The following is a 57671-nucleotide window of genomic DNA, read 5'->3' as shown; positions in this document are numbered from 1 at the left end:
CCCATTCATAGCTTCTCCCTAAATAAAAATGTTTGTCTAAAGTCTTTTCGGGAAGTACTGCAAAATGTCCGCAGTTTCCTTTGCTTACATATGAAAAGGCATAATGTATTATACTGTCTGCACTGACCCCAAGGCTTTCTGCCATTCCTTGAATTTCTTCATTTATCTGAGGACAGTACTTTTGAAAAACCTTCATAGCTCTTTTTATCTTCTCCTGCGATGCTGGCTTTATATAATCATTTCCTTTTAAAAGCACCTGAATTTCCTCAGGATGCTGCTTCTTTAAAAAATCGCCTTCCAGCTTACCTATTTCGTAAGATGAGCCGCTAAATACCAAGTGTTCATATATTACTTCTTTAAAATTATTATCCATAGCAATACTAACCTCCAAAATATATAATTTATCTACATCCATACTTAGATTATAAGCTTATATAGATTATATATTTTGATTCAAATTGCTGACTATTTTTAACTACTATAGCTCTGTTTTCAGGTATACCTGAATTAAATCTCTGGCTCTACATGCACAATTGCCTCAGTGATATCAAGCTGCTCCTTGAGTCTTTTTTCAATTTCTTCACTTATATTATGGCCTTCCACCAAACTTAATGCTGAACTTACAATCACTATCACATCCAGAAATACACTATTCCCATTAACTCTAGCCCTGATTCTTTTTATTTTTTTCACCCCTGAAACCTGTTCTATGCACTGGGTTATAGTTTTCAAGGCCTCATTATCAAAGCCATCTGTAAGATTGTGAGCTGCTTCCTTAAAGATATCCCATCCTGTCTTTATTATTAATATTCCCACTATAACTGCTGCCACTGAATCAATCCATGGAAGTCCAAATTGAGCTGCAACAATTCCTATAGTTGTTCCAATTCCAACCCAGGCATCTGAAAGATTATCTTTGGCGGCCGCCATAAGTCCAGAGCTATTTATACGTACAGCTATTTTTTTATTATACACATATACCATATATATTATGGCTGCACAAAAAGCGCCTACAGCCGCTGCAATCAAATCTGGAGCTTCGGCTTTAAAAAATATGATTGCTCTAAAAGCATTATACAATACATCAATTCCCACAACTATCATAATGAGAGAAGAAATAAGAGAAGCTATAGTTTCTGCTCTAAAGTGGCCGTAGAGATGATCTTCATCTGCAGGCTTTCTTGATATTCTTAATCCTATCAATACTGCGAGTGAGGCAATTATATCGGTAGTATTATTGAGTCCATCCGCAAATAATGCCTTTGATTTTGCCATATATCCAATTCCAAGCTTCAAGCAGGACAATATTATGTAAGCAATTATACTTATTCTTGCTCCTTTTTCCGCCAGCTTTAAATTATTATATTTTTCTTCCATGCTGCTCACTCCACTTCTTCTATAATCATTTAACAGAGAACCAATCTTTAATATGCACGTGTATATATGCTGTGCTTTTTATGCGAAAATTATTAAGTAAATGCTTTTGATTAGTGTTTATAACAGCCCTAGCTTACCGCACAGAAGCAATATTTTAAATCAATGTAAAAATCAACACTGATTTAAAACAGAGCATAATAAAAAGCTCCTAACATGACTTCCTAAAAATCATGTTAAGAGCTTACATACAATCATATTATTATTATTCACTGGTGCATTAAATACTTCTTAGCCTTTTCAATAAAAAATAATGCATTTTTATTATTTTGATTATACTGCAACGAATTTTTCATAGCCTCTATGGATAATTCATATTGCCCATTTTCAAAATATGCTTCTCCTAGGCTATCCCAAGCATTAGCTGAATCAGGGAAAAGAATAGTGTTTACTTTTAGCAAGTTTATAGCTGCTTCATTGTTATTTCCCAAGCAATTATACCCTGCATTATTTAGCTTGCCTTCTAAGCTGAATTTTATAATATTCTTTTCTTCAATAATCCTTTTATAAATATTTACTGCCTGCTCTATATTACCTTCCTCGATATAATCACAAGCTAATTTTTCTCCATCATTTAAGCTTTCTAGAATACTTTCATTCATATATATTTTATTTTCATCTTTTACAAATTCAAATTTATTTTTTCTATCTGTATCTATAAAAGTATAGTTCCCCACATACTCTAATTTCTTAGGTTCAAAGTATCCTATTTTGTAAAAGAGCTTGTTATTATCAGCAAAAACTTTTATTGATATATCGAATTCTAGCTTGTAGCTGCCCATAAAAAGATTTTTTGTTTCTGCTGACAGCTCACTTTTTTCATAATCAGGTCTTAAAATATTATTCCATCCAAAAGCTGTTGCTGCACTGCGCAAAATAGGTAATTTCATTTGGTAACCATTATTAGAATTGGTCATCAAAATCAGTCCATAGCCTTTTTCTTTATGAAATAACATACTGCAGCAATAGCCTTCATTTCCTCCATCATGTCCTAATAAGTATTCTTGAGCTACTTTCTGATTTTCCAAACCCATATTATATTCACCGGTTAAAATAGGAATAGCCATAAACTGCATAAAATCTTTTGAAATAATTCTGTTGGGCTGTCCCTTTAAAGATTTCTGTATCTCAAGGACGAACTTAGCTAAGTCTTCAGCTGTTGTCCATAATCCTGCAGCAGCCATCTCAGGGTATACATGCCTTTTCCCTTCAATACAACCTCCATCAATATTATGTCCAGCAGTGACATTAGGAATATAAGAATTATCTAAAGGAGCATTAGTATAAAAACTAGTATTCATTTTTAATGGTTCTAAAACCAATTCCTTCATGATATCTTCAAACTTTTTCCCTAGCTGATCTACTAATACTTGCTGCACAATAGTATATCCGCCTCCAGAGTAGCTAAACTTGGTATTTGGCTCCATACTAAGAGTAATCTTAGCTGTATTAGCTGGTGATTCCCCATTTAGTACCTGTATTAAGGTTGGAATTTTTGAATTAAAATTATATCCTGGAAATCCATGCACATTTATTCCTGCAGTATGTGATAGCAAATTCCTTAAGGTAACTTTATTTTTTTCATTAAATCCATCATATTTTAATTTCCAACTTTTAAGATATGAATTTATATCCTCATCTAAATCCAGTTTACCGTCTTGCGCTAATTTCATTACTGCCATACAAGTAACAGGTTTGCTGATTGAAGCAGCCTGAAAAATGGTGCTTTCATTTACTGGTGAAGATTTTTCCATATCAGAAATTCCATATCCCTTTGAAAAAGCAAGCTGATAATCTTGGATTACTGCTACACTTATTCCTGGAGTATGAGTTTTTTTCATCATCTCTACAATAGAATTTTGTTTATCACCTTTAACGAAATATTCTGTCCTAAGACTACTTTCAAATTTTTTAATATATTCCTGCTTACTTTTCATGCTTCCACCTCTTTTTCTCATCAGAGCTCTTATACCATATTAAGCTTATCCCATTGCCCTCCAATAGATAATTTATTTTTCTATATAATTCTTTACATACATTTTTCTACTTGCTGCAGGAACCTAGTATAATGTTTCTAAGTTTTCTGGTTACAGTACTAGTACCTGCACCAGTTTTCTGTATCATAAATAAAATAGTTAAATCATCCTTTGGAGAATTTGCAAAATATGCACCTAACCAGCCATCCCAGCCGTATTCGCCTAGACTTGCCAAATCTCCAGCCTTGCCGCAGTCGGTCATAACACGCATCAAATTACCGTAGCTGTGTCCAGCAAAAGTAACCCAGGTATCAAAACCTTTCTGCTGAGCAGCAGTTAATGTGCCAGAGGTCAAATGCTTTACTGTTTTAGGCTTTAAAATCTCAACACCGTTAAAAGTTCCTTCATTCATAAGCATCTTAGCAAATTTTCCATAATCATCTATAGTAGAAGCCAAGCCAGCCCCGCCTGATTCAAAAGCTGGCTTCCTGTCCATCTGATGAATTATACCTAAATGATTGCCAGTATAAAGTGATAAGGAACCTTTGCCATCATCTTCATAGGTTTTTGCAAGACGAGATCTTTTTTCCTCAGGTACCCAAAAATCAGTATCTTTCATTCCTAAAGGTTCAAATATTTCTTCTTTTAAAAACTGTCCAAAGCTTTTGCCACTTACTACTTCTACCACAGCTCCCAGCACATCAGCAGAGGTTCCATATTCCCAATAGGAGCCTGGTTGAAAAGCCAGAGGACATTGCCCCAGTTTATTAATAATTTCTAATGTTGTCATAGGTGAATTACCTAATAACCTCTTATCTATCTCTTGAAATACGGCATCTGTTTCCTTGCCTGCCCTGTGATTTCCGCCATATACTAAACCTGAAGTCATAGAAAGCAAATCCTTTAATGTCACTTCTCTTTCTGCCGGAACTAAAGTGTCTCCTAAAGCCACCTTTTGATTTTTAAAGCTAGGAATATATTGACTAACGGAATCATATAAATCGATTTCACCTCGCTGCAAAAGAATCATCACTGCAGCAGCTGTCACAGGCTTAGTCATGGAATATAATCTAAAAATAGAATCCCTTTTTATAGGAAGTTTCTTCTCTAAATCTGCAAAGCCATCTTCATGATAAAAAATTTCTTGTCCTTCTTTTATGATCATTAGATTTCCGCCAGCTATATAGTTATTTTCTACACTGGCTCTCAATGTCTTTTTTATTTGATTTATTTCTGTTTCACTAAACATTCGTATTGTCTCCTTCACTAATAAATTACCGATTTATCATCAGCTGAATTCATATAAGATGATTATACCATGTTATTCTAATTCTCAAAATGTTTACATACTAAAAAAATATTCTGCTTTTAAAGAGTATTTTCGTATCACAATCATAAATCATTTAAAAATTCTTCTATTCTATCCAATCCTTTTTCCAAATTCTCCATAGAAGTTCCATAAGCCATCCTTACATAATATCTTCCGTTTTCTCCAAAAGCAATGCCTGGAACCACTGCTACCCTTTTCTCCTCTAAAAGTCTATTGGCGAACTCATTACCATCCATTCCTGTGTTTTTAACATTTACAAATGCATAGAACGCACCTTTAGGCTTAATGCAGGATAGCTTATTCATTTTATTTATTCTATCGTATATGTAGTCTCTTCTTTCCTCATATTTTAAGCACATATAATTCCTGTATTCCCCACCATTTTTCAGTGCTTCTACCGCTGCATACTGAGCTACTGTGGTAACAGAGGAATACACATTCTCTGTGGCTCTTATGAATAAGGCAATCAATTCCTTTGGGCCTGCGGCGAATCCCACCCGAAAGCCTGTCATGGCACTGCTTTTTGAGCAGCTATCTATTATCAATGTTCTTTCCTTCATTCCATCAATGGCAGCTATGCTGCAATATTCTTCTCCGTCAAATAAAATATGCCTATAAACCTCATCGCTTATAACAAATAAATCCTTCTCTTTTGCAATATCTGCTATCTGTTTCAATGTATCTTTATCTATAATCCCTCCTGTAGGATTACAGGGAGAATTCAATAAAATAACTTTAGTTTTGGGAGTAATAGCTTCTCTAATAGCCTCAAGAGTTACAACAAAATTATCTTTCTCATAAACCTCCACCATAACAGGAACACCATTGTTCATTAATATTTCTGAGGAATAATTAGTAAAATAAGGAGAACTTACCAGCACCTCATCTCCAGGATTCAAAATACAGGCAAAGCTTAAAAATAGTGCTGACATTCCCCCTGTTGTCACTACCACATTTTCTCTTGTATAATCTACACCCAAGGTACCATTCAGATATTCTACATAAGTGTCTCTCAAAATATCAAGTCCTGCTCCTGGAGCGTACTTAGTGCTTATTTTCAAAGCAGCCCTAGCAGCTTCTAATACGCTTTCTTGTGGCAGAAAATCCGGTTCTCCCACACTAAAAGAAATTACATCTTTTAATGTGGCTGCACGTACCATCATATTCCTGATAGGCGACGAGGGCAGCTCTCTTAGTAATTTTGAATATTCCATACTATATTCCGTCCTTCCATGATTAACTTTATATAGTTGGAATTATAGCATCTCCTGCTTTAAGAAGTACTTATGCTATTTCATATTTTTGAAAATTACTATAATGCAAAAATATTAACTTATAAAGATATCTATATAACAAATGTTTATTTATTATTCCGCCTTACTAGTGATTTTATCAACGTCATCTTCATTAATAGCTTTTTCAGCTGAAAGTTTAGCAGAAATAGAATACATTATAAGCCCTATCAGCATAACTGCAGCGTAGAAAAGGAAACCATAGGCTACGCTTACCTTATCTGTTATTCTTCCAATTGAATAAGTCACAATAACCTGAAGAGTAAGGCTTATAGCATTCCAAACAGACATAATTCTTCCTAGATAAGCATTAGGAACTGTCCTCATAATTAAGGAATATATAACTGTTCTTATGCCAGCACTACATATGCCAAAAGTTATGGTTATCATGCAGGCAAGCAGTACCGATTTGTTTAAGAACATAATGATGGCTGCTGATGTTGAAATTGCAAAGCCTACTGTAATAAGAAGCCTAGAGGATATTCTCTTTGCAATTCCAATTATAGCTATGCCTCCAACGCAGGCTCCAACTCCATAAAACATATCCACTAGGCCATAAACTGTTGAGTCGCCCTTTAGGACCTGCCTCACAAAACCAGGCAAAATAGTACTAAAGCTGCTTCCCGCTACAAAAGGAATATACATTATAATTCCTAAGACAAAAATAAATTTGTGAGCTTTAAGATAAGAAAAGCCTTCTCTAAAAATTTCTATAAATCCATTATTGATTTTTTCTTCAGCCTCTGCTTCCTGAATCTTTATCGAATTTACTATGGCTGCGCCAATTAAAAAAGTGACAGAACTTATCACAAGAATTATGTTGAAGCCAAAATATTTGTACAACAGACCGGCTATAGCTCCTGAAGAGAATAGTCCTATCTGCATGGTAATTTCAGCTCCTGAATTCATTTTAAGCAAATCCTCTTTTTTAGTAATAGACTGAATCAATCCCTTGGAGGCTGGAAAATATATATTCCAGCCTAAACCATTATTTAGTGCTAATATAAACAGAAAATATTTGTTGAAGCCGTAGGTGGCCAATAATATTAGCGGTATTACTACAAACGCTGCTCTTAATATAAGAGAAAATACTATGGTTGCTTTTTTAGAAAAATGGTCAATTATTGCTCCTGCAAAAATTGATATGATGAGACCGCTGATGATATTCACATTGGAAGCTGCTGCCACCAAGGAATTACTCCCACTTTTATCTAGAATGAACCAGCTTATTGCTGATAGAGTCATTCCAGCTCCAAACTGTGAAATCAAATCTGCGGATAAAAACTTTTGAAAATTATTTTTTAGCATGTTAAATCTCCTTGCATTAATTGACGTAGTGGATTATAGTTTGATATCAAACTATATAATTAAAAAAAACTATAAATTATTATAAATTTTATTTAAAATTCTTATTAGCTCCTCCTTATCTTTCTCTGGTACACCTAAATAAAAAACACTTAGAACTTTCATGGATATGGATTCAAAAACAGGCTTTAATTCCTTACCTCTGCTGGTTAAGGCTGCATAAACAACTCTGCTGTCTTCCCTATCCCTTTCCTTGATTACATAGCCAAACTTCACAAGCTTGTCTACAAGTGCAGTGACTGTGGATTTATCTCTGCCAATCTTTTCAGCGATTTCTGCCATAGTCATTTTTTCCTTATTGTATAAAGCATATATTATATCCCCATGAGAAGTAACTATTCCTTCTATACCGTTTTGGGACATTTCCTGCACAATAAGATGATTTACTTTCTCTCTAATTTTTGATATTAATGATATTGCATCTCTTATTTCCATATCCACATTATAGTTTGATATCAAACTATTGTCAATAAATATCATCAAAGTTATTATCTTTTGTTTATAAGTGCATATAGAAATCTGTCCTCAAATTCTTCTGTTTTTCTATTGTAGGCACATTCTTTTTTTAATCCCTCCAGCTCAAAACCTAGCTTGCTGTTTAATTTAATAGACGCTATATTTTCAGGATGAATCATTGCCTCTAGCCTATGTAATTTTATTACTTCAAACGCATATTCTATTACTTTCTCTGCACATTCAGTCATTATATTCTGTCTCCAGAATTTTCTATTGAGCATATAACCTATCTCAGCCTTTGAATTCCACGTGTCTAAATCATGAAGTGTGATTAATCCAATTATTTTGTCATAGTTTCTGTAGACAATACACCATCTAATAAATCTCTTGTTTTTATATGAATTTAAAAAATGTGATATAGACTTTTTAGCTTGTTCTTTTGTTTTCATAGTTGGTATCTCTTGATACTTTACTGCCTCTTCATTAGAGTAAATATCGTATATTTCATTCCAATCACTTTCCTTTGCTTCCCTCAATGCGAAATTGTTACTATCTAATTTAGGAAACATATCAAATGCCGTTTTAAAAATATCCATATAGCAAAGCTCCTTATCCATGATATTTGTTTTTTTTAAATAAAAAAAGCCTATTTCTATATAAGCTTTTAAAAATCAGCACAAAAAAACTACGAACCCAATTCGTAGTTTTTAACATATACCAATATACAATATATTATACTACAAATTCTACTCTCCTTCAATTACACAATCATATGTTTTTCAAATACATAATATATGCTTTTCAATAAAATCGCCTTCTTTTATTTAATTGGATTGGTTAGCATGTTGGTGGTAATATCATTAATCACTTTGCAATCTTGCTCATCTCCAGGATTAGCTTTTATTTTTATGAGAGCTTTATATATACTCATAGTTTTATCTCTATTAGTTAAGAACGCTTCTCTTGATTCATTTAAAATGATACAAGTGTGTAAATCAGCTATGGCTGCAAATAAATAATTCCTATTTTTTATATGAGCATAGGAAGTAAAATCCAATATATTCGCTGCTGTGTATAAATTGTACGATATCTCTATATAATTATGAACTCTATCCTCCTCTTTCATATTGCTATAATCCTGCTGAAAATCATCAGCTGCTCGAGATAAGCTGCCTATAAATATGTCATCAGCTGAATTCCTATTAAATTTTTTATCCTCATATATAGAGTACAAAGAAAAAACTAGTATTAAATTCATTGTCAATGATATTGGTAATATAAATTTTTTAAATCTACCCATGCAAATACTCCTATCTTCCTGATTTCTCCTACTCGCCTCGAAACATTCTTATCTGAAGTTGACTTAAAATTTTTCCTCTCCTCAAGCTTTCTTCTCTACTGGAGTAAGAAATATATTTTCATCACCTAATCTTATTAATTCATTAACCATATAAGCAATATTCCAAACCAACTCGCAGTTTCCAAATTTATATCAAATATAGAAACTTTTAACTTATTATACCATAATAATATTATTGTTGCATTTAATAGCAACCTATGCAATTATATACTTATTAATAAGCGTTTACGCTTTAAAAGGAGATGAAGGCATGTCTCACATGGTGGCCAAAAACGCCTACAAAAGCTTGGAAGAAAGATTAAATAGATTTCCACAAGGTGCTCCTCCCTCTGAAACTCTCTATAAGATTCTCTCTATGATGTTTACTAAGGAAGAGGCAGCTTTGGTTGCTCAGCTTCCTATAAAGTCTTTTAATATAAAAACTGCCAGCAGGATTTGGAAAATGGATGAGACAAAAACTGCACATATACTTGATTCCTTAGCATCTAAAGCACTAATTTTAGATTTGGAATGTGAAGCAGATGGAGAAAAGAAATACATGATGGCACCTCCTATGGCTGGCTTTTTTGAATTTGCATTAATGAGAGTAGGCACCAATCTTGATCAAAAGGTGCTCAGTGAATTGCTGCATCAATATCTTAATGTGGAAGATGATTTTTCAAAGGCTTTATTTTGTGGAACTGAAACAAAATTAGGAAGAGCTTTTGTTCAAGAGAGAGCTTTAGATGAAGATAATGCTATAAATATATTGGATTATGAAAAAGCAAGTCACATAATAAAAACTGCTAAGCATATTGGAGTAAGCACTTGTTACTGCAGACATAAAGCTCATCATTTAGGTGATGATTGCTATGCTCCCATGGAAACTTGTTTAACCTTCTCTACCAGTGCTTACAGTCTTATAAAACATAATTATGCCAGAAGAATAGATGCTGCTGAAGCTTTAGATATTTTAAATATGTGCTATGATTACAATTTAGTGCAGTGCGGAGAAAATGTTCAAAAGGAACCTAATTTCATATGCAACTGCTGTAAATGCCATTGCGAAGCTTTTGTTTCTGCAAAGAAATTTGGCTTTTTAGTTCCTGTAAATACTACTAGTTATCTTCCAAGTATAGATGAAAATACTTGCGTAGGCTGTGGAAAATGCACTAAAGTCTGCCCTATGGAAGCCATTAAGGTAACTGAAAGCACTAATAATACACCTAGATCTAAGACAGCTAAGCTTTCAGAAGATATTTGTCTTGGCTGCGGAGTATGCGTAAAGAATTGCCCAACTAAATCAATTAAGCTTATGCGCAGAAAAGAGAGCGTCATAACTCCTGTAACAACAGTACATAGAGCAGTACTATCTGCTATAGAAAAAGGCCAGTTTCAAAATTTAATTTTTGATAATCAAGCACATTTAAGTCACAGAGCTATGGGCGCTATACTGGGAAGCATATTTAAACTCTCGCCTGTGCACAAAGCAATGGCTAGTAAGCAGATGAAATCCGTGTATTTAGCAAAGCTGCTTGAGAATTCATAAAAATAATGAAGATTTAATAATTAATAATGTATAGTTATGGTTGGAATTTAGCTTTGCTAAATTCCTACATATCTCTTCATTCTTACCTCTTACTTATTAATTTAATAGGCTATAGAAGCTTCCACCAAGCCTCCTCATTAATTTCCTTTGCTTTAGCCTTCATACATCTTTCTATAAATTTAATAAGAGCATATTTTTCAAATTTCTCCCCATATACAACTCTTTCTGCGGCTCTAATAACCATCCATCTTGAAAGTTCACCATAATCAAAAGCTTCTAGCTTATAGCAGGTTGATAAATATCTTTTAGAAATCATGCCTACGGAAGAAGCTATGATAAACCGTTGAAGATTACTTATTCCAGGAATCTCAGGAGTATTTCTAAGAATTATATAAGTGTGAGCTATATCAGAAAGCTTTTTACCTTTGGTGGCTCCGAACCAATCAATAACATAATATTTATCTCCCATTATTATTATATTTCCAGGATGAAAATCTCCATGACAAATATCATTTTCCTCAGGCATTTTTTCTAGAATATCTAGTATAAATTTTTTAATATCCTCACTAAATAATGATGAATTCTTTATAAGATAAGCTGCCCTAGCGTTTATAGAAATTAGTTCCAAGCCTTCTGCAGAATCTGACGTCTCCATATGAAGTTTTGCTAGCTTTTCAGCCTGTTTTAGGATATAAAGCGGTTTCTTTGTTATTGCCTCCAGCATGCTTATCCCATTAAGTTTTTCCATTATGAGAGCAGGTCTTTCATCAATTTTTAAATATTCGTAAACCTCAGGCACAGCTTTACCTTTCTCTCTTAAAGAATTCATAACTGACATTTCTGTCTTAAGCTGTTCTTCCTCATGTCTATTACGTAGAACCCTTATTACTCTGCCCTTATCTAATTCATATATGTCAGCTTGCCCTCCCTTGGCAATTAGTTTAAGTTTATTTAATTCTATCATACTATATCTTCAGCAAATAAAGGCAAAACCCTACCAGCTTACTTCCTCCCAATCAATTTTATATAAATTCATTTTTTCTTTTGTCTAAGTCCTGAAAGATTTCATCGATACTTGCTTTAATAATTCCTTGAGAAAAGTTTATTTTTAAAGCCTGCAGGGAAAATACCACCATAGGATAGGTATATAGCTTTAAGTCAGCTTTTTCTTCTGTTCTCAGCCAATAGATAATCGCATGATTAAAAGCACCCTCACAGCCTATAGCCGCCACTTTGGTATCTGGAACATCTATTATACCCTTGTCTTTCAAATCCTTTAATGTTGCTTCCATTCCTGCACAGGACTTTACCATAATATCTGCATACTTTTTTTCAAAACGAGGATTTAATCCAACAGCTTCAATAAGCATTATCTTTGAAAGTTCCCTAAAAGTCTCATAGGTCCATACTGATGCAGCTATTACATTAGCAAACCGTTCTGCTGCATTATTTACTTTCTTTTGCATAGCGTAATTTTTTATGTTATTTATTATCTGTTCCATCTCATCATATAATTTTTCAAATAAGTCTTCTTTATTCCTAAAGTATAGATAAAAGGTTCCTACTGAAACTTCTGCTCTGTCCGTTATATCTTTAACTGAAGTCTGATGGTATCCTTTTTCAGCAAATACCTTAGCCGCGGTTTTAAATATCAATTTTCGCTTCTCATCTTTTTTTAATTCTGTTTTGTCTGATTTTTTATAAGGCATTTAAATTTCTCCTCAAGCATTGAATGACACGTCATTCATTTCTTTAATTTAAATATATATCTTCTTTAGATGCTTGTCAATTACAAAAATTATATTTTACTTCAGGTATGATTAGGAAGTTTATATAAACAATGTTATAATTAGCCTATATAAAAGTTTATTATTAATCCGAGGTGATTTTTGTGATATTATGCATTGCATTGACTCCATGCAAAGTCATCATTAATAGAGATTGCATGGAGTGATAATCTATGAATTTTGACTTTGCTTCCTAAGGAAATAAAAATCAACAGCTTAATAGGAGTAGAGTTAAAATGAAACCTTTAAAATTTAATAAAGAATTAAACAATTTTTATATACTACAGTTAGGAGAATTTATTTCTCAATTTGGCAGTAAAATGACTAGCTTCGGACTAATCCTGTGGGCATACGAACTCAGCGGGTCTGTGCTATCTACCTCATCCTTAACGGTTTGTACCCTGCTTCCATCTACACTGCTTAGCTTTTTTGCTGGCAGCTTTATTGACAGATGGAAGAAGAAAAAAATTGTATTAGCAGCCAATGCAGTTGCAACAATTTTTTCGCTGCTTACTTTACTGCTCATAACTTCAAATAGACTGAGCATTGTTTATTTATATGTGATTAATTTTACTTTAGGAATAGTAGACGCTTTTCAGGACCCAGCTTCCAGCGTAATGATATCCTTGATAGTACCTAAAAAATATTATACAAAAATAAGCGGTTTGCGTTCCTTGGTCTCTACATGTACCACCACCTTTGCACCTGTTCTTTCCGCTTCCCTTTATGCCCTGATAGGTCTAAAGGCTATAGTAAGTATTGATTTGTGCAGTTTTTTATTTGCATTTAGTGTTCTTCTATTTTTTGTACACATTCCTGGTGATAAGGCTTATGAAAATAGTAAATCAGAGACCTTTTCTTCCAATTGCAAAAAAGGTATTCACTATATTGTAAATCGAAAGGATATTTTTCACCTTATAATCTATATGTCCTTTGTAAATTTAATAGCGGCCATCTACAACTGCAATTTCACTCCTATGATTTTATCTAGAAGTGGAAATAATAAATTTCAGCTGGGAATAGTGAGTAGCATGATAGGATTGTCCGGAATAATTGGAAGTCTTTTAGTTACTGTTCTAAAAGAGCCTAAGAAGAGAGTTCCTGTTATCATAAATTCTATGCTGTTCTCTTTCCTGATTTGCAACAGCATGCTGGGAATCGGTCGTAATTATTATGTTTGGAGTGCTGCAGTGCTGCTGGGTAATTGTTCTGTTCCTTTTTTAATGGCTAATGTTGAATATCTAATGAGAACTAAGGTCCCTATTGAAATGCAGGGAAGAGTATTCGCAGCTAGAAACACTCTTCAATACTTTTCAATCCCTGTGGGATATATATTGGGCGGCATTCTAACTGACAAGCTTTTAAAGCCCTTTATGGCAAAGCCTTCTCATTTTCAAAAATTCTTTTCTTATATTGTTGGAAATGATGCAGGCTCTGGAAACGCCTTGATATATATAGTTATAGCTCTACTAGGCTTTTTAGGCTGCTGCTATTTCAAATTAGATAAATATATAAAATCTTTAGATGATTAATAAAAATAGGACTTACTTTTAACAGTAAGTCCTATTTAATAGCATCGGCTATCCTTCCCATTATAACTGTATTATAATAATTGCCATCTTTGTGAAGACGATCTTTTATCAATAAACCTTCTTCCGCAAAGCCGTATTTTTTGTATAGCTGAATTGCTTTTGTATTGGTTTCTACTACATAAAGTGACATTTTTTCTATTCCAGCCTTATCTGCAAAGCTTAACATATTTTCCAGCATCATCTTTCCCATGCCATATCCCCAATATTCTTTTAGTATGCATATACCAAATTCAGCTTTATGCCTAAATCTGCTTAGATTATTTCCCTGACATCGGGTAAAACCAACTAATTTTCCCTCTGCCTCTGCTGCCAAAAACAAATTTTTTTCTGCAACAGAATCCTCATATATGAGTTTTTGAAAATCCTCCGCTGTGAGTAAGCCCTCTCCTGCTTCCCTATCAAGATTCTCTGTTTCCCCATCAATTTTAACTCTTAATTTTGATAGTTCCTCAGCATCCTCTATTGTCGGACAGCGAAGAATCCAACTTAGATTTTTACTTTCTATTCTTTTGCTTTCAGCAATCATAATACTCTCCTAAAAAATTAAGCCTTGTATTTGCAGGTCCTAAATTTCCCTTCAATCCAGAAGGTAGCTTCCTTAGTGCCAAATTTTAATATGTAACATTTAGGATCCTGAACCCCTTTTTTAAAAAATCTCCTGTCACAGAATTCATCAAATTTCATTTTTTCTTCCATATCCTGAACAATCTCTACATCACCTATAAGAGTTACGCTGTCTCCACCAAGATGATAGCAAACACTGGCCTTTGAATTATTTTGAAAATGAGTTGCCTTTCCGTTTAGATGAGATCTTTTCGAAGTCATAAAGTAGATTTCTAAAAATCCATTATCCTTTACTTTTGATATGGCGCATATTCTAGGATACCCTTTTTCATTTATGGAGGCAAGCGTCAAAACTTCGCACTTTTTTAGCAAAGCATTAGCTTTTTCCTCTAGCTCCTTAGTTCTTTCCTTTTGTATTTCACTAGCTGTTTTCTCCATAATATCACCTTTCCTTTATAGGCATGTACAAATCCACGCCTCCAATATGTTCCCCTTTTTCATCAAAGCTTAAATGCTCTTCCAGCCATTGATATCCGCCATAGACATATTTACTGCCCTCCAACCAGCTATTAAATCTTTGCCAGCCTTTAATTATGTTTTCCCCAAGGTTTTGCCCTCTTTCAATGCCTGTCACTGCATACATGCCACCCATAAGAGTTTTTGTCTTAATTTTTTCATCCTCTACCTCCATGTGTTTGGGAATGGTAAGGCATAACTCATAGCCATATTCTTTTGCGTCTGGGCTAACCTCTGGTGAATTGTAACCGAATATTCTGTACTCTCCCTTACATATGTCTATTTTGTTTTTTCTAATCCACTCACCCATAACGGAAAAAGCATGTTGCTCAGGTCTTGTCCCAAAATATCTATAATAAGCTACTCTCTGTGTTGGTAGATTTTTTAGCACTTTAATATCAGGATAGCTTTCAGCTAATATTCTGTCTTCACTATGAAAATACTTATCCATAAGATTGATTCTTTCAAAAGTAAAATTTATTTTTGAGCTGTTGTATTTACTTGGTAGAACCCCTGTTATATTTTTGAAGGTTCTAGAAAAAGCATCAGCACTATCATAATCATACTTAGCTGCAATATCGATGATTTTAGTCTTTTCTTTTTTAATACTCCCTGCTGCGGTGCTTATTCTTCTGTTTCTTATATACTCTTTAGCCGAGTAGCCTACTAGTGTGAAAAACATACGATGAAAATTAGATAAAGACATAAAAGCCTCTCTTGCAGCTCTATCCAGAGTCATTTCTTGTTCTAAATTTTCTTCCATATAATCTATGGACTTTTGTATTCGCTCATAGTAATTCATAAGAGTGCTCCTTCATCTTAAGATAATTATATGATACCTCAATCTTGGAATTTTCACCCGACTTTTTGTCTAAATTTAATTGTTTTGTATATAAAAAATTGGCTCTGCTTTAAGTCAGAGCCAAAATAAAAACAGATATTAATATTAGTATAGCTTATATACCCTAGCCTCATAAGGCCTTAAACTAATATTATCTATATCATAATCTTCATCAGCATAATTACTTATTAAAAGCTCAGCTTCTTTATACATTATAGTTTCAGGCATTATAAACTGAGCCTTATCTTGAAAGAAATTCAATACTACTAATAATTTTTCATTATTAAAATTTCTAGTATATGCAAAAATATTTTCATCTTCTTTATATATCAAATTTATATCTCCATAAATTATTACATCATTTTCTTTTCTTAGTCTAATCAGCTTCTGATAATAATAGAAAATGGAGTTTTCATCCTCTAAGGCTTGTTTCACATTTATTTCTTTATAATTAGGATTTAGTTTAAGCCAAGGTTTTCCTGTGGTAAAGCCAGCATTTTCAGAAGAATCCCACTGCAATGGAGTTCTTGCATTATCCCTGCCCTTAGCATATATAGCTTTCATTAATTCTTCCTCACTCACACCTTGATAGGTTTTCTCCTTGAACATATTAATGATTTCTATATCCTTATATTCAGATAGCTTAAAGCTTACATTTGTCATTCCTATTTCTTCCCCCTGATAAATGTAAGGTGTTCCCTGCCAGGTATGAAGAAAAGTAGCCAGCATCTTAGCTGATTCTACCCTATATTCTTTATCATTTCCAAATCTAGATACCATTCTTGGCTGGTCATGATTGTTTAAGAATAGAGAGTTCCATCCTTTTTCCTTTAAGGCTTCGTACCATTTGTACATTATATTTTTAAAGGTTGTTAGCCTCCAGGGCTTTACATCCCACTTATCCTTGCCTGAATCTATATCCATAAGCTCAAATTGGAATAGCATATTTAATTCTTTTCTATCTTCATTAACATACAATTTTGCTGTATCAGTATCAACTCCAGGTGCTTCTCCCACTGTCATAATATCGTATTTAGACAGCACTTTTCTATTCATTTCCTGAAGATATTCATGAACCCTTGGCCCATTAGCAAATAGAGGAAAGCCATTTCCGTAAAGCTCTCCTTCCTTTTGTTCTCCATTTGGCATACCTGGAGCCTTTGATATAAGATTTATTACATCCATTCGAAAGCCATCAATGCCTTTTTCAAACCAGAAGGTCATCATATCATAAATTTCATTTCTTAATTTTTCATTTTCCCAGTTTAAATCTGGCTGTTTTTTTGAAAAGAGATGAAGATAATACTCACCAGATATTTCATCATATTTCCATGCTGAACCGCTAAAGAAAGAGCCCCAATTGTTAGGTGGATTTCCTTCCTTGCCCTTTCTCCATATATAATAGTCTCTAAATGGATTAGCCTTACCTTTCCTGCTTTCAATAAACCATTTATGCTCATCTGAAGAATGATTAACTACTAAGTCCATAACAAGCTTTAATCCACGCTTATGCATTTCTTCTAAGAGCTCATTAAAGTCCTCCATACTGCCAAACTCATTCATTATATTTTTATAATCGCTTATATCATATCCATTGTCATCATTTGGGGATTCATAAATAGGACAGAGCCACAATACATCAGCCCCTAATTCCTTTATATATTCTAGCTTCTCTATTATACCCTTTAAATCACCTATGCCATCTCCATTTGAATCTTTAAAACTCCTAGGATATATTTGATATACTACGCTCTCTTTCCACCACTCTCTATTCATAATATCTCCTTTTCAATAAACTATATAAATTAAATTCCAAATATTCAGCTCTGGAACCACAAATTTAATTTTGTTTCCTTGATCACTTTCCTCATATTTAAAATTAAGTTCCAAACTCTTACCTTGATTGATATCAGGAGAAGCCAAGTAAATTCCCTTTACTTTATGGCAGGTTAATACTGAGATTTCTATTTCCTGCAGCTTGCAAGGCATACTTCCTTTAGGCTCGTTCCAATTCATATCTTCAATTCCATTAAAGTTGACTAAATTTATAATCTTATAACCAGGTTTCTCTTTTACTAAAGACCAAATACTATCCTTTTCTGCTTTTGGAGAAGCTTGTGCCCCTTTTATTACATATTCTTGATTTATTCCGCCGGTATTAACCATGGTAGTATCTATAATATTTAAATCATAAATAAGCTCCTCATATTTAACTATGAAATCATAGTAGCTTCTCAGTTTTTTAATAAAATTTTCATTATGAATTTTTCTATACTTAGGATAATAAGGGTCACAAAGCATACCTTGATTTTCACCTAACAACAGATGAAAACCTCCGCTAGCAAATATTGTTGCCATAGTAAGCAAGGTAGCATTTTCCGCCTTTTCTACAGGAATATTAAGTTCCTCTAAAAATGGTTTCATATAAGCTGCTAATATAACCTGCTTATCACAAGCATATTTTTTTGCATTCGCTATAATATTGTATAAATCTTGATAGGTATCGTTCGGAGGCCATACTTCAATATAAACTGCATCCTCCCCTGCCTTCGCCACAGTTTCCACAGGCCAATTGTTTACAGCATTAAATATTAAACTTACCTTTTCTCCCTTTTCCTCTATATAGCTTCTGGTATCGTTAATTAGATGTGGAAAGTCCTCTCTTAAATTTCTAACGCTCTTTTGTCCATTTGCGTTGCTTATAGCCTCTTTAGGATAGCCATACTGATCCATATGGATTCCATCAAAACCAAGCTTAATCACCTTGTAAAATTCATTTATAATATGATCATGCCATTTATTTTCTCTTGATATGTCCATCATGTAAAGAAAATCTCCAAAGCCGAATACTTCTCCATTATTTTTATATATGCCAAGCTCTTTGTTTTCTTTATAATAATCAGGAGCAGAACCATAAACTGCTCCATATGCAATAGCTTCCATGCCATATTTATGAGCTAAATTAATCTTACCTTTAATGGTGGATAGGCTAAGTTCCCTTTTTAAAGGATCTATAAATATATCTGATTTAGGTATTAAATCATGATGTCTATACATCCAGTCATAATACTGAACCACATTTAAATGATATTTATTCATCTCCTTCAAATCTTCTTCATCCTCTAAATCCTTTTGAGAAAAATCTGAAAGGAAGCCATACCTTGGCGCATTCTTCCAAGATGGTAAAATATCAAAGGCTGTACTTAGTCCTTGTAGCTTTTCTTTTTTATCATATAATTCAATTTCTACGCCATATCCGTATAAAATCTTTTCTTCATCCTTTATATCAAATTCAAAGACAACCTTATTATCTAAGCTAGCTATATGTTTATCCTGAGAAAATATCTTTTCATGAAGTTTATAAACCTTGCAGCTTAGTAGCATATTCTCATAAGCTTCTCCAAGAAGCTCTGCAACTATTTGTATTTTTTCTTCTTTTTTAAATTGAGCCTTAGCTGGATATATGTCTTTAATAATCAATGCTCCTACCTCCTGAATTTTATTCTTTTTCTATATATAACATGTCCCAATATTGAAGCTCTGGAATCTCTATTTGAAGACTCGTACCATCCTTCCCGATCCTAGCTTTGTAATTAAGCTTTACCGACTTACCACCATAAAGATCTGGAGATGCTAGATATATTCCTTTAATATTCCCATTTTTTATCTTGTAATTAAGCTTCAAATCCTTTTTTATTGTAGGTGCCTCATAATTCGCTCCGTCATCTCTCCATGCCTCTTTATTCATGCCTAAAAGATTTATCATCTGAACAACCTCAAAGCCCTTTTTCTCCTTTGCGTAAGCCCAGACAGTATTTGCTGCACCATTATCACTTGTTTCAACATTATCTAACTCTACTTTATTACTGCTGTCAGTTAATCCATCCCTCAGCAGATTTTCATAGGCCACCAAAAAGTCATAATAATTTCTCATTGCTGCTACCAATGATGAAGACATTCTTAAATTTTTATTAGGGAAATATTCTCTGCAAAGCATACCTGTATCCCCAAGTTCTATATGAGCACCACCTGCAGCAAATATTGCCGCATCTGTTAATCTGACACTATGCTCATTAAATTCACCTGGAATTCCTGCTGACCCATAGTTCATATATGCAGCAATTACTGTGCTTTTCTTTCCATTAGTAAGCTGATATCCCTTATCTACTGTTTCTTTTAAGTAATAATAATTAGGATAATCACTTGGCCATAGCTCAGAGTAAAGGAAATCTACATCGCTTTTAGCTACCTGCTCTAAACCGTATCTATTTATAGTGTTAAATACAACTCCAACACCTAAAGCCTTTTTAGCATTGTCTACAAATTCTGTATAAGTATCAGGTAAGTTTACATAGCTTCCAGTATAATCAAAGGTTTCTCCTCTATTACCTAATGTATCCATGTGGAATATATCAAATCCTAATACCTTATTTACTTGTTTCTCCTGATTATATATATAAGCTTGCCAACCTTTGTTATCTGGATTAAATACCTTCAATGAAGAAGCCCAACTTTCTGGAAGAGGATGCGTATCCTGCTCTGAATGAAAGGTATCCTTGTATATTCCCCATTCAGGCTTTATACCATCTTTCTCATAATCCTCATAAGCCCCATAAATAAGATTATAATTTGCGGCTTTTATATTCTTTTTGTGAGCTAGTTCAATATAATCTTTTATAGTCTGAAAATATATATCTCTATTTGCTATATCCTTCCAAGAGTTTGGTATATTTCCGCCCTCTTCTGGCAAAGGTTTTTGATGCTTATTCTGCCAATCATAAAACTGTAATCCGTCTATATGAAACTTATTTATGTTATTAATTATGCTTTCAGTCTTTTCTTTAGATTGCTCTGGATATTCAGCTAAATATCCATATCTGGGAAACTTATCCCAATTGGAAGATATATCTACAGCCGTGTTTTTACTATCATCTAAAGTGATCCCATGGGAGGCGTAGACTTCCACCAAATATCCTTGATAATCAGTCTGTGGAGCATCCCAGGAAAAAGCTAGGTCTTTTTTCTCCTTGCTTTCTAATGTGACCTGAAAATCTTTTTTTTCTACAACATTATTTAAATGCTTAAAATATACTTCTAAATGTCCTTTATAAGCTTTGTTTAACTTATTGTTTAATTCTACTGTCACCCTAACTTTATCTTTTGGACTGTATCTAGCCTTATCCGTATAAACGTCACCTATAAGCTTTCCACTGCTGCAAACTTTGTTACTTGCCTCCACATCAAAATTTTTTATTTTATAAACTGCATATCCAGCTGTAATACAAAATATTAGGATACAAGCTATAATAACTTTTCTCTTCAACTCAATCCCCCCTAGCGATTAGCCTTTTACAGCCCCTTCGCTGCCACCTGATTTTATAAACTGTTTATTAAAAACAATAAATATTATAATTATAGGTATCAAAACTAATATGGCTGCTGCAAAGATGACCCCCCATTGAGTTGCTTTTCCGTTTTGAAGCAGCTTTACTGCAATAGGAAGAGTCCGCTTAGACTGAGTTTTTATTACCGTAAGCGCTGTAAATACTTCCATCCAGGTTCCTGAGAAGGAGCCTATAGCCATAGTGGCCAAAGCAGGCTTTGAAAGAGGTATTATTATTTTTCTATATATAGTCCATTTATTTCCCCCATCTATAATTATGGATTCCTCCAATTCTTTTGGAATAGTTTCAAAGAAGCCTTTTAAGAAGAAGGTATTTCCTGCTACTCCTCCGCTTATATAAAGCAGCAGCAGCCCTGTGTATGTGTCCACTAAATGCAGTCCCTGAAGTATAGTAAACTGTGAAATTAAAGCAAGAATAGCAGGCATCATAAGAGAAAATATATAGATATTAAAAATTGTTTTTTTACCTGGAAACTTTAATCTGGCAAAGCCATATCCAGACAAAGAGGATATAAATATAGTAAGTATTGTGCTGGTTACAGTTACAAAAACACTATTTAAAAAGTATCTTGAGAAATTTTCACCTTCCCAAGCAGTTATATAATTTCCAAGGTAAAACTGCTTGGGAATTATCTGGGGCTTTGAAGGCATCACATAGCTATTAGGGATTAAAGAGGTACTTATCATATTTAAAAATGGCATCAGGGAAAATATAACAATTACTATAAGAATTAAATGTATCAATATTTGTATAAATCGTTTTTTTACCATGTTCCCACCTCCTTTAAAATTCAATTTCAGAATTCTTAGTTATTCTCTTTTGCAGAGTAGAAATAAATATTAGCATAACCGACATAATAAGACTTAAAGCCGCAGCATAACCAAAGTCAAAGCTTGAAAATGCTTTATTGTACATGTAATCTAAGAGAACATCTGTCTTTCCTAAAGGTCCCCCTCCTGTGATAAGCATTACCTGAAGCATTATATTAAAGGCACCTATTATCAAATTAATTGCTATAAAATAAGTTCTTGATGCAAGAAGCGGCAAGGTGATTTTCCACATTTGCTGTTTTTTGGTGGCTCCGTCTACGTCAGCTGCTTCATATATGTCTTTAGGAAGATCCTGAATGGCTGCAGTATACATAATCATTACCCAGCCTATGCCTTTCCATATGCACAGTGCCCAGATTACAATATTTCCAGTCCATTCATTTTGAAGCCAGGAAATTGGCTGACTTATTAGATGTAAATTAAGCAGTATTGAATTCACTAGCGCTCCCTGAGTATCTTGAAAGATATATTTAAATAATATTGCTACCACTATCCAATCTGAGATAACAGGAATATAAAGCAAAAATCTATAAATCATTTTTCCTTTTGAAAGTGACTCTATCGCTATGGCAATTATCATGCCTAAAAACCACTGAATTGGCACTGTAACTATAACTGCAAGCAAAGTATTTCTGAGAGATAAATAAAATTTTGAGCTTTCATCTAAGGTTCCTCCAGGAAAAAAGGCCTTTTTAAAATTTGCAAGTCCTGCAAAAGTGCTTGGCTTATTAGGATTAACACTATAATTCATGAAGGCCATCATTACATTTTTCAAAAGAGGATATGCTACAAAAACTAAGAAAAGTAAAAATCCAATTCCTATAAATGCCCATCCTTCCAATGCTTCTTTTTGTTTCCTATTAAGCTTTATTTTTCTATTTTTATGCTGGGAAAGAGCTGCTGTATTTCTTTCCAATTGCTTCACTCTCCTTTTTGTGGTTGGGAATTCAAATAATCTTTAAATTCCCAACTCCTAAACAACTATTATTTGCTTGATTTAAGTAACGCATCAACTTTCTTTGCAGCATCATCTAAAGCGACCTGAGCAGTCTTCTTTTTTCTTACGGCCGCTTCAAAATCTTCTTTTACCGCAGTAGATATATCTGCCCATTTAGGACTTGGCGTCCTTGCCCAAGTGGAATTTAACTGCTCCATATATACTTTTAATATTTCATTGTCAGTAACCACCGGTTTCTTTGCTGTATTTGTATTCACAGGCATCATTCCAAGATCTGTAGCAAATATGGTTTGAGCATCATCGGAAGCTAGAAATTTGGCAAAAGCATAGGCTTGTTCCTGATTTTTAGAATTTTTAAATATTACAGTGTCCTCTCCTCCAACTAATGATATGCTTCCTCCATCACCCTTAGGTATTGGAGCAAATATCACATTGTCCTTAACCTGCTTTTGATCTTTATTTGCTGGATACCACCATGGTCCATCATCAATCATTCCATAATGTCCTGCATTATAGCCTTCCCAAGAGCCCTCTCCTCCAAGCAGGCACTTTCCTACATATCCTTTATCATTCCATTCAATCATTTTCTCAAGGGCTTTTACACTTTCTGGACTATTTAAATATCCTGTAGCCTTTGTATTCTTATCGTCTGTAAACTTTCCTCCAAGAGATAAAAAGTATGGAAACGATGACCAAGATTCTATGCCAGCAATACCTATCCCCATAACCTTGTCATCTTTTACCTTCGAAGCATATTGCTCTAATTCCTCCATAGTTTTAGGTGCTTCCTTAAAGCCTGCTTTATCAAGCATTGCTTTATTAAATATAGCTACTTTTGTATTAGTATCCAAAGGTATCCCATAATAGTGTCCATTGTAGAAATTAGTACTCATAGGTCCCGCATATAAATCTTTCTTCAGATCTTCAAAGCCTTTCATATTATCCACCGTTGATAAATAGTCTTGATCAGCGTATTGAGCAACATCTACAATATCAACTCTTGCTAAATCAGGAGTAGTTCCACTCATAGCGCTTTGGAGTATTTGCTTCTTATAATCATCTCCGCTTGGCATTGGTGTAATCTTAACCTTGATATCTGGGTATTTCTTATTAAAGGCAGGAACTATCTTTTCTTTTAGCACCTTATTTTCAGCATCTGTAAAGGTACTCCACATTTCAATTTGACCAGTCAGTTTTGTTTCATCTGAAACATTGCTGTTTTGCCCTCCAGTTTGAGAGGATTCGCTTTTACCACATCCGGCTAATAAAGTGGAAATCATAAGACTTGATAGAATCAATGTAAAAATTTTTTTATTTTTCATATCTTATCCCCCTATAAATTATTTTTTATATTAAAGTGCTTTTGGTAATACCAAGCACTATAATCAAACGTTTTCTTTCAAAGGAATCGTTTGCATTTCATTGAACTTATTTATATGGTATAATTAATTTAAAATATTTGTTTAATAACGATAATTATATAAAGGTTTACATATTTCTTATTTTTTTATTACTTTTTTCTATTTGCTTTAGTATCTTCATCTCTTTGCTTTTATTTTAATAGGTAATGAAATATTATTGAATGTAGAATTTATACTTTTTTTGTACAATAGCGACTTTTAATAATGGTGGTGTTTTAAGTATGGATTTATTGTCAATAGATACCAATATTGTACCTTCTGTAAGGCTTATTGGTCATGTAGATTATACAAAGCCCTGGAGGCATTTTAATCGAACTATTAATGAATATATTTTATATATTATTAAGAGCGGTGAACTTTATATACAAGAAGGGATTAAAGAATATCATCTAACTAAAGGAGATATTCTTCTGCTAGAGCCCAATATTGAGCATTATGGCTATAAAGAAGCAGTATGTCATTATTATTATTTTCACTTTAAGCATCCTAAAATTACATCAGTAACAAACAGATCTTCTGAAGAAATATCAAAGCTGCTTATGGATAAAAGAAAGAATTCTCTTCACAGTGAATATCTTAGCGAGACCTCTGATACAGAGCCTGAATTTTACTTTCCTAAATATTATCATTATAAAGATGAAAATGAACTGATTTCTTTACTGGTAAATGCAGACAGTGATTATTACCAAAAGTATGAAGGTTATAAAAGGATAGTATCCTTAAAGTTTTTAGAAATACTAATTAAAATAAGCAGAGATTATACCACAGGGCAGATTGAAAATTCTCAGCCTCACTTTTCCAAAGCCTTTGTCAAATGCAGAAACATTCAGCATTACTTGAATTCTAATTATCAGAATAAAATCACTAGCGAAGATATAGAACAATCCTTTGAAGCAAATTATGATTATTTAAACAGAGTTTTTCAGAAAATGACAGGCTATACAATATTAAATTATCTAAATATCTTGCGCATAAATCGTGCTAAGGATTTATTTGACACCACTCCCTTAAAGGTATCAGAAGTAGGCTATTTGGTAGGGGTGGATGATCCCTATTACTTCAGTAAGCTTTTCAAAAAAATCACTAAAATGACTCCATCTTATTATATAAAACTCAAAAGTGAAGCCAAAAATAAATAAATTACATAAAAGATGCCCTAAGCTTTACGCCTAGGGCCATTTACATTTTAATCCGCAGCATTGCATGAAAATTTATACATCATATTTTCTTCCAGTATAGTTAACCATCCAGATTCCTGCACACACTAATATAAGTGCTGCCACATTCTTTAATTCTAAAATATTCTCCCCTAAAAAAATTGCTGACAATACTGCCCCAAAGATTGGCGTAAGGAAATTATATACGGACACCAAACCTACCTTATTATATTTTAAAAGTAAATTCCACAGTGAAAATGCTGCTGAAGATAATATAGCTAAATATATCAAAATCAAAGAAGAAGGTGTAATAAAATTATATACCCTTCCTCCATAAATTTCTCCCAGTAATATAAGCACAGCTCCTCCTATAAAAAGACTGTAGCCTGTTACTACCATTACATCCATGCTGACAGTAAGCCTCTTGCAGTAGATAGCTGCTACTGAAAAAACAAAAGCGGCTATAACCACAAACCCATCTCCATTTAAGGTAAAAGAAAAATCCAGCAAATTGGAACTGAAATTTACTATTACCACTCCTATGAAACCTATTATACAGCCTAAAGACTTCCTTTTATTCAGCTTGTCATTAGCATATATAAAGTGTGCTAGTATAACGCTGAAAAAAGTTACCATGGAATTCAATACAGCTCCCTTAACTCCAGTGGTATTAGCTAGTCCAATATAAAAAAATATATATTGCAGAGTGGTCTGAAGAAGCCCTAAAATAAGTAATTGGGAAAATGCCTTTTTTGAAAATTTTAATAAACTTTTTCCGGAAAGCTTTGAAATAAAAAGTAAAATGATGCCTGCTAAAAAGAATCTGTAACCTGCGAATAATAATTTCGATGGTATGTCTCCTGATGCTATATTAAATAATAAATATCCTTTTTTTACTGCAGGATAGGCACTTCCCCATAATAAACAACATATTGTTGCTATGATTGCAACAAATTTCCCATTAGTAAATATCTTCTTGTCTCCCATTCAATCAACTTCTTCCTCATTAATTAGTTTTTCATTCTAATTATAAGGTGAAGATTTAAATTAGTAAAATTAATGTTTATAGCATTTACCCTTTTATCTTATAAAGTTAGTGAATATTTTATCTTCAATTTTGCCTTCTTCCACATTATTTTTTCCAGCGGCAACAAGCTTTAAGGACCACGCCATATTTTTTCCTAGCACTCTCATAATTTGCTTTCCTTCTTCATCCTGCAATGCTTCCCCTGGTTCTGTACCATGAATTACATTCCAATAATTTGACGAAGGCATTAACATCTCCGAATAATTGATATAATTATTTAATTGATTAAATACAGCAACACCGCCGGATCTTCTAACTGCAACAACGCTAGCTCCTACCTTATGTCTAAGCATGCCATTATTTACAGATGTAACAAGAAAGGCTCTATCTAAAAATGACTTCATGGTTCCTGCTATGGCTGAATAATGTACAGGTGATCCCAAAATAATACCATCGGCTTCCTTCATTTTTTGAATCCATTCGTTCACCTCATCATTTTTAATTACACAGCTTTCATTCATATTCCTGCTGCAGCCTCCGCAAGCTAGACATCCGCGTATCACTTTATTACCCACATGAACAATCTCCACTTCTATGTTTTCTTTCTCTAATTCCTCTGCAACCATTTGTATTGCATGAAAAGTGTTCCCGTTCTTCCTAGGACTTCCGTTAAAAGCGACTACTTTCATATATATACCTCCATATAGCAAATCTTTATTATGTGCTTATTATAGGAAAGGATAAATTGATTTACAAGTACGCACTTTTTAGTTAGATAACTTACTTTTAGGTAAGATTTACCGTAATATCTGCCCTGAATAGATAAAATTTTTTCATTAATCTTTTATATTTATTTTCATGTGAGAATTTGATATCATGAATTAGCGGGCATATATTGCATTTTTAATATGTCCCTATAAAAATTAAAGGCAGGTACCTGAATGATAAATTATAATGGTAAAAAATATGTATGTTTATTAGATTTTGCGATGGATTTTATTAGAGGCAAATGGAAGGCAGTTTTATTATGCCATCTGTATGATGAGCCTAAAAGGTTTTTGGAGCTTCATCGAATAACTAATGGAATAAGTCAAAAAGTATTAAACGAAAAGCTGAAAGAATTAGAAAATGAAGATTTAATAAGTAAGCAGGTATATGCTGAAATACCTCCTAAGGTAGAGTATTATCTTACTGATAAGGGAAGAGAGCTTACTAAAATCATTAAAGAAATTGAAGATTGGTCCATAAAGCATTATTCTCATTTAGACAGTGGTTGTAAATAACTTAAACATATATTTCAATTCCTCTTGCAGCTAGAACATACTCATATTTATAGTGGTTTTAAGTATATATTTTTAGCTAGTTTCTTTAATTCAGCTTCCTTCAATATATATATGGTTTTATTATCACACCTTATAAGTCCCCTTGCCTCAAGCTCCTTTAAGGTTCTATTGAGATGCCTATAGGTGGTACCTAAAAACTGAGCAATCTCTAAAAAAGAAGCTTTTAAATTTATATGGTTTTCTTCTGTTAAATGCTCCACCAAATAACTTGAAAGCCTATTAATTAAAGGATATACGAAATTATAAGAACTGTTATTTATGGTGGCGTAAAGCTTATCACTGAGAGTTTCCACCAAATGGCGAAGAAACCTTGAGTCATTTAAATACTCTCTTCTTATTATTTCCGAAGAAAGAGCTATTAGATAAGTATCGTCTACCGCATCAATATCGCAGCGTATAGGAAGATCCTTGAGAAGCTCTAAATCCCCTATAGTATTAAAATCCTTGTAAAACTTTAGCAGCATTGATTTACCATTTTCAAATAGGTAAGAAACCTTAATTTTTCCGTCTACCAGCAGATAATAATTCTCCAGCTTAGCTTCTGCCTTTAGTATGGTCTCTTCTTTTTCATAAAAGTGAAGTTCCGCCCTCTCCAATAAGGCTTTATCAAAAATATCTTCCAAATTAAACTTATCAATGTATTCCTGCAGAAGCTCTTTATTGGCAATTCTCCTCATAAATTCTCCTTAACCTGACGCATGTCATGTTCTAAATTTTATAAATATAATAAATTATTTATAGAAGATTGTAAAGGGAGGTTTATTTAAAATATGTATACAGGCTTAACTTTAGTAAATGGTATGATACTTGCTGTAATGATTTTTCTAAACAGCATGCTTACAAGCATAATCGGCTATTATATAAGTACTTTAATATATCATTTCATAGGCTTATTATTAATACTATTTGTATCTATTGTAACCAAAAACAAGCTATCAAATATGAGAAAGTTATCCTTTATATTTTTTCTTCCTGGAGTATTGAGCGTGATAACAATACTTTTAAATAACATATCCATTCCTAAAATCGGAGTTACTTTAGCCGCTGGACTAGCTCTGTTCGGGCAGCTCATAATGTCCAGCCTCATAGATCATTTTGGATTATTTGAGAGACCAAGATATAAATTAAAAAAGCAAAAAATATTTGGTTTATTAATAATTTCCCTTGGTATAGTTTTTATGATTATTATGTGAGGAGGCAAAATAATGTATATATGCTTATCATTTTTAACCGGAATTACTATAGTTATAAACATGATATTGAATGGAAGGCTGGCTGAAAGAGAAGGCATGATAAATAGTGTTTTCATAAATTATCTGATGGCTTTTCTTTCTTCCATCCTCCTATGCATAATAATGATTGATTCTATACCTTCTTATTCTGCCTTAAAGTCAACTCCACTGCCATATTTCCTTGGAGGCTTTATAGGAGTGCTAACAACTTATTTATTTAATATAATAGTTTCAAAAATTCCAGCGGTGTATATAGTCATACTAAGATTTATTGGTCAAATGCTCACTAGCGCTCTCATCGATTACTTTTATTTGGGGATTTTCTCTAAAGGTAAGCTGATAGGCGCCGCATTATTCCTTATGGGCTTAATAATTTACTCAATGCCCGATTAAATTAGCACCAGCTCAGTTTTAAATATCACCACAGCACTTCCTGAAATTTTAACTTCCTTAGGTTCTTTATCCTCAATATTTACCTCTACCTCTATGGCACCGGCTCTTCCTATAGCCTCCCCCTGCTTTGCCATAAATTTAAACAAAGAGTCACTAGATTTTACTAGCTTATGGTGAACAAGATATGCACCCAAAGGACCATTTGCATTGCCAGTAACCGGGTCCTCATTAATCCCTATGGCAGGTGCAAACATTCTGCCATGAACTAAAATTTCATTTCCAGGATCTATTGTAAAAACATAATATCCATTACACTTTATTCTATCGCTTAGTCTGGAAAGTGCAGTATAATCAGGCTGCAGGCTATTTAGAACATCAAGACTTTTTATTCCTATCATAACCTTTGAATGTCCTGTTGAGACGATTTGAATTTTATAATTTTCAAGCAAAGCTTCATCTTCTATATTTAAGGCTTCCAACAGCTCTTCCTTGTTTATGCCTTCTAGTATATTTCCAAATTCAATTTTACCCTGAGTCATAACAATTTTATAATCATCTTTTTCTTTAATTATATCTACAGGCAGAATTCCTGCTCCCGTCTTATGATAAACTCTTGAAGTATCAAGTTTATTTTCAATAGCTCGTACATAATGGGCCGCAATGGTAGCATGTCCACAAACAGGCACTTCACTTTTGGGAGTAAAAAAACGTATATGGACATCGTACTCATCACAGCTTGAAGGAAATATAAAGGCTGTTTCAGAATTATTAAGCTCCCGTGCTATTTTCTGCATCTCCTCCTCGCTTAATCCTTCTGCATTTGTTATCACTCCTGCTGGATTCCCCTTGAATTTTTCCTTTGTAAAAGAATCAATCTGATATAAATCATAGCTTCTTGACATAATTTTCACCTCTGTACATATTTTTTATTTATGGTTTACCCCTATTTTAAAATCCATCTATCCTTAAAGGCATTGTCTACAAAATCCTTTCTAGCTATATACTCTCTTAAGGTATCTCTTAAATATTCTTCATTATAGCTTTCATTTCTATTGTTTTTTAATGAAGCATATACTGTGCCCCTTTGAAGATAATCCGAAGTTGCCACAGTATACCACTTCTCTTCTTTAAGCTTCTCTCCATTGATAAATACATTTATTATTTTTCTTCCATCATGCTCAATAACAGCATTAGACACATGCAGCCTTCCAGCATATTTTCCCCTAAAGCCTGGCCCTTTTCCATCTGCATAGCAATAATCAGTGTCCAAGGAATTTTCTAAGGCTTCCTTTAAATATTTTCCCTGAATTTCAAAGCTGGTTGGATTTAAGGGTGAGGGACATAATTCTATAAGTTTCTTTTGAGAAACCTTCCCTTTCCTTATGCCTCCATTTATAACTCCGCTGTTCACAAGACCTATATCGCATTTAAGCACATCTTTCAAAGCATCCGCCAGCAGGTTTGTCATAGGATTTTCTTCCACCACATCGTGCCATAAATCTCTCTGAATTTCGTAGAGAGGTACATCTAATTTATCTATGGCCTTTTCCTTATTTCTCTTCAATATATCCACAATTCCCTTGGAAGGCTCATAATCCTTAATATTTATATTTTCTCCATCAATGAGCTCAACTTTATCAGCTACTATTTCAAGCTTAAGCACCCCTAAATTTTCTCCATAGCTGCCTGAGGTAAATATTATTTTATTATTCACTATCTCTGGTTTATCCATCAATATATGAAAATGCCCTCCGATTATTACATCAATTCCTTCAACCTTTTCTGCTATCTCCTTGTCCTTATCCATGCCAACATGGGACAAAACTATTCCTAAATCGTAGTTTCCTTTATTCTTATAAACCTCTTGCTGAACCGCCTCTACATGGTCTTTAAAAGCTAGTCCATTCAGTTCGTTAAAAGCTCCTAAATCTGGAGATAGTCCAATGATTAAAATCCTTATGCCATTTTTATTCAATATAAAGCTTTTTTTAACACCCTCAATATCCTTAAAGCCCAAAGCATAAGCATTGCTGCTTAAAAAAGGAAGCTTTGAGTTAACCGCCATGTTTTTTAAGATTTCAATGCCATTAAAGGTTTCATTATTCCCTACAGCTATAGCATCATAGCCAGCATATTCTAAAAGCTCCAGAGCAGCTAGTCCATCTGTTCCCTGAAGCTCCAGCCTTTTAAAATCCGCAAAATCCCCAGCATCAAGTATTATAGTGTTCTCATCTTTAATTTCCTCAATTTTGCTCACCAGCTTTGAAAATGCTTCAAAGCTGCTATGTATATCATTGGTATGCAATATATTCAATTTCATATTTATCACTCCCCACAAGTCTATATTAACATATTAAAACATACCTTCATATTTATGCAAACAACACCTAGAAAATTTATATTTTCTTCACATTTGATATAATGGTATTAATATTTCAAAACATATGTATGGAGATTTTATTTATGAAAACAAAAATACTTTTTATAGCACCCTATCCAGGCTTAAAAGAGCTGACGCTGTCAGCAGCAGATGAATATGAAGATGTAGAAATTGACGTATATATAGGAAATTATGAAAAAGGTCCAAAACTACTAAAAGAATTAGAGGCAGATAAAAATTATGATGCTATCATAACAAGAGGAGGCACTGTGGAGACCTGCAGGCTTGTTTCTAATATCCCCATAATAGAAATTTATATAAATGCCTTTGATATCCTTAGAATTTTAAAATTATGCCAAGGCTTTAAAGGTAAAAAAATGTTTTTGGCTTACCCCAGCATCGAAAAATCTTTTAAAGATTTAAGTGAACTTATGGGATATTCCATAGAATCTAAATGCTATCTTCAGCATGCGGAAGTAAGAGATATAATTGGAGAACTTAAAGAAGAAAATTATGATCTTGTTATTGGGGATAATATTGTATATGAAACAGCCCACGAGTTTAAAATCAGCAGCTTTCTGCTCACTAGCGGAATAGAAGCTGTAAGAAGCTCCATTGAAGAAGCCATAAGATTATGCTGCGCCATTTCCAGTAACCACTATGCTGTCAGAAATATTGATAATTATGCATCTTATGAAAAATCAGAAACACAAAAAGCTAATATAAATGAATTTATAAGAGTTTTAACTCCTGATGAATTTACTCCAAGCTTGCTAGACACGGTATTTCCACAAACAATTTTATCTCAGATATCTGAATTAAGTGCTACTTCCCTGTCCACTATTATAACTGGTGAAGATGGAATGTGTAAAAATGATGCGGCATATCTATGTTTTTGTTACGGTCCCCAAAAGAAAAAGAATACTGTATGCATAAACTGCTATTCTATGCCTGAGGATTATAATTATGCTTTGTTAACCGATATTATAATAGATTATTTAGGAAATAAGGGCGGCACTTTATTTTTAGAGGATATAGAAAATTTATCTAAGGAAAGTCAAAAAAAGCTGACAGATATGTTAAAGAAAATAAATAAGGATAATAATATCAAAATAATAGCCTCCTGCGAATTTCCTATAGAAGTCTGTGAAAGCAGCGGAATACTTATTAGATCTCTCCGCTCGATTTTAGATGAAGTTAGAATAGAATTAATGCCTTTTAAAAATTACAAACATGAAATACAAAATATAATCAGCATGTATCTTGGTAAACTGAATGTGCGCTGTGCAAGCCAGATAGTAGGAATAAAAGATGGCGGAGTAAGCTTACTGCTGGAATATGATTGGCCAGGAAACTTAAGACAATTTATGAGAGTCATAAACCAGTTAACACTTACCTGTGAAGGTTCCTATATCACCGAAAATCAAATTAAAACAGCTATAAAAAGAGAACAGGATAACTATAGGAGCTCTTCCCTAGTACCTATTGATATTAGTGGCAGTTTAAAAGAAATCGAGAGACGCATAATAAAGCAAGTATTCATTGAAGAAGGCATGAATGGAGTAAGAGTAGAAAAGAGGTTAAAAATTGGTCACAGCACTTTATGGAGAAAACTAAAATAGTTTCATAATGAAACGAAACTCACTTATAGGCTGTTGAAGCTAGAAGACTAATTTTAGTATAATGCCTGAGGAAGGACAACAAAGGAAGTGAAACACATGATTAAAGACATGACAAAGGGCAATATACCAAAGCATTTAGTTAGCTTTTCTATTCCTTTGATATTAGGAAATCTGCTTCAGCTTACTTATAATGCAGTGGATTCTATCATAGTAGGAAAGTTTTCAGGAACAGATGCATTAGCAGCAGTAGGAACAGCTAATCCCGTTATGAATATAGTCATCTTAGGAATAACAGGTATTTGCATTGGTGCTTCCGTACTTATGAGTGAGTTTTTTGGAGCTAAAAGATACGAAGATCTTAAAAAAGAAATATCAACCACTTTACTATTCGGCTGCTTTTTTTCTCTGCTAATAGTAATACTGGGCTTACTATTTTCAAAAGAAATACTTATCCTTATGGATGTACCTAGCAAAATTCTAGATTCCTCAGCAGTTTATCTGAGGATTATATTTGTAGCCATGCCTTTTACTTATTTATATAATTCGGTATCCGCCGCTATGAGGAGCGTAGGCGATTCAAAAACCCCTATAAGATTTTTAGCTCTAGCCTCTATTTTAAATGGATGTCTTGATTTCGTATTTGTAGGTGGTTTTAAAATGGGTGTGGTAGGTGCTGGACTAGCTACGGATATAGCGGAAGCTTCCTCTGCACTATTTTGTATAATTTATATCTATAGAAAAGTTCCATTATTGAGATTAAATAAACGTGACATCAAATTAGACAAAAACCTTCTAAAAGAAACCCTGCAGCATGGTTCTATTACAGCCTTACAGCAATCTTCCCAGCCTATTGGAAAACTTTTGATACAGGGTTCTATCAATTCCTTAGGTATAGATGCTATAGCGGCCTTCAATGCTGTCAGCAGAGTTGATGACTTTGCCTTCACCCCTGAGCAAAGTATATCTCACGGAATGATGACCTTCATAGCTCAAAACAGAGGTGCCCAAAATAAGAAACGTATCAAAGACGGTTTTAAAATTGGTTTATGCATTGAATTCTGTTATTGGATTTTAATCTGCATAGTTATTCTCTCTTTGAAAAAACCTATAATGAAGCTGTTTGTTTCACCTGAGGAAACTAATATGATAAGTCTAGGGGTACGCTACTTAGGACTTATGGCATTTTTCTACATGCTTCCTGCCTTCACCAATGGTGTACAAGGCTTCTTTAGGGGCATGGGGAATATGAAAATAACCCTAGTTTCTACAATCATTCAAATATCTTTTAGAGTAATATTTGTTTTCATCTTAGTTCCGCATATTGGAATGGAAAGCGTAGCTTACGCCAGCCTCATAGGATGGATATTCATGCTGGCTTATGAAGTGCCTTACTATTTTTCCTTTAAGAAGAAGACTAGCTTATTGCAGTAAATCACCAGAATATTTGTTCAAGGCTATCCTAAATTAAGTAAGGTTGTGTTTTAAAGCACAACCTTTTCAAAGGCAATTCTTTTGCTTCCGCTTTCTAAATAAATTATTCCGCAATACTGAAATTTGTTTTTCTTGAGCAGTTTCTGCATGGATAGATTATTTTCATGAGTATCTATTTTTATGCTGTGAATTCCTTTATCCCTGCAAAGCTGCTCTACATTTTTTATGATTTCCGAGGATAATCCCAAGCCTTTATATTGCTCATCCACTGCTATTCTATGAATAACTGCAAATTCATCTTCAGTAAGCCACTGTCCATCATATATAAGGTCATAGGTTTTTTCTCCATCAAAGCTTACTGCGGCAGTAGCAACAATTTGCTCATCTTTTATAAGCACATAGCTATTATTATCTTCTATATCTTTTCTTATTGCCTCTATATTAGGGTAGTTATCCTGCCATTGATCTATTCCTTGCTGCTTAAAATAGCCTTGAGCTTGTCTAATAATTTTCATTATATCCTCAACTTCTGTTTCCACTGATCTTCTGAATATCATTTGTTTTTCCCCCAACATCACTTTCTTTTTACAGGAATCCATAACTGGCAGCTATATTCTTCCTGTTTCTCTTCATCCCAAAAATTTTTTTCAATACATGGTCCTTCTGCTTGTTCAAATTCACTTGAAGGAAACCATTCTGAATATGTACGTCTCCATATATCTTGCAGTATATCATTATTAGGTTTGTCTCCTTTACCCTCAAATACTGCCCAAGTAAGCCTGGGTACTTCTAATATGGTAAATTCATCTCCTATGTAAGCTTCAGGAAGCTCAGCTCCCATCATATATTTTCTTGTGCCATCTTCTTGAAATCCATAATGAAATCCTTCTAGCAAAGTTCCTTCAGGATTACCCAAAAGTGTATTAATCCTAGCATGAGTGCCATTTTTAAAGCTATCGCTAATAAACTTAGGTATTTCTTTATATGCTGCATCATCAGTCTTTGTAGTTATAAATTCCGCACCGAATACCTTAAAAGCTACTCTTTCAACTATTTTATATAAAAACTCACTTTTTCCTTTAATTGATACTTCAAAATAGAGCTTTGGAAAAGCTTTTATCTTCTCATAAGGCTTTTTTATGTCCGAAGGTGCTATCCCATGAAGTCTTTTAAATGCCTTAGTGAATGCTTCAGGACTTTCATAACAGTATTTCAAAGCTATATCAGTTACCCTTTTTTGAGTTATAGACAATTCCTCTGCAGCTAAGGTAAGCCTTCGATTTTTTATATATTTGGTTACAGTAAAACCTGTCAGTGCATAAAAAACTCTCTGAAAGTGATATCGAGAGGAGCAGGCCACCTTTGCTATATCATCTATTTTTAGCTCTGAACATAGATTTGCCTCAATATATTCAATAGTATTGTTCATCAATGATATAGTATCCAACTTTTACTCTCCTCTTTAATCCACTCTGAGAAATTTTATTAGCTATATATAAACTTTGTTATAACTTCACAATATCTATCTGGTTCTTCAATTCTAACATAATGCCCAGAAAAATCAAAGACAGCCACTTCATGCTTCTTGGTACGCTTCATAAATTCCTTAGTTTGGACTTCACAGGTTATAGGATCATATTTTCCTTTCATCAGCAGGGATGGCTTATCTATATTTGATAACTCCAAAAACACATCCTTATATACTCTCCAATCTTCAAGAAGCTTCATTCTTGTGGCAGTAGATTTCTTCCACAATTTACCGCCATCTTTAGTGTTCATAGCTATTCTTTCAATTATATGTTTATCCTTACCATACCACATAAAATTATTAGCATTTTCTCCAAGTTCACTTAGAGCCTTCATAAGAAATTTGTTTATTTCTTTGTAATCTTGTATTTCCTCTAAAGCCTTAAAATACTGTTCTGCTGCTTCATCATTACCTAATTTGCGTAATTCTTCTGCCGCGTTTCTTAGCATGGATCTTTCCGATAGAGCAAAATCAAAGCTTGGACATTCATATATAAGCTTTTCAATAGAATTAGGATATAAATTAGCATAAAGAACTGCAACATATCCTCCAAAGGAATGACTTAGCAAAGACCATTTATCTATATTCAGTTTTTTTCTAAGTTCCTCAAGATCTTCAATGATATCCTCTATGGAGATAGCTTCCTCAGCTAAAATCTCCTGAGACCTCCAAACTCCTCTTTGATCTGGTGCTATAACCTTAAAATTCTTAGCTAACCTTTCTCCTTGGTATTCAATAAAATCTGAAACACCAATACCTCCAGGCCCTCCATGAATAAATAGTAATGCCTTTGATGCCTCTTTCCCTAATATTTCTGTGAAAATACTTTTCCCTCTGATTCTATAATAATCTGCCATTTGATATATCCTTTCTTTTTTCAATCTGCTTTAAATCAGTATTGATTTTACACTATTTAAAATGAAGCCTCTATAAAGTATAGTATATCAAAAGCAGAATTTTCAGTTCTGTCTTATTGAGCTTTATTTTGTCCGATTATATTTCTTCTTTATAATTTTCTAGCCTTGAACACAAAGGAAAGCGGAAGCAGCTGTGCCTTCTTTGACCGATTAGAAAATTCTCCTCTGGCTTCCAGTACTTTGCTGTCTGTTTCTTCACTCATATACTCTATAGCAAAGCCCGCCTTTGCAAGCGCATTTATATAAGTAGAAATTTTTCTATTGCAAAGGTTAGCATCCCAGCCATCTATTTTAAGAGTGAACCATTCTTCATCAAAATAGCTGTTTGTAAATATAAATTTATCCTCTTCAATGGTCACACAGTGATGAATGGGATGCTTCCAACTGAATATGAATATGCCGTCTTTTTTTAGGTAGGAAGCTATACGTTTAAAGGTCCCTTCTAAATCTATTGTCCACCCTATGGCATATATGGAATATACATAGTCAAAATAATTTTCAGGTATGCCGCATTCTGCCTCCATAGGAGAATTTATAAGTTTTGCAAAGTAACCACATTCCTTTAAAAATTTATTTGCATTTTCAATTTGCTTTGTGGACATGTCTAGTCCCCAAAGTTCCCCAGCATTATGGTCAGCATGATATTTTAAGGAGTGACCGCTTCCACATCCAATATCTAGCATTTTCTTACCAGAAACATCGCCAAATAAATTTAATTTATCCTCTTTTACAAATTCTACTCCATACTCTGGAAGTGCAGTTGTGCCAAACCAATCATCTGCATTAGTATCCCAGTAATTTTTATTGGTATTTAAAATCGCTTTACTATCCATATTAAACTCACCCTTCAAAATTTTGCTCATCTATATCATCAAATAGAGAACCTATTGAATTAATTTATTCTTACTTATATGCTATTATTGAATAAGTTGGTATTTCCATACCACCAATTTTTAATGCTTTTTCCTTAAGTGAAATTGCAAGTTCCTTGATGCCCTCAGTTAGTTTTGTATTTTCAATAGCGTTTATGTTTCTATTAAGTCTAAGCATAAAAAAATCTAAACAATCTTTCCCTAGAAAAAGAGCTGTCTCTACATCTAATTGGATATTCCTATATTTTAAAATATTAAGTATTTTAATTAGTACTTCTGGATTTATTTCATTATATGTGGCTTCTCCAAGTAAGGTTGTACAACTCTTTAGTATTTTCCACTTATCACTCCATATTTCTTGCTTTTCATTCTGAGTAAAGGTTATAGGAAACTCTTCTTCAATGTAGAGAACACCACCAGGCTTAAGCACCTCCATAAATTTATCCAATGCAATTACCTCGCTGCCAGGATTTGAATTTATTGCACAAAGAGTATAGTTACATACTATGTAGTCTATAGATTCCTTTTCTATTCCTTCAAGTGTGCAAGCGTCTGTTTTTATAAAATCTATAGGAATTTTATAGTTTAATAATTCTTTTTTTAAATTGCAAAAATTTTTATCGGATATATCTGTTGTTATGAGATGGCTATTTTCATACTCTGAAAGAATGGCTGCAAGTTCTCTAGTAGTACCACCTCTGCCAGTACCAATTTCCAGTATAGTTTTTCCTTTGAAGTTTTCATTAAAAATATCCTTCATACTTTAATTCTCCTTTAACTGAATTATTAAATTTTCTAATCCATCAATAAGAGTGTTCAGCTGTTTATCATCTATTTTTGAAATTCTATCTGAAATAAATTTATTTTCTGATTCGTAGCAAATAGAAGCTACAATACTTTTACCTTGTTCAGATAATATAATTCTAGAAATTCTTTTGTCTTTTGGATCTCTTTTTCTTTCAATGAAGCTTTTTTCTTCAAGTCTTGTTAATTTTTCTGACATAGTGTTTTGAGCATTATTGAAAGATTGAGCCAATTCGCTTACTGTTGGTGGAGTATTTTTCATATTTAGATGAAGCATTATGTGAAATTCTTCAACTGTTAGATTATATTTTATCGCAGTATCATGATGCTTATTGTGAATTATTTCTTGTATTTCATCTAGGTAATTAATAATACTTTGAACTTTTGTTTCTTTAGTCATTATTAGTCTCCTTAACAATAAATCGTAATACGATTATATCGTATTACGATTTATTATATGCAAAATTTTTTTTACAGTCAAGCTAAGCTTGCATATTATAAGAACAATAATTTAGTTATTTTCACGTTTCAATATTTTTCCATCAAATTAAAGCGGTGCCTGAAGCTAACGAAGCTCGGATGCGATTTATATCGCTTATAGGAGGCAATCCAAACATACGTGCATATTCTCTGCTAAACTGAGATGGGCTTTCATAACCGACTTGAAAACCAACATTTGCAGCTTCAGATGACTCAGCAAACAGCAAACGTCGCGCCTCTTGTAATCTTATCAGCTTTTGATATTGTAAAGGGCTCATTGCTGTTACTTTTTTAAACTGATTGTGCAATGAAGATGTACTCATGTTAACTTTCTTTGCCAAATCTTCAATTCGCAGCGGTTTTGAAAAATTACTATTTATAATCTCAATAACTTTTGCAATACAATGTGCGTGACTCCCGATCATTGCAAATTGCTTAATGAGATCTCCTTGCCTATCTTGCAGAATTCTATAAAGAATTTCATGAATTATCAAGGGTGAAAGAACTGGAATATCCTTAGGTGTATATAAAAGGCGAACAAGTCTTAACACAGAATCGAGCAAATCAGAATTTATTCTATTAACCACTATTCCACGTCCTGAATCCATATTACCGCTCCACGCCTCATTTGATTCCTTAATAATATCAAGTATTTGATTCGTATTAAAGCTTATTTGAACACATAAATAAGGTTCCTTAGGAGTAGCTTGAATGATTTGTCCAGTAATAGGAAGGTGAACAGATGTAACCAAATATGACGTTGAATCATACTGATAATTTTCATCAGCTAGCGTTACAATTTTTGCCCCCTGTGCAATTATCAATAATGATGGTTCATAAATAGTGTGTAAAGGCTCAGAAACATTGGATGCACGAAATAACTGCAAAGAAGGTATGGCTGTAGTATTTATTCCATCCATATTAACAAGTCCATTAATCATTGAAATCAATTCTTTTTGATAAATTGTAATTTTGTCATTCACTAATTCTTTATCCATTTCTAACTCCTTTATACTATTAATTGATATACAAATTATATTATGCTTTGTAGAATTAGGCAATAATCTTATTAAAATATGCTACCTTGTAATACAACGGCTGACATATAATAAACTTGTAATCCAGAAGGAATATACATTAAACAGAAAAAGGATATAAAGTTTTAAGCCATAACGTCAAAGAGTATAACATAATAAATTAATTTTAATATAAACAGTGTATGAAAGGAGAATTTTATTATGAATACAACTAAAAAAGAAAGAATTGCAATTGTTACAGGAGGATCACGTGGAATTGGGCGTGCAATTTCAGAACGCCTAGCATCTGATGGACAAACAGTAGCTATAGCATATGCAAACAATGCTGTTGAAGCTGACAAAACTGTACAATCCATAGTAGAAAAAGGAGGAAAGGCAATTGCTGTTAAAACAGATATAAGTGATGAAATTGCAGTCGGCAAGCTTTTTGATATAACAGAGAAAAACTTTGGCGGAGTAGATGTTGTAGTTAACTCAGCTGGCATTATGGGGCTTAATACAATTGCTAATTTTGATCTTAATAAGCTTGATCAAATAATTCGTACAAATATTCGTGGTACCTTTGTTGTTGATCAACAAGCTGCACGCCGGGTAAGATCTGGAGGTGCTATTATTAATCTTTCAACTTCAGTAAAAAAACTTGCATTGCCTACTTATGCTGCCTATACTGCTAGCAAGGGCGCTGTTGATGCAATCAGTCTTGTACTTGCAAAAGAGCTCCGTGGCCGAGATATTACCGTAAATGCAGTAGCTCCTGGACCAACAGCAACAGAACTATTTTTTGAAGGAAAGGATGCTGAGACAATTGATCGTATGGCAAAAATGAACCCTATTGAACGTTTAGGAAAGCCTGAAGACATTGCAGAAGTAATTTCTTTCTTAGCAGGTCCAGCTAGATGGATAAATGGTCAAACCATTTACGTTAATGGAGGTATGGTTTAGAAATCCAAAAGAATTGCTTTTAATAACAATATTTGATGAATAATTTAAAAACCTCTCTTCGTCAGAGATTAATCTACCATATCTGACGAAGAGAGGTTTTATTTCATCAATGTGCCACCAAAGACTTACTTTCCCACTTGCCTTGCCTATATCGTATCACACTGGCAATAGCAGTAATTACCCAAGTAAGTCCGGTAGTTATCCAAACACTCCAAACTCCAAAAATAGGGATCATAGCAAGTACGCTAGAAAATCCTACTCTTCCTACCACCTCTATAAAACCATTAATCATAGCATATACTGCATCTCCTGTACCATTTAATAGTCCTCTTGTAATATTGATCATGCCAAGTGGAAAATACATACAACTAGTAATTTTTAAAGCCATAGCTCCCATAGCTATTACCGCCTCATCCTTTACAAACAATTCTATGATTAGACGTCCTCCAAATTGTGCTGCTAAAAGTGCCACTATACTTAATACTGCCACTATAAAAATACTTTTATGAAATCCCTTCTTAACCCTGTCAATCTTGTTTGCGCCCATATTCTGTCCAGAAAATGTGGACAGAGCTGCACCTAAAGAGTTAAAAGGCTGCTGTATCAGCTGCTCTATTCTGCTAGTAGCAGTAAATGCTGCCACCGCTATTTCTCCAAAACCATTTACAACACTCTGCAATGCCACCAATGAAACAGCTATCATGGAACTCTGAGTTGCTACTGGAACACCAATTTTTACACACTTAGCAACAATAGGCCAGTCCAGCTTTAGATGCTCTTTCTTTAATTTAAAATATGGATTTTTTGTCATTGCAAATATAATACAGCCCAAGGCTGCAGTTGCTTGAGATATAATAGTTGCATACCCTGTTCCTGCTACCCCAAGGCCTAGCTTCAGCACAAATATCAAGTCCAAAACCACATTAACGCCACAGGATATCACCAAAAAAATCAGTGGTGTGGTTGAATCTCCTAAGGCTCTAAGTATTGAAGATATAGCATTATAAGCTGCTACGGCTATCATTCCTCCAGATACGATTCTTAAGAATACAGTAGCATCATCTATAATATCTGCAGGTGTTCTCAAAATTTGCAGAATATCCCTTGCAAAAACCACGGCTATAATACTCATGATTATGCCCGCGGCACCAATAACATAAATGGAATTAGCAATGGCTCTTTTTACCTGAGTTTCCCTCTTTGCACCAAAGTACTGGGAAATAATGATGCCTATTCCAACGGACAAACCCATGCATACAGAGAAGAATAAAAAGTTTAAAGAACCAGTAGCTCCTACTGCCGCCAATGCATTAGCACCTATATATCTTCCTACTACCACAGAATCAATTATGTTATAAAATTGTTGAAAAATGTTTCCCACTAACATGGGCAAAGAAAATTTTATCAAAAGAGAAATTTCATTTCCTTCTGTCATATCATGTAAATATTTTGAAGCCATAGTTTACCTCATACTTTCTAGTAATTATTATTGAAAGTTCATTTGTTAATTATTATATTTTTCATATTCAGTAAGTACCTGTAACTTAATTAAAGCTTGTAATACAAATATTATTTATTATATTACATACATCATAAAAATCCATGTCATTTATTATACACTTTATTGTATTATAATTAAGTTTTAATAATATAATGTATCTCCAAAAACTTTAAATAATGCATATTAGATTTATATCAGGTCTAAAAGCATTATTGTCTATAGTTTATTCACTATCAAATTACCTGATTCATATTTTTTTAGTCCTCTATAAAATATTGTATAAGCTATGATTATCCATAATACTGCTACACCGAAAACTTCTCCTAACCTGAGAAATGAAAACTCCTTTATGATGCCTGCAGGAATATACACAATAAAAGCTGCGGGAATTATTGTATATAAGATAAATTTTACAACTCCATAAAATATTCCTTCAGGATATATGCTGAAGCTTATGAGAAATTCCGTTACAAGCTGTGTTAATCCTTCAGTATTTCCAGTGTAAAAGCTTAGTGCGTGGAAGAATACCAGTACAGAAGAAAAAATCAGGGCGCCGATGATGCAAAACATCAAAAACAACAAAAAGCTTTTTAGGTTAAAGCCTTTTATGAGAATGAAAAGTATTATTCCATACAGGGTATCTCCCCAAGCCGACACTACAGTTTTGGAGCAAAGGATATTTAAAAGAGGATCTTTGGGCTGCAAAAGGTAAGTATCCAGCTCTCCGTTAAGTATCATTCTTGTGATGGAATTTACATTTCCAAAAGCGACAAAGCTAAGTCCAAAGCTTGAAGACATCACAGCCCATAAAAGCATTTCGTCTTGAAAGCCGTAACCTCCTATATTTTTTACATTGCTGAAAAGTATCCACCAAAAGAATATAAAAGCAGAATTGTTCAATATCATGCCAAAGCTTTGAATAAGAAAGCTGGCTCTATACTCCATTACTGATGATATATTAAATTTAAAATAATAAAGCATAAGCTTTATGCTTTTTCTAACCTCCGTTAACATTTAGATTCTTAACCCCCTTTCTGTAAAGAAACATGGCAAGTGCAAAAAATATCCCCAAATATGCTAGCTGAATAGGAAAGTTTACCGCAAAACTGTGAAAAGAAAAATTAACCGCTAGCCTTGCAGGAATGTATGTTACGTAGGCAAAAGGTAAACAATGAGAAATACCTTGAAGCCACCCTGGGAAAAACTCTATGGGCATTAGCATTCCACCTAAAGTAAATATAAGCTTTGAATAAATCCAAAAGAAGGCGCTATTATCCTCAAACCAAAAGGCTGTTAAGGCCAGACACAAATATATGAAAAAGTTTATTATACAGCCAAGCAGTAAGGATATGATAATAAAGGGCAAATACGCAAAGCTGAAATTTTTTAAAGCTCCTGCATAAATTAGTCCGATAGCAAATCCAATTATAGAGTTAGTTAAAAGCTTTATACCAATTTCGCCCATGAAATAAGAAAAGCAATATATAACATAATTATATGGTTTATTCAAAAGGTACGCTATATTTCCGCTCTTAACATCATCATTAACCTGAAGGTGCAAATCTGTTCTTGAAAGAGTGACAAGCTCTGTAAATACAAGATACCATATCATTGCATTTAAACTGAAGCCCCCAATCTGTGCTGTACCTTTTTGAGCATATATATTTCTCCATAACATCAGATATATAAACATTATAAATACAAAAAATATATTTTTACTTAAGAAGTTCCAAAAATACACAAGGCTATTTGCCATAGTTATCTTGGTGACTTGACTGTACTTACGGATTGCATGCATATTCCTCACCACCTGTCCCTTGCTTGTAAATGAAGGATATTATATCCTCAAGAGGAAGCTCTGATATTGTTATATCATTGACCTTTCCACATTTTATAAGCGTAGTTATAACTTCATCTATATCTTCTTTAGAGGTCTCCACCTGAACCTTTAAGGCAGAGCCTTCATGCTTTATGATATTAAGCTTTTTGTTATCAAGTCTTACCTCCTCATCATATTTTATATCTATAATCTTTTTATTAAGATAATCATGCTTCAACTCATTTATTGTTTCATTTAACACCACTTCTCCATGATTTATGATTATGGCTCTTTTGCAGAGTTGTTCTATATCTCCTGCATCATGAGAGGTCAAGAAGATGGTAGTTTTCTCTTCCCTGTTCAGCTTTAAGATAAGCTCTCTTATTTTCTGTTTAACCACTACATCTAGACCTATGGTTGGTTCGTCAAAAAATATAATTTCAGGCTCATGAAGCATAGAAGCTGCAATCTCACAACGTATTCTTTGTCCTAAAGAAAGCTTTCTAACTGGTACATCCATTAAGTCACCTATCTCAAAAATTTCTTTCAAGAACTCAATTCTCTTTTTCAATTTTTCTTTGTTTATGTCATAGATGCTTCCTAGCAAATTGAAGCTGTCCAAAGGAGGCAGATGAAACCACAACTGAGACTTCTGCCCAAAAACTGTTCCAATTTTATAGGATAGCTGCTTCCTCTGCTTTGAAGGATTAAGCCCCATCACTTCAATGCTTCCGGAAGTTGGATATAATATTCCTGTCATCATCTTAATGGTGGTAGATTTTCCAGCACCATTGGGACCTATGAAAGCAAGTATTTCTCCCTTTTCTACCTTAAAGGAAATGTCATTAACCGCCTGAATTTTTCTAAAAGTTGGCGAAAATATAGATTTTACACTGCCTTTTAAGCCTGCTTCCTTAGTTTTTACCTCAAAGGTTTTACAAAGCCCCTTAACATCAATAATATTCATAGAATCCCCCCATATAATGAAATTTTTCAAAATCTTATAGTCGCTTTTTCACGAACCATAATTTTTTGAAAATAAATAAAGCCCTAGAATAAATCTCAAAGCTGAGACTCATCCTTCAGGCTTTTTTCCTAAAAGTGTAGATATTTATCCTGTACCGCTCGGACCTGACATTTTTCAATCGGAACCCTAGATACACTCTCCTGATTATTATAACATATATTGCAAATTTTACAAACTCAAGTTTTATATCAACATTTTTTTAATACATTATTCTATTATTTAATTACTGTCATACCACCCATGTATGGCTGCAATGCCAATGGAATATTTACAGAACCATCTGCATTTAAATTGTTCTCTAAAAACGCAATAAGCATTCTAGGTGGAGCTACCACAGTGTTATTTAGTGTATGAGCAAAATATTTTCCACTTTCCCCATCTACACGGATCTTTAAACGACGAGCTTGAGCATCCCCTAGGTTTGAACAGCTTCCTACCTCAAAGTATTTTTTCTGTCTAGGAGACCAAGCTTCTACATCCACTGACTTTACCTTAAGATCTGCTAGGTCGCCAGAACAGCACTCTAAAGTTCTCACAGGTATATCTAAAGAACGGAATAAATCTACTGTATTCTGCCACATTTTGTCGTACCACATCATGCTGTCTTCTGGCTTACACACAACAACCATTTCCTGTTTTTCGAACTGATGAATTCTATAAACTCCTCTTTCCTCAATACCATGAGCTCCCTTTTCTTTTCTGAAGCAAGGAGAATAGCTGGTTAAAGTGTGAGGAAGTGAGCTTTCTGGAAGTATTGTATCTATGAACTTACCAATCATTGAATGCTCGCTGGTTCCGATTAAATATAAATCTTCCCCTTCTATCTTATACATCATAGCATCCATTTCTTCAAAGCTCATAACCCCTGTTACAACTTCGCTTCTTATCATGAAAGGAGGTATGCAGTAAGTAAAGCCTCTGTTTATCATGAAGTCTCTCGCATAAGAAATGACTGCGGAATGAAGTCTAGCCACATTTCCCATAAGGTAATAGAAGCCGTTACCAGCAACCTTTCTAGCACTGTCTAAATCTAGACCATTCAGCTTTTCCATTATCTCAGCATGGTATGGAATTTCAAAATCAGGAACCGCAGGTTCTCCATAGCGCTCTAATTCTACATTTTCGCTGTCATCCTTACCTATTGGAACACTTGGATCTATTATATTTGGTATGGACATAAGAATTGTCTTAACCTTTTTTCCTAATTCATCTTCTTGTATTTCAAGTTCAGCAAGACGCTTAGAATTAGCAGTAACTTGATTCTTTACTTCCTCTGCTTCTTCCTTTTTGCCCTGAGCCATAAATGCTCCTATTTGCTTTGAAATCTTGTTTTTATTAGCTCTTAGAGTCTCTGCTTCCTGCTTTGCCTTTCTAAGCTCAGCATCTAAGGCAATTACCTCATCTACCAGGCCTAATTTTCTGTCTTGAAACTTGTTTTTAATGTTCTGCTTAACAACTTCTGGATTTTCTCTTATAAATTTAATGTCTAACATCCTTATTCCTCCTAATTTATATTAATATATTTTGCTGCAAAATAAAAAACTCCCGTCCCATACATATAAATGGGACGGAAGATATCCGCGTTGCCACCCAAATTGTTAGTGTAAAAACACTAACCTCTCGACATAGTAATATAAAGGTTACCAGCCTCTCGATTCCTCACCGACAGCTCCAAAAGTGGAAAGATTTTTCCTTTCACCGATTCTCACCAGCCATCGGCTCTCTGAAGAAATGAAAAATCGAAGCTTTTATAATCACTGCTTATTTTATAAGGTTTTGCCATTTTAAATTAAATTTAAGATTTGTTAAAACTATAGTAGCATATTAACGAAATGTTTTCAAGCGGGTTATATAAAAACAATTTTTTTATTTTGACATAAAACTTAGTAAGTAAAGTTGCTGTTAGAACGGTAATCTTTGGGTGATAAGCCTATAATCTTTTTAAATTGCCTAGTAAAATAATTGCTATCCTCAAAGCCGCTCTCATAAGCTATATCAGATATTGGAAGCTTACTTTTTCTTAATAAAGAGCAAGCATATTGAATCCTCAGCCTAAGCATATAATTCATAGGAGTAGTTTTATAATTTTCCTTAAAAATTCTATTAAAATGCCTTGCGGAAAACTCCGCTTTATCAGCAAGTTCCTTTAGACTTACAGACTCCTGAAAATGGCTTTCCATATATGCCACTGCCTTAGCTAGGTTTATTACATTATCCTTTACTGCTGAATTTATGATATCATATTGCCTGGATAGAAAAACTACCAGTTCCATAAAACGAGAATAAAGCATGGTCTGATATCCTTGATATTTGCTTTCATATTCATTAACCATGTGAAAGATAATTTCTTTGATCTTGGCATAGTCATATATATTCAGCTGAAGCTTGCTCTTAAAATTATATTCCTTAGCCAAAAATGGCTCGATAACAAAAAGTGCCTGATAACCTGAGGACTTCTTTAAATCATTTCCCACTCTATGCAAATGTTCTGGTTTATACATAATATTGCAGATTTTAAATTCCTCCGTATTTTCATAGCCATGAGAGGTATTGCCATTAATTACAAACACATCACCTTTTTTTACAAAATATTTTTCTGAATTCACAATATGAGTAGCTGTACCATTTAGCACAATCACCAATTCTGAAAAATCCACATGATGATGCAGAGGCATGTCCATATCATGCTGTCCAAATTGTATAAAGAAAGGAAATTCAGTGTCTTTAGCAAAATAGTATAAATACATATATTCCATTTTTTCACCTCTTTTTTTATGGATATGCTGATAGCTTATTCTATGTCTATATAATGCTGTTTCTAGGCTTAAAAATCAAGGAATACTTTATTCTTATGTACTATAATATCATTAAAACCTTTACAAAACTATCGTTATTATGAAAGGATGTTTTTATTATGAGATTAATAAAAGCCGATGTTAACGCCGTAAAAGGTGTTCATAGCAAAACCTTTAACACCTGCGTAGGCTGTGGACGTGCTTATGAAGGACTTTTAGCAGAGCAGCAGAGACATTTAAGTATTGTTAAAAATGAATGTGATTTTAAATATCTGCGCTTTCATGGTTTGCTGCATGATGATATGGGGATATATAGTGAAGATGGTGAAGGAAATGCAGTTTACAACTGGCAGTATGTAGACCTTTTATATGATTATATTTTAAGTATTGGTATGAGACCTTTTGTAGAATTAGGCTTCATGCCTCAAGCCTTAGCCAGCGGTTCAGAAACTGTATTTTGGTGGAAGGGTAATATAACTCCTCCAAAGTCCTACGATAAATGGGAAAAATTAATATATGAGCTAACAATGCATTTTACAAAAAGATATGGTCATGAAGAAGTAAGCAAGTGGTATTTTGAAGTTTGGAACGAACCTAATCTTGATGGTTTTTTCACTGGAAGTATAGAAGAATATTTCAAGCTTTATGAAGTAACTGCAAGAGCTATAAAAAATATATCCAAAGACTACAGAGTAGGCGGTCCCGCTACTGCAGGCTGCGGCTGGATAACAGAATTCATAGATTTCTGCTGCAATAATAAAGTTCCTGTGGATTTTGTATCAACTCATACCTATGGAGTAAATGGTTATTTTGATGAATTTGGAGTGCAGCAGCTTTTTCTTGATCCAAAGCCAGAAGCTGTAACAGATGATATTGCAAAGGTTCATGAACAGGTAAAAAACTCTCCTTTCCCTGATTTAGAGATACATTTTACGGAATGGAGCACTTCCTATTCTCCAAATGATCCTGTACATGATTCCTATCATTCCGCTGCATATATATTATCCAAAATAAAACGCTGTGAGAACCTAGTTGACTCAATGTCCTATTGGGTATTTTCCGATATTTTTGAAGAACCGGGTCCACCAAAAACACATTTTCATGGGGGTTTTGGATTATTAAATGTGCAAGGACTAAAAAAGCCTTCCTTCTTTGCCTATAAATATCTAAACAAATTAGGTGATTTAGAGCTTCAATGTGAGGATGAAGATGCTTGGGTATGTAGGAATGATAAAGGAGTTCAGCTTCTATTCTGGAATTATACCTGCGGCGACCAAAAGGAACTTTCAAATCAAATATATTATAAAAAGGATTTGCCTTCCCTTCCTGCAGACAAGGTTCAGCTTAATTTATCTAACCTTAAGCCAGGTAAGCATCTTTTATCCATATATAAAGTTGGCTATGAGCAAAATGATGTATATACTGAATTTTTAAATGTAGCTTGCGATGGAACCATGACAAAGGAGCAGATTGAATTATTAAATTCAAAAACTACAGGACTGCCTGTTATGCAGAAAGATATTTTTGTTAAAGAAGAGGAAGCTTTTATATATGAAATTGACATGAAGCAGAACGATGTTTGTCTTGTCACTATAGAATAAGCATATTCCTGTTCTAAACTGTGAGAGTTCTCCAGTGAATTTAAAATAAGCGGGGATTTCTTTAAATAAGTCCCCGCTTTTATATCTATTTCTCATCAATCTCTTATAGCATTTAACTTATGAAGCAGATATTCCTTTTTGTTTAAAGGATCATAACCTGTCTTTTCTCTTGTTTTAGCCAAGCCTTCTGGCAATTCCTTATAACCAAAAAATCTTGTTAAAAACATACCTTTGCCTTCTGTGTAGGAAGCTATTTTTAAATTATACTGCTTAGAGTTTTCTGCAGGAATAAGCCCTTTTATAAAAAACTCATCTCCCTGGATTGTTGGATTTTCAAAGCTTGCTCTCATAGTTTCTAGATCCCAGGCAGCCTTGCTTAACACTCCTTGAGGAATCCTAAGCTCAAATTCCTGAATAGGCTCCAATAATTTAGTTTTTCCTTCATTCAAAGCTTCCATAAATACCATAGGAGTTGTATTTCTGAAATCTGCAGGAGTGCTCATAACACTGGAAAACTTCCCGTAAGTGAGAGTAACCTTCATATCTGTAACCTCCCATCCAAGCAACCCCTGCTTACTGGTAGCTATTACTGCTTCCTCAATAGCATTCTGAAAAGATTTTGGCAGTGAGCCTATAGATACCTCTGAAACATATTTTAGTCCCTCACCTCTCATTAAAGGTTCTACTTTTAATCCAACTGTTGCCCAGAAAACATTAAAGCCTTGATTCATATGCATTACAGCTTCTCCTACACCAATAGGTGTTTCTTTATATATAGTCTGTATATTAGAAAACTCAACTTTTATACCATAGTTTTCTTCTAATAGGTCGCTGAGTATATCCATTTGAACTTCTCCAAATAGATTAACATAAATATCTTTGCTCCTATCCTCCATGCCAAGCTCCAGCATAGGATCTTCTTCCGCAAGCAAAGATAACACCTTAAAAAGCTCTTCCTTTTTGCTAACATCCATGGGCGAAACAGTTATCCTGAAAGTTGGCTTTGCTATAGATACCTTCTTCATTGTCAAACTAGGCTTTCCTATAAAATCTCCTACCTTGAAGCTTGTAAGTCCATATAATATTCCTATATCTCCTGCACCTACTCTACTGCTCTCGGTATGCTTTCCTTCCTTTAGGAGTTCTATTTTTTTAACCTTTTCTACAATATCTCCATTAGGAATTTGTATTTTATCTCTTACAGCTATTTCTCCCTGAAACAATCTTAAATAAACCTTTTTTCCATTATTATTTGTTCTTTCTATTTTAAAAACTGATGCCGAAAGCTCACCATAAGAATCAGCTTCAGTACAAGGAAGATAGCTGCAAATCCCGTCCAATAGGCTTTTAATCCCGATTCCTATGGCCGCCGCACCGCAAAATACCATATAAAGCTCACCTTTCCTTGAATAAGTAGCAAGCTTTTTACTAATTTCTTTTTCATCATTGGCTATTCCATTAATATAATTCTCTAAAAACTTTTCATCTAATTCTGATAAAACATTTATAGCAGAGTCGGAAGCCTGAATATTTTCAAAATCCTTAATTGTTACATATCTAGTTCCTTCATCAGCTGCTGTCTGAATACTTACCAGCTTATCCGTCATAGTATTTTTTATATCCTGAAAAACCTTTTGATAATCTGCCCCTGATCTATCCAATTTGTTTATAAAAATCATTGTGGGAATTTTTAATGCTTTTAAGGTATTAAATAGTATTCTGGTTTGAGATTGAATTCCTTCTGCTGCAGATATCACAAGTATTGCTCCATCAAGTACGCTTAGAGATCTTTCAACCTCAGAAATAAAATCTACATGCCCAGGGGTATCTATAATATTAACTTTAACATCGTTCCAATCAAAGGATATAGCAGAAGCCTTTATAGTAATTCCTCTTCTGCGTTCAAGCTCCATGGAATCTGTCTGGGTATTTCCTGAATCCACTCTTCCCATGGTTTTTATAGCTCCGCTTAAATATAAAAGATTTTCAGTAACAGTGGTTTTCCCAGCATCAACATGGGCTACAATTCCTATATTAATTATTTTCATATATACAATCACCTCAAATAAAATAGGCCGCAAATGAACCTAGGTCCACCTACAGCCTTATAATCATGCAACTCAAATATAAACATGAAACATAAAATTTTAGCTTGCCGCCTGCAAAGCAAAATTTTACGTCTAAGCGCACTTAAAAATATGCATAAAAAAACCGTGTCAGACCACGGTTTACTGCAACAAAAATAAGGTATACCTGCTCATTTTACTAATGATTACTTTGAGAATTAACTGCAAAACAAGTAAACCTTGAAAGAATCAAGATTTTTTAAAACACAGTTTTCTAAAATAATCCATATTAAATTAGTCTAATAAACAACTACCTTTTTTCCCATATTTAGTCACGCCTTCATGTTTATATTTGGAAAACTTCCATGTTTTATATTTGAGTATACTTATATTATACCTGATTTTAGTATATTTTCAAGAAAGTATTTTTTAAAAACATTTTCCTAAATGTATCACAAAACCTTCTTCAAAAACTCTCCCGTTACAGATTCTCTTACCTTTACAATCTCTTCTGGAGTGCCCTGTGCCACAATCTGCCCTCCGTTTTTACCCCCTTCAGGCCCCAGGTCTATTATATAGTCAGCAGTTTTTAGCACCTCTAAATTATGCTCAATAACTAAAAGAGAGTGTCCTTTTTCTACAAACATATTTAAGCATTTCAGCAGCTTTTTTATGTCTGCAATATGAAGTCCTGTGGTTGGTTCGTCTAAAATATATAAGTTTCTTGTACCACTCTTTATTTTTCCAAGCTCCGTAGCCAGCTTTATTCTCTGAGCTTCTCCTCCTGACAAAGTAGTAGAAGACTGTCCAAGCTTTAAATAGCCTAATCCAAGTTCCTTAAGAATGCTTAGCTTATGATGTATTCCTCTCTTTTCTTTAAAGAATCCTTCGGCCTCTTCAATGCTCATGTCCAAGACTTCATATATATCTTTGCCTTTATACTTTATGTCCAGTATTTCATTTTTGTAGCGTTTACCCTTACATATAGGGCATACAGCTTCTACATCCGGCATAAACTGAAGCTTAGTAACTATTTTTCCTTCTCCTTTGCAGTGCTCGCATCTTCCGCTGTTTTTGCTGTTAAAGCTAAAATTAGTTATGGTATATTTCTTGTTTTGGGCTTCTTCAGTATTAGTAAACAGAAGTCTTACGCTGTCAAATAAACCTATATAGGTGGCGGGATTAGATCTGCTATTTTTACCTATAGGTGACTGATCTATATTTATAACATCATTTATATATTCACAGCCTTCCAAAGCTCTATGCTCACCAGGTATGATCCTCTGATCACCTATGCTTCTAAGCTTTTTATAGATTATATCATTTACCAAAGTGCTTTTTCCTGAACCTGAAACCCCTGATATGCATACAAACTCCTCCAAGGGAATGCTTACATCTATATTCTTTAGATTATTTTCCTTAGCCCCTAATACATTAAGCCTGTAACCATTGCCTTTTCGTCTTCTTTTAGGCACCTCTATCTTTTCCCTGCCAGAAATATATTTTCCCGTAAGAGACTTTGAAGAGCTTTTAATCTTATCTATAGTTCCTGCTTCTACAATATTGCCTCCGTATATTCCTGGTCCTGGCCCAATCTCTATAATATTATCCGCATTTTCTATAGTTTCCATATCATGCTCTACTACTATTACCGTATTTCCAATGTCTCTAAGATGTTTCAGTATCTTTATCACCTTGTGGCTATCCCTTGCATGAAGCCCTATGCTTGGCTCATCCAAAACATATATCATCCCCATAAGACCTGAGCTTATCTGGGATGCAAGTCTTATTCTCTGAGCCTCCCCTCCAGATATAGTATCCGATCTTCTGCCAAGGCACATGTAATCAAGCCCGATTTCTATGAGCAGCTGAACTCTTTTCCTTATCTCCTGAAGTATAGGCTCTCCTATATGCTTTTTCTCTTCAGGTAAAGCAAGCTTCTCCAAAAAATCATGTAGCTCTGTAAGCTGCATCCAACAAAGCTCATATATATTTTTCCCTCCGATCAGTATATTGAATCTTTCCTTCTTTAATTTTTTGCCCTTGCAATCTGGACAAGTGTGCTCCACCATTTTTTTCTTAAACCATTCCAAAACCACTTCATTTATCTTGTCTTTCCTGGTTTCTTCCCTATACCAATGCTCTGTCTGGTTAACATATCCCGTAAATTGAATTTTTCTGCCCACCAGCCAATTTCTTTTCTTCATTTCTGGTGGTGCTTCCATAATAAGGCTTTCTCCCTTAGTACCATAGAACAAAATATCTTTAGCTTCCTCTGATAGTGCTTCGAATGGTGTATCTATGCTAAAGCCATAGTGCTTTGATAGATTATACATAACTATATATTTATGGCTAGTCTCATCCTTGCTATTATATATGCTTGGATCAAAGGCACCTTGCCTTATGCTCTTCTCTGGATTTACTATCATTAGCCTTGCATCTGCCTTCTTGGTAACTCCTATACCTCCGCAGGTTACACAAGCGCTTGACATATTGTTAAAGGCAAAATAAGGAGATTCTATATTCACCATGGTAATGTGATGCTTTGGACATCCTAAATGCTCATAAAAATCACCCTTTATTGACTCAGATATATCCTCAGATAATATCTCAACAATTAGTACATGCTCTCCCACTACCTCTAGAGCAGTTTGAAGGGAGTTTGTCAGATTTTTTTCTATATCATCCCTTACCTCTACTCTATCTATTACTATCTTTATATCATGTTCTCTGTATTCTTCTAGTTGTATCTCTTGGCTTATATCTACCCTATTTCCATCAATAATTAGTTTGCTATAACCCTTTTTTCTTATGTCCTCAAAAAGATATTCATAGGTTTCTCCATAAATCTTTCCAATTGGAGTCAAGAACTCTACCTTTGTACCCTTAGGAAGCGATAAAACTGCTTCCACTATCTGCCCTAAATTCTTTAGCCCATATTCCTCTTTGCAGTAAGGACATCTTCCTCTACCAACTGTAGCATATAAAAGCCTCATATAATCATAGATATCCGTCATGGTTCCCACCGTAGATCTAGGATTCACAAGGCCGCTTTTTTGTTCTATTGCTATAACCGGAGAAAGTCCAAAGACAAAATCCACCTCTGGCTTTTTAAGCTGCTGTATTCTGCTCCTTGAAAAGGTAGGCAAGGAATCTAAAAATCTTCGTTGTCCCTCTCCATAGATGATATCAAAAGCCAAGGAAGACTTTCCTGAACCACTAACCCCTGTCAGCACAGTGATTTTGTCTCTCGGTATGTCCACACTTATATTTTTAAGATTGTTTTGCCTTGCTCCTCTTATTTCAATATTCTTCTTACCTAACAATAAAGCTCACTCCTTACCTTGTTTAAAACATTATTTCTTCCTCTTCACCAGGTTTAAAATATGCAGGCTCATATACCAAACTGCTGCTCTTATTGGTTAATCGAGTTTGAGAGATATCCTTTACTAATACTCCCTCCTCACAGAGCCATTCACATATCTCGCAGACAACATGATGATCTACATCCTTACTGTTAAAATCCTGGACGATTACGGAAAGAGGCTTAAGCTCACTGGTTTTATCAAAATAGCTCAAGATAGGCTTGAAAATAACCTGCAGGTTTTTCCTTAAATATTCATAAATACTCTCTATGCCCTGAGCTATATTTATCCCATTCTTTCTCTCATCCATAAGTCCTATATAAAGTTTCTGGATTATAGGATTGTTATATTTAAGAGCTTGGAGTATAACCTCTCTTGAAGGAACATTGTCATTCATCAAAACCTCTATAGCTGCCATATGTTTAAGAGCTTCTATAAGCCAAATGTAGGAATACCTGGCATCACTCTTAACCTTAAGCCATTTTTCTGCCTTATGCAGCGGATTTACTATACAAAAAGCCCTAAACATAATAGCATGAGACTTATCTCTCTCTCCCAGTTCTCCATGGGCACCTATGCTTTCAAAGATTTCTTTCACAGATTCATCTCTGCAATATACCATAGTTCCTAAGGAAAAATATGAATGAGCACTAGAGCCTCTGGTTATCTTGGACATGCATTCTCTAAATTCACTTCTAGTCATCAAATTTGCATTTATATATATGTCATCCTCGATCATGCAGATGCTGGAGTTTGGTTTGCTGTTATCATTAACCACTATCTCCATATCTATATCAGATTTCTCCCAAATCTGATCATAGGATAAGCTTCCTTCCAATATCACAGCTATAACATTGCTGTCCCCTTTTAACCTTTCACAAAGAGTTTCCACCGCCTGCATATATCTTTTCTGCAAATCGCTATCCTTAAAGCTTACCTTCCAAAAATCTATAGGTATAGCATGCACATTTAGTTTTCTATACTCTGTTGGAGTGATATCAAATATTCTCTTGAAGCCTCTAGAAAAAGTTTCATGAGAGTTGAAGCCGTATTCCAGAGCTATATCCAGAATGCTCTTATCCGTGTCGATAATTTCTCCCGCCGCCATTGCCAGCTTTCTCTTCCTTATATAGTCCGCCACAGGAATGCCTATTATGGATTGAAATATTCTATGGTAATGATTATCCGAGTAATAGCATAAAGCCGCTAACTGCTCAAGGGTAATATCTTCTTTGATATGATCTTCAATATAATCCAGAGTTTGTTGAAGCCTTTTAAAATGATCCGACAACTTTATCACCAACCTTTAAGTCTAGTATAGCATCGCGTAAATATGATTTCTTGATATTTTTTGATATGCTTTAAAGCGTTGATATGTAAGCTTTAACAGGTAGCTTGCTTAGAGATTTGACTAATATATTTCTACACTTCCTTACTAAAAAAATTATGAATTAGGACAAATTAGCCTCAGTATTTTATATTTTTATAACTTGATTAGCATATTTTTTAATTTATGGCTCTGTTTTAAATCAGTGTTGATTTTTACACTGATTTAAAACTTCCTTCAGTTCGGGGAGGCCACTGAAAAACTGACAAAATAAAGCCGTCATCGCGAAAGTGATGGCGCTTTTACTTTTCATCCATAAATGACCTTAACAAAAAGGTTTTACGAAAGAC

General features: G+C 33.9%; 51 protein-coding genes and 1 other annotated feature (1 of these 52 running past the window's edge). Of the genes, 10 read left to right on the top strand and 41 right to left on the bottom strand.

Going from position 1 to position 57671, the window contains the following annotated elements:
* From IAI10_RS12780 to IAI10_RS12740, 9 genes are all read right to left on the bottom strand, one after another.
* On the bottom strand, positions 1-373 hold the 5' end (the start) of the coding sequence (locus tag IAI10_RS12780; protein WP_315673665.1) for a C45 family peptidase. It extends 743 nt beyond the left edge of the window; 373 of the gene's 1116 nt are visible here — the first part of the coding sequence; the start codon lies at positions 371-373; its stop codon lies beyond the left edge, outside the window.
* A 134-nt stretch (positions 374-507) separates the two neighbouring features.
* On the bottom strand, positions 508-1377 hold the full coding sequence (locus IAI10_RS12775) for a cation diffusion facilitator family transporter (protein ID WP_315673664.1): 870 nt from the start codon (positions 1375-1377) through the stop codon (positions 508-510).
* 266 nt (positions 1378-1643) lie between these two features.
* Complete coding sequence (locus tag IAI10_RS12770; protein ID WP_315673663.1) at positions 1644-3371, bottom strand: serine hydrolase; 1728 nt, start codon at positions 3369-3371, stop codon at positions 1644-1646.
* Between the two features lie 106 nt (positions 3372-3477).
* A complete protein-coding gene (locus IAI10_RS12765) occupies positions 3478-4659 on the bottom strand; it encodes a serine hydrolase domain-containing protein (protein WP_315673662.1) in 1182 nt (393 codons plus the stop codon).
* Between the two features lie 143 nt (positions 4660-4802).
* Positions 4803-5954, bottom strand: a complete 1152-nt coding sequence (locus IAI10_RS12760) for a pyridoxal phosphate-dependent aminotransferase (protein WP_315673661.1) — start codon at positions 5952-5954, stop codon at positions 4803-4805.
* Between the two features lie 153 nt (positions 5955-6107).
* Complete coding sequence (locus tag IAI10_RS12755; protein ID WP_315673660.1) at positions 6108-7340, bottom strand: MFS transporter; 1233 nt, start codon at positions 7338-7340, stop codon at positions 6108-6110.
* A 69-nt stretch (positions 7341-7409) separates the two neighbouring features.
* Positions 7410-7877 (bottom strand): MarR family transcriptional regulator, encoded by a 468-nt coding sequence (locus IAI10_RS12750; protein WP_315673737.1) that lies wholly within the window; start codon positions 7875-7877, stop codon positions 7410-7412.
* 8 nt (positions 7878-7885) lie between these two features.
* Complete coding sequence (locus IAI10_RS12745; RefSeq protein ID WP_315673659.1) at positions 7886-8449, bottom strand: GNAT family N-acetyltransferase; 564 nt, start codon at positions 8447-8449, stop codon at positions 7886-7888.
* Positions 8450-8673: 224 nt separating this feature from the next.
* Positions 8674-9153 carry a hypothetical protein gene (locus tag IAI10_RS12740; RefSeq protein WP_315673658.1) on the bottom strand — a complete coding sequence of 160 codons (480 nt, stop codon included), beginning with the start codon at positions 9151-9153 and terminating at the stop codon, positions 8674-8676.
* Positions 9154-9463: 310 nt separating this feature from the next.
* On the opposite strand from IAI10_RS12740, the gene IAI10_RS12735 reads away from it, so the two are divergent.
* Positions 9464-10741 carry a 4Fe-4S dicluster domain-containing protein gene (locus IAI10_RS12735; RefSeq protein ID WP_315673657.1) on the top strand — a complete coding sequence of 426 codons (1278 nt, stop codon included), beginning with the start codon at positions 9464-9466 and terminating at the stop codon, positions 10739-10741.
* A 109-nt stretch (positions 10742-10850) separates the two neighbouring features.
* Here IAI10_RS12735 and IAI10_RS12730 read toward each other — a convergent pair whose 3' ends face one another.
* Together IAI10_RS12730 and IAI10_RS12725 are read right to left on the bottom strand one after the other, a co-directional pair.
* Positions 10851-11705, bottom strand: a complete 855-nt coding sequence (locus IAI10_RS12730; protein WP_315673656.1) for a phosphotransferase — start codon at positions 11703-11705, stop codon at positions 10851-10853.
* Positions 11706-11763: 58 nt separating this feature from the next.
* The gene (locus IAI10_RS12725) at positions 11764-12450 is read right to left on the bottom strand and encodes a TetR/AcrR family transcriptional regulator (RefSeq protein ID WP_315673655.1); all 687 of its coding nucleotides are present in this window, start codon (positions 12448-12450) and stop codon (positions 11764-11766) included.
* Between the two features lie 314 nt (positions 12451-12764).
* Between IAI10_RS12725 and IAI10_RS12720 the strand changes: the two genes are divergently transcribed.
* Positions 12765-14060, top strand: a complete 1296-nt coding sequence (locus IAI10_RS12720; protein ID WP_315673654.1) for an MFS transporter — start codon at positions 12765-12767, stop codon at positions 14058-14060.
* A gap of 31 nt (positions 14061-14091) precedes the next feature.
* Here the strand turns inward: IAI10_RS12720 and IAI10_RS12715 are convergent, their stop codons facing one another.
* The 9 genes from IAI10_RS12715 to IAI10_RS12675 all read right to left on the bottom strand — a co-directional run bounded on the left by IAI10_RS12715 (position 14092) and on the right by IAI10_RS12675 (position 24556).
* Positions 14092-14646, bottom strand: coding sequence for a GNAT family protein (locus IAI10_RS12715; protein WP_315673653.1), 555 nt, complete (start codon positions 14644-14646; stop codon positions 14092-14094).
* Positions 14647-14663: 17 nt separating this feature from the next.
* The gene (locus IAI10_RS12710; protein WP_315673652.1) at positions 14664-15122 is read right to left on the bottom strand and encodes a pyridoxamine 5'-phosphate oxidase family protein; all 459 of its coding nucleotides are present in this window, start codon (positions 15120-15122) and stop codon (positions 14664-14666) included.
* 4 nt (positions 15123-15126) lie between these two features.
* Complete coding sequence (locus IAI10_RS12705; protein ID WP_315673651.1) at positions 15127-16002, bottom strand: helix-turn-helix domain-containing protein; 876 nt, start codon at positions 16000-16002, stop codon at positions 15127-15129.
* A 144-nt stretch (positions 16003-16146) separates the two neighbouring features.
* Positions 16147-17817, bottom strand: a complete 1671-nt coding sequence (locus tag IAI10_RS12700) for an alpha-glucosidase (protein ID WP_315673650.1) — start codon at positions 17815-17817, stop codon at positions 16147-16149.
* Positions 17818-17829: 12 nt separating this feature from the next.
* A complete protein-coding gene (locus IAI10_RS12695; RefSeq protein ID WP_315673649.1) occupies positions 17830-19521 on the bottom strand; it encodes a glycoside hydrolase family 66 protein in 1692 nt (563 codons plus the stop codon).
* A 19-nt stretch (positions 19522-19540) separates the two neighbouring features.
* The gene (locus IAI10_RS12690; RefSeq protein WP_315673648.1) at positions 19541-21364 is read right to left on the bottom strand and encodes a glycoside hydrolase family 66 protein; all 1824 of its coding nucleotides are present in this window, start codon (positions 21362-21364) and stop codon (positions 19541-19543) included.
* A gap of 18 nt (positions 21365-21382) precedes the next feature.
* The gene (locus IAI10_RS12685) at positions 21383-22216 is read right to left on the bottom strand and encodes a carbohydrate ABC transporter permease (RefSeq protein ID WP_315673647.1); all 834 of its coding nucleotides are present in this window, start codon (positions 22214-22216) and stop codon (positions 21383-21385) included.
* 13 nt (positions 22217-22229) lie between these two features.
* Positions 22230-23201 (bottom strand): carbohydrate ABC transporter permease, encoded by a 972-nt coding sequence (locus IAI10_RS12680; protein WP_396334379.1) that lies wholly within the window; start codon positions 23199-23201, stop codon positions 22230-22232.
* Positions 23202-23260: 59 nt separating this feature from the next.
* On the bottom strand, positions 23261-24556 hold the full coding sequence (locus IAI10_RS12675; protein ID WP_315673645.1) for an extracellular solute-binding protein: 1296 nt from the start codon (positions 24554-24556) through the stop codon (positions 23261-23263).
* 320 nt (positions 24557-24876) lie between these two features.
* Between IAI10_RS12675 and IAI10_RS12670 the strand changes: the two genes are divergently transcribed.
* Complete coding sequence (locus IAI10_RS12670) at positions 24877-25794, top strand: AraC family transcriptional regulator (protein ID WP_315673644.1); 918 nt, start codon at positions 24877-24879, stop codon at positions 25792-25794.
* A 72-nt stretch (positions 25795-25866) separates the two neighbouring features.
* Here the strand turns inward: IAI10_RS12670 and IAI10_RS12665 are convergent, their stop codons facing one another.
* Both IAI10_RS12665 and IAI10_RS12660 read right to left on the bottom strand, forming a co-directional pair.
* A complete protein-coding gene (locus IAI10_RS12665; RefSeq protein WP_315673643.1) occupies positions 25867-26799 on the bottom strand; it encodes a DMT family transporter in 933 nt (310 codons plus the stop codon).
* Between the two features lie 93 nt (positions 26800-26892).
* Positions 26893-27528, bottom strand: a complete 636-nt coding sequence (locus tag IAI10_RS12660; RefSeq protein WP_315673642.1) for a flavodoxin family protein — start codon at positions 27526-27528, stop codon at positions 26893-26895.
* A 252-nt stretch (positions 27529-27780) separates the two neighbouring features.
* Between IAI10_RS12660 and IAI10_RS12655 the strand changes: the two genes are divergently transcribed.
* Positions 27781-28122, top strand: a complete 342-nt coding sequence (locus tag IAI10_RS12655; RefSeq protein WP_315673641.1) for a helix-turn-helix domain-containing protein — start codon at positions 27781-27783, stop codon at positions 28120-28122.
* Positions 28123-28169: 47 nt separating this feature from the next.
* Here IAI10_RS12655 and IAI10_RS12650 read toward each other — a convergent pair whose 3' ends face one another.
* Positions 28170-28859 carry a helix-turn-helix domain-containing protein gene (locus IAI10_RS12650; RefSeq protein WP_315673640.1) on the bottom strand — a complete coding sequence of 230 codons (690 nt, stop codon included), beginning with the start codon at positions 28857-28859 and terminating at the stop codon, positions 28170-28172.
* Positions 28860-28952: 93 nt separating this feature from the next.
* On the opposite strand from IAI10_RS12650, the gene IAI10_RS12645 reads away from it, so the two are divergent.
* Together IAI10_RS12645 and IAI10_RS12640 are read left to right on the top strand one after the other, a co-directional pair.
* Entirely contained in the window at positions 28953-29375 is a 423-nt protein-coding gene (locus IAI10_RS12645; protein ID WP_315673639.1) for a DMT family transporter, read from the top strand.
* A 12-nt stretch (positions 29376-29387) separates the two neighbouring features.
* Positions 29388-29807, top strand: coding sequence for a DMT family transporter (locus IAI10_RS12640; RefSeq protein WP_315673638.1), 420 nt, complete (start codon positions 29388-29390; stop codon positions 29805-29807).
* On the opposite strand, the gene IAI10_RS12635 is transcribed toward IAI10_RS12640, so the two are convergent.
* Together IAI10_RS12635 and IAI10_RS12630 are read right to left on the bottom strand one after the other, a co-directional pair.
* Positions 29804-30709, bottom strand: coding sequence for a PhzF family isomerase (locus IAI10_RS12635; RefSeq protein ID WP_315673637.1), 906 nt, complete (start codon positions 30707-30709; stop codon positions 29804-29806). The genes IAI10_RS12640 and IAI10_RS12635 overlap by 4 nt on opposite strands.
* Positions 30710-30750: 41 nt before the next feature.
* Entirely contained in the window at positions 30751-32127 is a 1377-nt protein-coding gene (locus IAI10_RS12630; RefSeq protein ID WP_315673636.1) for a bifunctional UDP-sugar hydrolase/5'-nucleotidase, read from the bottom strand.
* A 143-nt stretch (positions 32128-32270) separates the two neighbouring features.
* Between IAI10_RS12630 and IAI10_RS12625 the strand changes: the two genes are divergently transcribed.
* Positions 32271-33809, top strand: coding sequence for a PrpR N-terminal domain-containing protein (locus IAI10_RS12625; protein WP_315673635.1), 1539 nt, complete (start codon positions 32271-32273; stop codon positions 33807-33809).
* 96 nt (positions 33810-33905) lie between these two features.
* On the top strand, positions 33906-35240 hold the full coding sequence (locus tag IAI10_RS12620; RefSeq protein ID WP_315673634.1) for an MATE family efflux transporter: 1335 nt from the start codon (positions 33906-33908) through the stop codon (positions 35238-35240).
* A 50-nt stretch (positions 35241-35290) separates the two neighbouring features.
* Here the strand turns inward: IAI10_RS12620 and IAI10_RS12615 are convergent, their stop codons facing one another.
* From IAI10_RS12615 to IAI10_RS12585, 7 genes are all read right to left on the bottom strand, one after another.
* Entirely contained in the window at positions 35291-35797 is a 507-nt protein-coding gene (locus IAI10_RS12615) for a GNAT family N-acetyltransferase (protein WP_315673633.1), read from the bottom strand.
* Positions 35798-35814: 17 nt separating this feature from the next.
* A complete protein-coding gene (locus IAI10_RS12610) occupies positions 35815-36687 on the bottom strand; it encodes an effector binding domain-containing protein (protein WP_315673632.1) in 873 nt (290 codons plus the stop codon).
* 38 nt (positions 36688-36725) lie between these two features.
* Positions 36726-37625, bottom strand: a complete 900-nt coding sequence (locus IAI10_RS12605) for an alpha/beta hydrolase (protein WP_315673631.1) — start codon at positions 37623-37625, stop codon at positions 36726-36728.
* A 149-nt stretch (positions 37626-37774) separates the two neighbouring features.
* Complete coding sequence (locus tag IAI10_RS12600; protein ID WP_315673630.1) at positions 37775-38518, bottom strand: class I SAM-dependent methyltransferase; 744 nt, start codon at positions 38516-38518, stop codon at positions 37775-37777.
* 70 nt (positions 38519-38588) lie between these two features.
* Positions 38589-39317 (bottom strand): class I SAM-dependent methyltransferase, encoded by a 729-nt coding sequence (locus IAI10_RS12595; RefSeq protein ID WP_315673629.1) that lies wholly within the window; start codon positions 39315-39317, stop codon positions 38589-38591.
* Between the two features lie 3 nt (positions 39318-39320).
* On the bottom strand, positions 39321-39761 hold the full coding sequence (locus IAI10_RS12590) for a MarR family transcriptional regulator (RefSeq protein ID WP_315673628.1): 441 nt from the start codon (positions 39759-39761) through the stop codon (positions 39321-39323).
* 142 nt (positions 39762-39903) lie between these two features.
* Positions 39904-40839 (bottom strand): AraC family transcriptional regulator, encoded by a 936-nt coding sequence (locus tag IAI10_RS12585; RefSeq protein WP_315673627.1) that lies wholly within the window; start codon positions 40837-40839, stop codon positions 39904-39906.
* Positions 40840-41079: 240 nt separating this feature from the next.
* On the opposite strand from IAI10_RS12585, the gene IAI10_RS12580 reads away from it, so the two are divergent.
* The gene (locus IAI10_RS12580) at positions 41080-41820 is read left to right on the top strand and encodes an SDR family oxidoreductase (RefSeq protein ID WP_315673626.1); all 741 of its coding nucleotides are present in this window, start codon (positions 41080-41082) and stop codon (positions 41818-41820) included.
* 106 nt (positions 41821-41926) lie between these two features.
* Here the strand turns inward: IAI10_RS12580 and IAI10_RS12575 are convergent, their stop codons facing one another.
* The 6 genes from IAI10_RS12575 to IAI10_RS12550 all read right to left on the bottom strand — a co-directional run bounded on the left by IAI10_RS12575 (position 41927) and on the right by IAI10_RS12550 (position 48923).
* Positions 41927-43279: an MATE family efflux transporter gene (locus IAI10_RS12575; protein WP_315673625.1), complete on the bottom strand. Its 1353-nt coding sequence runs from the start codon at positions 43277-43279 to the stop codon at positions 41927-41929.
* Between the two features lie 258 nt (positions 43280-43537).
* Complete coding sequence (locus IAI10_RS12570) at positions 43538-44335, bottom strand: ABC-2 family transporter protein (protein WP_315673624.1); 798 nt, start codon at positions 44333-44335, stop codon at positions 43538-43540.
* On the bottom strand, positions 44319-45119 hold the full coding sequence (locus IAI10_RS12565; protein WP_315673623.1) for an ABC-2 family transporter protein: 801 nt from the start codon (positions 45117-45119) through the stop codon (positions 44319-44321). The genes IAI10_RS12570 and IAI10_RS12565 overlap by 17 nt, the downstream gene beginning before the upstream one ends.
* Positions 45103-46107 (bottom strand): ATP-binding cassette domain-containing protein, encoded by a 1005-nt coding sequence (locus IAI10_RS12560; protein WP_315673622.1) that lies wholly within the window; start codon positions 46105-46107, stop codon positions 45103-45105. Before IAI10_RS12560 ends, IAI10_RS12565 begins: the two co-directional genes overlap by 17 nt.
* A 275-nt stretch (positions 46108-46382) precedes the next feature.
* Positions 46383-47660, bottom strand: a complete 1278-nt coding sequence (serS, locus tag IAI10_RS12555) for a serine--tRNA ligase (protein WP_315673621.1) — start codon at positions 47658-47660, stop codon at positions 46383-46385.
* Between the two features lie 67 nt (positions 47661-47727).
* Positions 47728-47934, bottom strand: a binding site (T-box leader).
* A gap of 116 nt (positions 47935-48050) precedes the next feature.
* Positions 48051-48923 (bottom strand): helix-turn-helix domain-containing protein, encoded by an 873-nt coding sequence (locus IAI10_RS12550; protein ID WP_315673620.1) that lies wholly within the window; start codon positions 48921-48923, stop codon positions 48051-48053.
* 158 nt (positions 48924-49081) lie between these two features.
* Here IAI10_RS12550 and IAI10_RS12545 point away from each other — a divergent pair, with 158 nt between their 5' ends.
* A complete protein-coding gene (locus IAI10_RS12545) occupies positions 49082-50563 on the top strand; it encodes a GH39 family glycosyl hydrolase (RefSeq protein WP_315673619.1) in 1482 nt (493 codons plus the stop codon).
* 95 nt (positions 50564-50658) lie between these two features.
* Here IAI10_RS12545 and tet read toward each other — a convergent pair whose 3' ends face one another.
* From tet to IAI10_RS12530, 3 genes are all read right to left on the bottom strand, one after another.
* Positions 50659-52611, bottom strand: coding sequence for a tetracycline resistance ribosomal protection protein (gene tet, locus IAI10_RS12540; RefSeq protein WP_315673618.1), 1953 nt, complete (start codon positions 52609-52611; stop codon positions 50659-50661).
* Between the two features lie 470 nt (positions 52612-53081).
* Complete coding sequence (uvrA, locus tag IAI10_RS12535) at positions 53082-55955, bottom strand: excinuclease ABC subunit UvrA (RefSeq protein ID WP_315673617.1); 2874 nt, start codon at positions 55953-55955, stop codon at positions 53082-53084.
* Between the two features lie 22 nt (positions 55956-55977).
* Positions 55978-57285: an AraC family transcriptional regulator gene (locus IAI10_RS12530; RefSeq protein WP_315673616.1), complete on the bottom strand. Its 1308-nt coding sequence runs from the start codon at positions 57283-57285 to the stop codon at positions 55978-55980.
* Between the last annotated feature and the right edge of the window lie 386 nt (positions 57286-57671).

The organism is Clostridium sp. 19966, from assembly GCF_032335695.1.
Classification (GTDB): Bacteria; Bacillota; Clostridia; order Clostridiales; family Clostridiaceae; genus JACTOJ01.
The sequence above is the reverse complement of the archived record's forward strand: the minus strand, read 5'-3'. Positions and strand labels throughout refer to the sequence as shown.

Bases quoted from the DNA above. Each gene is read 5' to 3' on its own strand.
- IAI10_RS12625 (WP_315673635.1), top strand. From the start codon at position 32,271: ATGAAAACAAAAATACTTTTTATAGCACCCTATCCAGGCTTAAAAGAG.
- IAI10_RS12735 (WP_315673657.1), top strand. From the start codon at position 9,464: ATGTCTCACATGGTGGCCAAAAACGCCTACAAAAGCTTGGAAGAAAGA.
- IAI10_RS12665 (WP_315673643.1), bottom strand. From the start codon at position 26,799: ATGGGAGACAAGAAGATATTTACTAATGGGAAATTTGTTGCAATCATA.
- IAI10_RS12725 (WP_315673655.1), bottom strand. From the start codon at position 12,450: ATGCCTTATAAAAAATCAGACAAAACAGAATTAAAAAAAGATGAGAAG.
- IAI10_RS12710 (WP_315673652.1), bottom strand. From the start codon at position 15,122: ATGGAGAAAACAGCTAGTGAAATACAAAAGGAAAGAACTAAGGAGCTA.
- IAI10_RS12745 (WP_315673659.1), bottom strand. From the start codon at position 8,449: ATGGATATTTTTAAAACGGCATTTGATATGTTTCCTAAATTAGATAGT.
- IAI10_RS12615 (WP_315673633.1), bottom strand. From the start codon at position 35,797: ATGATATTCAGAAGATCAGTGGAAACAGAAGTTGAGGATATAATGAAA.
- IAI10_RS12645 (WP_315673639.1), top strand. From the start codon at position 28,953: ATGTATACAGGCTTAACTTTAGTAAATGGTATGATACTTGCTGTAATG.
- IAI10_RS12605 (WP_315673631.1), bottom strand. From the start codon at position 37,625: ATGGCAGATTATTATAGAATCAGAGGGAAAAGTATTTTCACAGAAATA.
- IAI10_RS12770 (WP_315673663.1), bottom strand. From the start codon at position 3,371: ATGAAAAGTAAGCAGGAATATATTAAAAAATTTGAAAGTAGTCTTAGG.
- IAI10_RS12640 (WP_315673638.1), top strand. From the start codon at position 29,388: ATGTATATATGCTTATCATTTTTAACCGGAATTACTATAGTTATAAAC.
- IAI10_RS12585 (WP_315673627.1), bottom strand. From the start codon at position 40,839: ATGGATAAAGAATTAGTGAATGACAAAATTACAATTTATCAAAAAGAA.
- IAI10_RS12760 (WP_315673661.1), bottom strand. From the start codon at position 5,954: ATGGAATATTCAAAATTACTAAGAGAGCTGCCCTCGTCGCCTATCAGG.
- IAI10_RS12655 (WP_315673641.1), top strand. From the start codon at position 27,781: ATGATAAATTATAATGGTAAAAAATATGTATGTTTATTAGATTTTGCG.
- IAI10_RS12670 (WP_315673644.1), top strand. From the start codon at position 24,877: ATGGATTTATTGTCAATAGATACCAATATTGTACCTTCTGTAAGGCTT.
- IAI10_RS12715 (WP_315673653.1), bottom strand. From the start codon at position 14,646: ATGATTGCTGAAAGCAAAAGAATAGAAAGTAAAAATCTAAGTTGGATT.
- IAI10_RS12620 (WP_315673634.1), top strand. From the start codon at position 33,906: ATGATTAAAGACATGACAAAGGGCAATATACCAAAGCATTTAGTTAGC.
- IAI10_RS12595 (WP_315673629.1), bottom strand. From the start codon at position 39,317: ATGAAGGATATTTTTAATGAAAACTTCAAAGGAAAAACTATACTGGAA.
- tet (WP_315673618.1), bottom strand. From the start codon at position 52,611: ATGAAAATAATTAATATAGGAATTGTAGCCCATGTTGATGCTGGGAAA.
- IAI10_RS12545 (WP_315673619.1), top strand. From the start codon at position 49,082: ATGAGATTAATAAAAGCCGATGTTAACGCCGTAAAAGGTGTTCATAGC.
- IAI10_RS12635 (WP_315673637.1), bottom strand. From the start codon at position 30,709: ATGTCAAGAAGCTATGATTTATATCAGATTGATTCTTTTACAAAGGAA.
- IAI10_RS12570 (WP_315673624.1), bottom strand. From the start codon at position 44,335: ATGTTAACGGAGGTTAGAAAAAGCATAAAGCTTATGCTTTATTATTTT.
- serS (WP_315673621.1), bottom strand. From the start codon at position 47,660: ATGTTAGACATTAAATTTATAAGAGAAAATCCAGAAGTTGTTAAGCAG.
- IAI10_RS12740 (WP_315673658.1), bottom strand. From the start codon at position 9,153: ATGGGTAGATTTAAAAAATTTATATTACCAATATCATTGACAATGAAT.
- IAI10_RS12660 (WP_315673642.1), bottom strand. From the start codon at position 27,528: ATGAAAGTAGTCGCTTTTAACGGAAGTCCTAGGAAGAACGGGAACACT.
- IAI10_RS12775 (WP_315673664.1), bottom strand. From the start codon at position 1,377: ATGGAAGAAAAATATAATAATTTAAAGCTGGCGGAAAAAGGAGCAAGA.
- IAI10_RS12580 (WP_315673626.1), top strand. From the start codon at position 41,080: ATGAATACAACTAAAAAAGAAAGAATTGCAATTGTTACAGGAGGATCA.
- IAI10_RS12600 (WP_315673630.1), bottom strand. From the start codon at position 38,518: ATGGATAGTAAAGCGATTTTAAATACCAATAAAAATTACTGGGATACT.
- IAI10_RS12685 (WP_315673647.1), bottom strand. From the start codon at position 22,216: ATGGTAAAAAAACGATTTATACAAATATTGATACATTTAATTCTTATA.
- IAI10_RS12590 (WP_315673628.1), bottom strand. From the start codon at position 39,761: ATGACTAAAGAAACAAAAGTTCAAAGTATTATTAATTACCTAGATGAA.
- IAI10_RS12705 (WP_315673651.1), bottom strand. From the start codon at position 16,002: ATGAATTACTATGAGCGAATACAAAAGTCCATAGATTATATGGAAGAA.
- IAI10_RS12675 (WP_315673645.1), bottom strand. From the start codon at position 24,556: ATGAAAAATAAAAAAATTTTTACATTGATTCTATCAAGTCTTATGATT.
- IAI10_RS12755 (WP_315673660.1), bottom strand. From the start codon at position 7,340: ATGCTAAAAAATAATTTTCAAAAGTTTTTATCCGCAGATTTGATTTCA.
- IAI10_RS12650 (WP_315673640.1), bottom strand. From the start codon at position 28,859: ATGAGGAGAATTGCCAATAAAGAGCTTCTGCAGGAATACATTGATAAG.
- IAI10_RS12550 (WP_315673620.1), bottom strand. From the start codon at position 48,923: ATGGAATATATGTATTTATACTATTTTGCTAAAGACACTGAATTTCCT.
- IAI10_RS12700 (WP_315673650.1), bottom strand. From the start codon at position 17,817: ATGAATAGAGAGTGGTGGAAAGAGAGCGTAGTATATCAAATATATCCT.
- IAI10_RS12560 (WP_315673622.1), bottom strand. From the start codon at position 46,107: ATGAATATTATTGATGTTAAGGGGCTTTGTAAAACCTTTGAGGTAAAA.
- IAI10_RS12730 (WP_315673656.1), bottom strand. From the start codon at position 11,705: ATGATAGAATTAAATAAACTTAAACTAATTGCCAAGGGAGGGCAAGCT.
- IAI10_RS12630 (WP_315673636.1), bottom strand. From the start codon at position 32,127: ATGAAATTGAATATATTGCATACCAATGATATACATAGCAGCTTTGAA.
- IAI10_RS12765 (WP_315673662.1), bottom strand. From the start codon at position 4,659: ATGTTTAGTGAAACAGAAATAAATCAAATAAAAAAGACATTGAGAGCC.
- IAI10_RS12720 (WP_315673654.1), top strand. From the start codon at position 12,765: ATGAAACCTTTAAAATTTAATAAAGAATTAAACAATTTTTATATACTA.
- IAI10_RS12750 (WP_315673737.1), bottom strand. From the start codon at position 7,877: ATGATATTTATTGACAATAGTTTGATATCAAACTATAATGTGGATATG.
- IAI10_RS12565 (WP_315673623.1), bottom strand. From the start codon at position 45,119: ATGCATGCAATCCGTAAGTACAGTCAAGTCACCAAGATAACTATGGCA.
- IAI10_RS12575 (WP_315673625.1), bottom strand. From the start codon at position 43,279: ATGGCTTCAAAATATTTACATGATATGACAGAAGGAAATGAAATTTCT.